Annotated in this window: 47 protein-coding genes; 19 read left to right on the forward strand and 28 right to left on the reverse strand. The window is 40.6% G+C overall.

Going from position 1 to position 52858, the window contains the following annotated elements; all coding sequences use genetic code 11:
- The first annotated feature begins 72 nt into the window (after positions 1-72).
- The 5 genes from ABF638_RS12710 to ABF638_RS12730 all read left to right on the forward strand — a co-directional run bounded on the left by ABF638_RS12710 (position 73) and on the right by ABF638_RS12730 (position 4620).
- Positions 73-609 (forward strand): DUF3122 domain-containing protein, encoded by a 537-nt coding sequence (locus tag ABF638_RS12710; protein ID WP_435023055.1) that lies wholly within the window; start codon positions 73-75, stop codon positions 607-609.
- A 26-nt stretch (positions 610-635) separates the two neighbouring features.
- Positions 636-1031 (forward strand): hypothetical protein, encoded by a 396-nt coding sequence (locus ABF638_RS12715; RefSeq protein WP_435023056.1) that lies wholly within the window; start codon positions 636-638, stop codon positions 1029-1031.
- A 40-nt stretch (positions 1032-1071) separates the two neighbouring features.
- Positions 1072-1875 (forward strand): radical SAM protein, encoded by an 804-nt coding sequence (locus tag ABF638_RS12720; protein ID WP_435023094.1) that lies wholly within the window; start codon positions 1072-1074, stop codon positions 1873-1875.
- A gap of 189 nt (positions 1876-2064) precedes the next feature.
- The gene (locus tag ABF638_RS12725; protein WP_435023057.1) at positions 2065-3330 is read left to right on the forward strand and encodes an AIPR family protein; all 1266 of its coding nucleotides are present in this window, start codon (positions 2065-2067) and stop codon (positions 3328-3330) included.
- A 339-nt stretch (positions 3331-3669) separates the two neighbouring features.
- Positions 3670-4620, forward strand: a complete 951-nt coding sequence (locus ABF638_RS12730; RefSeq protein ID WP_094344145.1) for an RpoD/SigA family RNA polymerase sigma factor — start codon at positions 3670-3672, stop codon at positions 4618-4620.
- Positions 4621-4973: 353 nt separating this feature from the next.
- Here ABF638_RS12730 and ABF638_RS12735 read toward each other — a convergent pair whose 3' ends face one another.
- Positions 4974-5552, reverse strand: coding sequence for a hypothetical protein (locus tag ABF638_RS12735; RefSeq protein WP_435023058.1), 579 nt, complete (start codon positions 5550-5552; stop codon positions 4974-4976).
- Between the two features lie 140 nt (positions 5553-5692).
- On the opposite strand from ABF638_RS12735, the gene ABF638_RS12740 reads away from it, so the two are divergent.
- Positions 5693-5890, forward strand: a complete 198-nt coding sequence (locus ABF638_RS12740) for a hypothetical protein (RefSeq protein WP_435023059.1) — start codon at positions 5693-5695, stop codon at positions 5888-5890.
- A gap of 68 nt (positions 5891-5958) precedes the next feature.
- Here ABF638_RS12740 and ABF638_RS12745 read toward each other — a convergent pair whose 3' ends face one another.
- The 6 genes from ABF638_RS12745 to ABF638_RS12770 all read right to left on the reverse strand — a co-directional run bounded on the left by ABF638_RS12745 (position 5959) and on the right by ABF638_RS12770 (position 10673).
- Positions 5959-7779, reverse strand: coding sequence for a hypothetical protein (locus ABF638_RS12745; RefSeq protein ID WP_435023060.1), 1821 nt, complete (start codon positions 7777-7779; stop codon positions 5959-5961).
- Between the two features lie 11 nt (positions 7780-7790).
- Positions 7791-8507: a hypothetical protein gene (locus tag ABF638_RS12750; RefSeq protein WP_335091274.1), complete on the reverse strand. Its 717-nt coding sequence runs from the start codon at positions 8505-8507 to the stop codon at positions 7791-7793.
- A 3-nt stretch (positions 8508-8510) separates the two neighbouring features.
- The gene (locus ABF638_RS12755; protein WP_190971568.1) at positions 8511-8921 is read right to left on the reverse strand and encodes a hypothetical protein; all 411 of its coding nucleotides are present in this window, start codon (positions 8919-8921) and stop codon (positions 8511-8513) included.
- A gap of 139 nt (positions 8922-9060) precedes the next feature.
- Positions 9061-9771 (reverse strand): hypothetical protein, encoded by a 711-nt coding sequence (locus ABF638_RS12760; RefSeq protein WP_435023061.1) that lies wholly within the window; start codon positions 9769-9771, stop codon positions 9061-9063.
- Complete coding sequence (locus ABF638_RS12765) at positions 9761-10180, reverse strand: hypothetical protein (protein ID WP_435023062.1); 420 nt, start codon at positions 10178-10180, stop codon at positions 9761-9763. Before ABF638_RS12765 ends, ABF638_RS12760 begins: the two co-directional genes overlap by 11 nt.
- 247 nt (positions 10181-10427) lie before the next feature.
- Positions 10428-10673 carry a hypothetical protein gene (locus tag ABF638_RS12770; RefSeq protein WP_163938182.1) on the reverse strand — a complete coding sequence of 82 codons (246 nt, stop codon included), beginning with the start codon at positions 10671-10673 and terminating at the stop codon, positions 10428-10430.
- On the opposite strand from ABF638_RS12770, the gene ABF638_RS12775 reads away from it, so the two are divergent.
- Positions 10662-10823 (forward strand): hypothetical protein, encoded by a 162-nt coding sequence (locus ABF638_RS12775; RefSeq protein ID WP_435023063.1) that lies wholly within the window; start codon positions 10662-10664, stop codon positions 10821-10823. The two genes, ABF638_RS12770 and ABF638_RS12775, sit on opposite strands and share 12 nt — an antisense overlap.
- Here ABF638_RS12775 and ABF638_RS12780 read toward each other — a convergent pair.
- The 16 genes from ABF638_RS12780 to ABF638_RS12855 form a co-directional block, all read right to left on the reverse strand.
- A complete protein-coding gene (locus tag ABF638_RS12780; protein ID WP_435023064.1) occupies positions 10808-11086 on the reverse strand; it encodes a hypothetical protein in 279 nt (92 codons plus the stop codon). The genes ABF638_RS12775 and ABF638_RS12780 overlap by 16 nt on opposite strands.
- Positions 11087-11119: 33 nt before the next feature.
- Positions 11120-11332 carry a hypothetical protein gene (locus ABF638_RS12785; RefSeq protein WP_375511442.1) on the reverse strand — a complete coding sequence of 71 codons (213 nt, stop codon included), beginning with the start codon at positions 11330-11332 and terminating at the stop codon, positions 11120-11122.
- Between the two features lie 9 nt (positions 11333-11341).
- Complete coding sequence (locus tag ABF638_RS12790) at positions 11342-11554, reverse strand: hypothetical protein (RefSeq protein ID WP_435023065.1); 213 nt, start codon at positions 11552-11554, stop codon at positions 11342-11344.
- A gap of 14 nt (positions 11555-11568) precedes the next feature.
- Complete coding sequence (locus tag ABF638_RS12795; protein WP_435023066.1) at positions 11569-11910, reverse strand: hypothetical protein; 342 nt, start codon at positions 11908-11910, stop codon at positions 11569-11571.
- Entirely contained in the window at positions 11907-12104 is a 198-nt protein-coding gene (locus tag ABF638_RS12800; RefSeq protein WP_435023067.1) for a hypothetical protein, read from the reverse strand. The genes ABF638_RS12795 and ABF638_RS12800 overlap by 4 nt, the downstream gene beginning before the upstream one ends.
- A gap of 114 nt (positions 12105-12218) precedes the next feature.
- Complete coding sequence (locus tag ABF638_RS12805) at positions 12219-12488, reverse strand: hypothetical protein (RefSeq protein WP_194144377.1); 270 nt, start codon at positions 12486-12488, stop codon at positions 12219-12221.
- Between the two features lie 71 nt (positions 12489-12559).
- Complete coding sequence (locus ABF638_RS12810; protein ID WP_435023068.1) at positions 12560-13105, reverse strand: WGR domain-containing protein; 546 nt, start codon at positions 13103-13105, stop codon at positions 12560-12562.
- Between the two features lie 162 nt (positions 13106-13267).
- Positions 13268-14887 (reverse strand): AAA family ATPase, encoded by a 1620-nt coding sequence (locus ABF638_RS12815; protein ID WP_435023069.1) that lies wholly within the window; start codon positions 14885-14887, stop codon positions 13268-13270.
- Between the two features lie 91 nt (positions 14888-14978).
- Entirely contained in the window at positions 14979-15191 is a 213-nt protein-coding gene (locus ABF638_RS12820) for a DUF2997 domain-containing protein (protein WP_190938217.1), read from the reverse strand.
- 2 nt (positions 15192-15193) lie between these two features.
- Positions 15194-15643 (reverse strand): DUF1257 domain-containing protein, encoded by a 450-nt coding sequence (locus ABF638_RS12825; RefSeq protein WP_435023070.1) that lies wholly within the window; start codon positions 15641-15643, stop codon positions 15194-15196.
- A 111-nt stretch (positions 15644-15754) separates the two neighbouring features.
- Positions 15755-16828, reverse strand: a complete 1074-nt coding sequence (locus ABF638_RS12830; RefSeq protein ID WP_435023071.1) for a hypothetical protein — start codon at positions 16826-16828, stop codon at positions 15755-15757.
- A gap of 156 nt (positions 16829-16984) precedes the next feature.
- Complete coding sequence (locus tag ABF638_RS12835; protein WP_435023072.1) at positions 16985-17254, reverse strand: hypothetical protein; 270 nt, start codon at positions 17252-17254, stop codon at positions 16985-16987.
- A 69-nt stretch (positions 17255-17323) separates the two neighbouring features.
- Positions 17324-17605 carry a hypothetical protein gene (locus ABF638_RS12840; RefSeq protein WP_435023073.1) on the reverse strand — a complete coding sequence of 94 codons (282 nt, stop codon included), beginning with the start codon at positions 17603-17605 and terminating at the stop codon, positions 17324-17326.
- A gap of 362 nt (positions 17606-17967) precedes the next feature.
- Positions 17968-18945 (reverse strand): DUF5895 domain-containing protein, encoded by a 978-nt coding sequence (locus ABF638_RS12845; protein WP_435023074.1) that lies wholly within the window; start codon positions 18943-18945, stop codon positions 17968-17970.
- A 119-nt stretch (positions 18946-19064) separates the two neighbouring features.
- Complete coding sequence (locus tag ABF638_RS12850) at positions 19065-19862, reverse strand: hypothetical protein (protein WP_435023075.1); 798 nt, start codon at positions 19860-19862, stop codon at positions 19065-19067.
- A gap of 426 nt (positions 19863-20288) precedes the next feature.
- Entirely contained in the window at positions 20289-20594 is a 306-nt protein-coding gene (locus ABF638_RS12855; protein WP_435023076.1) for a helix-turn-helix transcriptional regulator, read from the reverse strand.
- 225 nt (positions 20595-20819) lie between these two features.
- On the opposite strand from ABF638_RS12855, the gene ABF638_RS12860 reads away from it, so the two are divergent.
- The 4 genes from ABF638_RS12860 (at position 20820) to ABF638_RS12875 (ending at position 26127) form a co-directional block, all read left to right on the forward strand.
- The gene (locus ABF638_RS12860) at positions 20820-21158 is read left to right on the forward strand and encodes a hypothetical protein (RefSeq protein ID WP_435023077.1); all 339 of its coding nucleotides are present in this window, start codon (positions 20820-20822) and stop codon (positions 21156-21158) included.
- A 110-nt stretch (positions 21159-21268) separates the two neighbouring features.
- Positions 21269-21397 (forward strand): hypothetical protein, encoded by a 129-nt coding sequence (locus ABF638_RS12865; protein WP_435023078.1) that lies wholly within the window; start codon positions 21269-21271, stop codon positions 21395-21397.
- 157 nt (positions 21398-21554) lie between these two features.
- Positions 21555-23744, forward strand: a complete 2190-nt coding sequence (locus tag ABF638_RS12870) for an NERD domain-containing protein (protein WP_435023079.1) — start codon at positions 21555-21557, stop codon at positions 23742-23744.
- Positions 23745-23841: 97 nt separating this feature from the next.
- Positions 23842-26127, forward strand: a complete 2286-nt coding sequence (locus tag ABF638_RS12875) for a hypothetical protein (protein ID WP_435023080.1) — start codon at positions 23842-23844, stop codon at positions 26125-26127.
- 378 nt (positions 26128-26505) lie between these two features.
- Here ABF638_RS12875 and ABF638_RS12880 read toward each other — a convergent pair whose 3' ends face one another.
- Entirely contained in the window at positions 26506-26721 is a 216-nt protein-coding gene (locus ABF638_RS12880; protein WP_435023081.1) for a hypothetical protein, read from the reverse strand.
- Between the two features lie 187 nt (positions 26722-26908).
- Between ABF638_RS12880 and ABF638_RS12885 the strand changes: the two genes are divergently transcribed.
- The 5 genes from ABF638_RS12885 (at position 26909) to ABF638_RS12905 (ending at position 42864) form a co-directional block, all read left to right on the forward strand.
- Positions 26909-29779, forward strand: coding sequence for a helicase-related protein (locus ABF638_RS12885; protein WP_435023082.1), 2871 nt, complete (start codon positions 26909-26911; stop codon positions 29777-29779).
- 65 nt (positions 29780-29844) lie between these two features.
- Positions 29845-33720 (forward strand): Eco57I restriction-modification methylase domain-containing protein, encoded by a 3876-nt coding sequence (locus ABF638_RS12890; RefSeq protein WP_435023083.1) that lies wholly within the window; start codon positions 29845-29847, stop codon positions 33718-33720.
- A gap of 51 nt (positions 33721-33771) precedes the next feature.
- The gene (locus ABF638_RS12895) at positions 33772-35874 is read left to right on the forward strand and encodes a 3'-5' exonuclease (RefSeq protein ID WP_435023084.1); all 2103 of its coding nucleotides are present in this window, start codon (positions 33772-33774) and stop codon (positions 35872-35874) included.
- A 31-nt stretch (positions 35875-35905) separates the two neighbouring features.
- On the forward strand, positions 35906-41254 hold the full coding sequence (locus tag ABF638_RS12900) for a DEAD/DEAH box helicase (protein ID WP_435023085.1): 5349 nt from the start codon (positions 35906-35908) through the stop codon (positions 41252-41254).
- Positions 41255-41385: 131 nt separating this feature from the next.
- The gene (locus ABF638_RS12905) at positions 41386-42864 is read left to right on the forward strand and encodes a HEPN domain-containing protein (protein WP_435023086.1); all 1479 of its coding nucleotides are present in this window, start codon (positions 41386-41388) and stop codon (positions 42862-42864) included.
- 148 nt (positions 42865-43012) lie between these two features.
- Here the strand turns inward: ABF638_RS12905 and ybaK are convergent, their stop codons facing one another.
- From ybaK to ABF638_RS12925, 4 genes are all read right to left on the reverse strand, one after another.
- Positions 43013-43483 carry a Cys-tRNA(Pro) deacylase gene (gene ybaK, locus ABF638_RS12910; protein ID WP_435023087.1) on the reverse strand — a complete coding sequence of 157 codons (471 nt, stop codon included), beginning with the start codon at positions 43481-43483 and terminating at the stop codon, positions 43013-43015.
- Positions 43484-43689: 206 nt separating this feature from the next.
- The gene (locus ABF638_RS12915) at positions 43690-48078 is read right to left on the reverse strand and encodes a hypothetical protein (RefSeq protein ID WP_435023088.1); all 4389 of its coding nucleotides are present in this window, start codon (positions 48076-48078) and stop codon (positions 43690-43692) included.
- Between the two features lie 362 nt (positions 48079-48440).
- Positions 48441-49349: a hypothetical protein gene (locus ABF638_RS12920; RefSeq protein ID WP_435023089.1), complete on the reverse strand. Its 909-nt coding sequence runs from the start codon at positions 49347-49349 to the stop codon at positions 48441-48443.
- Positions 49350-49816: 467 nt separating this feature from the next.
- Positions 49817-50152, reverse strand: coding sequence for a hypothetical protein (locus ABF638_RS12925; RefSeq protein WP_435023090.1), 336 nt, complete (start codon positions 50150-50152; stop codon positions 49817-49819).
- Between the two features lie 233 nt (positions 50153-50385).
- Between ABF638_RS12925 and ABF638_RS12930 the strand changes: the two genes are divergently transcribed.
- The 3 genes from ABF638_RS12930 to ABF638_RS12940 all read left to right on the forward strand — a co-directional run bounded on the left by ABF638_RS12930 (position 50386) and on the right by ABF638_RS12940 (position 52760).
- Complete coding sequence (locus tag ABF638_RS12930) at positions 50386-51255, forward strand: hypothetical protein (protein WP_435023091.1); 870 nt, start codon at positions 50386-50388, stop codon at positions 51253-51255.
- 112 nt (positions 51256-51367) lie between these two features.
- Positions 51368-51826, forward strand: a complete 459-nt coding sequence (locus tag ABF638_RS12935) for a DUF1392 domain-containing protein (protein WP_435023092.1) — start codon at positions 51368-51370, stop codon at positions 51824-51826.
- 43 nt (positions 51827-51869) lie between these two features.
- Positions 51870-52760: a hypothetical protein gene (locus ABF638_RS12940; protein ID WP_435023093.1), complete on the forward strand. Its 891-nt coding sequence runs from the start codon at positions 51870-51872 to the stop codon at positions 52758-52760.
- The last annotated feature ends 98 nt before the right edge of the window (positions 52761-52858 follow it).

A 52858-nucleotide genomic window follows, 5' to 3' on the forward strand; every position in this document is an offset into this window, starting at 1 on the left:
TTCAGTAACTAATTAATCCTTCTCTGGCTTTTCATCACTTTTTCAGCAAGCCCTAATTAGAGAGGAACCATTATGGGATGTCGTATCCGCAAAATTTTTTCCGGGTTGCTGTTGTTGGGGACACTCGTATTAGGTGTTCTCCTGGGTTTGGGAGTGCTGAATCTTCCCAGTGCAGCAGCAGCCATCCGACAACTAGAAGAAGCACCGGGGCAAATGGTCTATCAGTCTCGCCAAACGCTCAAAGATCAGCATGGCAATGGTTGGCAGGCTGTAGCGTTCAAACGTATTCGTTCCAATGGGCAAACCAGTTTTGAGTTGCGATTGGTGGGATTTCCCGGAGGGGTTGAAATAGATCGCTCCCAACCCCTGATTTTAACCAACTCATTGGGCAAAACCCTAACCGCAACTGATGTTTCTAGCAACATCTTTACCGAAGCCGCCAAAGCTGAACCCAATGTCGGGCAATACAACCTTCAGCCGACGCTACCACAGTTACAGGCGGAAATTCCCCTAACGTTAACATTGCCAATTCTCAAGAGTGAAGCCATTAGACTATCTGTTCCAACATCCTTAGTTCAGGAATGGCAAACCGTTTCCAGTTACGAATAATGTTTCAAATTGAGTTAGAGAAAACAATGGCAGACTTATTTTCAGCCGAATGGATGCAGGCTTTTGGTAAACAATGGAACGCAGAACCTGAGCTAGCCGATGCCCTTGCCAACATTCATTTTAATTCCGCGATCGCTTATGGTTTTGTGGACGATCCAAACTCGATGGGCGTTCTTGTCGTTCAAGAAGGATGGGTAGTTTCTGCTGGAAGCTATGAGGGAGAAAAACTTAACTGGGATTTACGTGCCGATCACGACCACTGGCAACAGTGGAAAACCAAAGGGTTGAACATGATGGGATTGAGTATGGCGTACATAAGTAGAAAATTGCAATTTCGGGTGGGAAATTACACTGCCATGATTCAAGATCCTCGGATGGCAAAACCATTTATCAAATCGTTCTCAGTCATTGGAAAAGTATAAATTCATGAATAATCAGATATCACAACAGCAGTTAGATTCTATCGTTGCCACATCAACCCCATTCAAGGCAGTTTATGGCCCAGTTCAGTCTTGGCGATTTGGGCGATCGCTAGGGATTGATCCAATTGGTTCAGTATCTACGTGTTCATTTAACTGTGTATATTGTCAACTGGGTAAAATTGAGCATCAAAGTCTTCATCGACGGATCTTTGTCCCGACCCAAAAAATTCATCAAGAATTGCAATACTTTACGCCATCTGATATCGATTGTGTGACGTTAAGCGGTAGCGGAGAACCTACACTGGCATTAAATTTAGCAGAGATTTTAATCACTGCTAAAGCCTTTACCAATAAAACTATAGCGGTATTGACAAATGGAAGTTTGCTTCTCGATGCATCGGTTAGAGAAGCATTGGCGATCGCCGATCTGGTCGCTGTCAAACTTGATGCTGTCAGTATTCGACAGTTTCATCTCGTCAACCGATCGCTATCCGATCTCGACCTGATGCACCTTTGGGCAGGGATATTAGAATTTCGCCGGATCTATACCGGACGACTAGCGATTCAAACTATGCTACTAACCGAATGGAATGATCGAGAACAAGAAACATACATTTCTCAGATGCAGATGTTATGCCCAGATGAAATTCAGCTAAATACGCCAACCCGTCCCAAACCATTGACCCATCTTTTGGAGGCAAGAGGTAATCATCTCCTGGAAAATTCTGATTTAAGGCGATCGCTCAAATATGTTTCAGTTGATCTATTGCAGAGTTTTGCCAATCGTATCCAAAGCACACTAGGGATTCCAACCCGTTATCCAATTCATATTAGTCAATCTTGATACTCCCCTTAGCAAATAGGCGGATGGTGATTCTTAAGCAATCCAGAACCGGATTCTCAAAGGCGCTATCAACGCGCCCCTACCTCCTTCAACGCTCAAGACCTAACGCTACACAGCATTTAGAGAAAGCCGATATCAGAGTACGGGTTTTGGTTAACATAGAATTTCCACCTCCTTTGCAAATATTGTATGCCCAAGACTTGGAACATCAAGATAGATAACTATTTTCAAGCCAATCCCAATTGCATCATCGCCACTGCTCATGTAGACTCGTTCCCGACAGACCTACCGCTAGAGCCAAACATCAGGGAACCGAACCGCAAAAGCGCGACCTACAGACAAGTCTTCGACTCCCTGACAACCGAACCCGAAAAATTCTTCTCTCGTCATAGTGGAATCGTTCTGTCAGCTAATATTGCTAAACCTATCAAAAACAAAACTGAACTAGAACTGGAGATTTTAGAAGCTAACGAGGGAGGTAGTGATGGGATTATCAATGGTGGCCACACAGTATTAGGGTTTGAGCAAGCGAAAAATTATAACTACAATTTAAGTCAAGCCAGAGTAAAAGTTACCATCCACATTGGACTATCGGAAGACGAGGCTAAGGATATAGCCTTGGCCTCCAACACTACAACGCCAGTAGATTCTCGCTCCAAAGTCAACGCTAGGGGTGATTACAAATTCATCAAGCAGTACTTAGCCCAGTTAGAACAGAAAGAAGATAGAAAATTCCGCATCGCTTATTACCAAAACCAAAGCGGCGCTCCCAGAAATGCTCAATGTAATGTGAACCATTTGGTGAAGTTGATTAACTGCCTCGATAGAAATAGATACAACCCCGACGGCAATAAACGAACCAAACACCCAGCAGGTATGAGTCCTCCATCTAACATCACAGACACGGAAAGGGAAAGATTAACCGCATTACTGCCTCTCTTGACTCATGCTTTGTGGATAGAGCAAAGACTCTACGAAATAATCCAAGACTATATTAGCAATCCCAGAAGAAAGGGTTCCAACGACCTAGCATCAATAGATATACGTAAAACTACATTGTTGCCTGACAGCAAGTATTCATTTGGGTTTGGTGCGCCAACTGACTTAGCACTACCGATAATCGCATCATATCGGGTATTTTTGGACAAAGACTATAAATGGATTCTGCCGTTTAACGAATTCGCCGAAGATTTCCTCCAACACTTGTGGAATAACTACTTCCGCAAATACTTGGTGTCAGAGAAAACAGCAGGAAATACAGTCGGTACAAAAATCAGCCGCAATCAAGAGATTTGGGAAAGTTTGTACATTTCGGCGCAGAGTTATCTAAATCAGCACTTGGTGAAAATGGTCAACTCTAGTAAGCAAGAAGAAGAATTGAAGGTGACACAAGGTGCAAACAAGAGGGAAAAAAGGAAAAGGGGGGAACTCAACGCGACTACTGCCCCCAAATAGCTTTTTCTCGAACAGGGTATAAGGTGTACGGCAAAGACTATTAGTCCCCATACCCTACCCAACTTTTCTAGTTAAGTCAGGAACTCTCAAAATAACTTGAGTAACGCCATAATTAATTCTCAACAAGTTAAATTTAATGACAAAAACTGGCATAAGTATAACTTTGGGATGGAGGTGTAGTAAGCGCTCACTGGATACCGTTATGGATGATTACGTTCTAAATTGAATTCAACTATTGCAATCTCAGGTTGATATTTTAGCTGTTGAAATCAGGAAAATTAATTCAGTGATTTGATTTATACTTTTAGGTTCGTCTAAATATCAAAAAAGTTTTGTCGTATGTCCAGCCTGAGTCCAGACATGGTTCGTATCTATTTGCAAGAGATTGGTCGTTATCCAATGCTAACCGCAGACCAAGAAATTGCTTATGGGAGGCAGGTACAGCAAATCATGGCAATTGAGCAAAGAAAAAATGAACTCACCCAACAACTAGCTAGGGAGCCAACAATGGTCGAATTAGCTGTTGATGTTGACAAAAGTGAATTGGAAATAGCTCAAATACAAAATCTTGGGCAACGAGCCAAACAAAAAATGGTGACAGCAAACTTGCGTCTGGTGGTTTCGATTGCCAAAAAATATACTAATCGCAATCTGGAATTCCTAGATTTGCTGCAAGAAGGGGCAATAGGTTTACAAAGGGGTGTAGAAAAATTTGACCCCAATCGCGGCTATAAGCTTTCCACCTACGTATACTGGTGGATTACGCAGTCAATCACACGGGCAATTGCAGAGAAATCCCGTACTGTACGCTTGCCAATTCATATTACCGAACAACTGAATAAAATCAAGAAGGTACAGCGAGAATTATTTCAGACACTGGGTCGTCCAGCCAGTGTTGTAGAAATTGCTGAAACTTTAGACTTACAACCAAGTCAGATTAGGGATTTTCTCAGCAGTTCAAAGCAGCCAATTTCTCTAGATGTAAAGATTGGAGATAACCAAGACACAGAACTTAGCCAACTTTTACCAGATGAGGGCATATCTCCAGACGAACATATCACCAAAGAACTTTTGCGCCAAGACATTAATAGTTTATTAGAATCACTCAAACCGACGCAACGTGAAGTATTAATTTTGCGTTTTGGTTTAGAGAACGATCAAGAACTAACTTTAGCTCAAATTGGAGAGAAATTGAATGTCAGTAGAGAACGAGTTCGCCAAATTCAGCAGCAAGCAATCACTGTTCTACGTCGTCAAAAAACTGAAATTCAGCAGTATTTAGTTTCGTGAGAAGTACTTATTGATGATATTTTCGGGACTAATTAGCAAAAAAAGAAGTCAGGAGGTAGGGTTACAAGTTTAGGTGTAGGGAAAGACAGAAAGTCTTACTACACCCCACACCTTCTGATTTTGTCAGATACCGTGAAAAGTTAGATTGAACAAGAGGCTCAATATTTTTGAAAGGTTCAATTAAATATCTATGCCCTTGCACCTTAATTGAGGGCAAAGGACTGGGAATTCCAACAAATAAATTACTCAATTTTGTGGGGTGGATATATTGCACGCTTATTAATCAGGGCAGGCAAGATACCCACCCTACAATATATATCAATACTTCAGGCAGAATTAAGCAGTCTAGCTAATTACAGTGTCTTCGTCAGATATGCCCTTTTATTTAACAGTTTACCCACACCCCAGATAATCAATGCAGTAGTTGTCCCAGCCTCGGGAATTGATACTGGAGGTTGGGAAGGAATTTTTGCAACTTGCCATGAAGTTAAAACTGTACCATCACAATCAGCTGCTGATCCTCCTCTTCCTGAATTAGAACTGTAATACAGCCTCACATCAGAACCTACTACACAAGAAAAATCAAAGAACTTGCTTGCAAATAAATCTAGTTGATTATTACTTAAGTTATAAGTAAAACTTTCAAGATCAGCGAGTTCATAGGCAAATTTTCTTTGTCCATAGAAGAAAGGTTCCGATTCAAAAGTAAAATTTGTCAGTTCACCTAGTGTCAAGATTAAATCATTGTCAGAATCTTCTCCACTAAATGCACCAAAATAGTTACGTAGAAAAGTCAAATTACCATCAGTTTCTACTTCCCGCGCTGAAATTGAAAATGTTGCAGCTAAAGTTGGGTTTGCTTTCATGACACCTAAACTAAGTACAGCACAAGCTGTACTGACTGCAAATCGTTTGAAAATGTTATTAATCATGAAGCCCTCAGTATATTGACATAAATTATGTTTAATTTTACTTTATTTTAAAATATAAACTTCATCCATCTTGAGAACTGGAGTTTTTCAAGAAGATATATTAGTTTAAATAAGTGGGTGTAGCTGAGAACGAAACACGGATGCTCAAAGTCGAATCCGATCGTTGGAATCAAAGTAGCTCAATATTGAGGGAAGAAGCATTAAAAGCAAATCATGCTCGTACCTGCGAGCGTTTAATGACACTGTACGAGATATGTAAAGGAAAAAGTGCGACAAAGGTAGGCACAGACACAGGACGTAATCCCCAGACAGTAAGTGATTCCGGCAGAGATCATTGAAGCAGGAATCACGCGACTTTCAGTCGTGTGAGGTTCAATATTGTCTTGCATAGGTTATTCAACAAATTTTAGTTTTGATTACTATCGCAGCCGTCAAATTTGTATTTAATTGGTGAATTTTGGAGTAATTTTTCAATTCCCAAACGGATTAGTTCTGGTGGAACTCCGTCTAATTTCAATTCGCTTTGGATAAACTCATCAATGGAATTGGCTTTCGTTTTTTCCAAAAGTGCCAACATCTGTTGAGCTTGGGTTGTTGGTGTGCAAGACTCCTTAGTTTCAGCTTGAGAGGTTTGCTTATTACTTGGTGCAGAGTCAATAAAGTTTTTGGTATCCCGGTCATAACCAGAGAAATTCTTTAACAGAGGCATTGGTATCCATTCATTGATGCCGCCGTAATAAACTGCTCGACCAACTGGTGATTGTGCAGCAATCTCCATTACTTGGGTTGAGGTAATTTTGCGATCGCTGGGGATGAGTTGAGTGGCAATCATGGCGTTGTAAGCTGGGACGTTATCAGGATGAACCAACGCTACAGACGTTAACTGCGATCGCAGTCCGCCAGAAATGCCCAAGTCATCAGTGTGAGGGTTTTGTACGACAATCCAGAAATGCCAACCGGAACTATCACCGCAAGAACAGTAAGAGATGATTTTGTCTTTGAGCCAGCCAATTTCACCCTTGGTATTTTTAAATTTGGAACAAACAGCCGTACCTTCATCTAAAATAATCAGCTTGGAGCCAGAGATATTTTGAAATTCGGTAAAGCATTCTTTGACCCATTTGACAGCTTCGACCGGGGACATTTCTAGGATTTTAGCCCGTTTAAAAGTATCAACACGACCTTTGAAATAACCGGTTTCTTTCTCGTCACCTTTGGGGTCAATATAAAAGATGTGTATGCCAGGATGCAGTCGCTTAATAGCATCGATTGCATTGCTAATGGTGATACCCTTGCCAGAACCAGGGACACCAACCCACAGCATATTGGTAACTTTCTTAGCAATATGCCCAATTAGGTCATACTGCACTTGGGGTTTAGTGGTGTAGATGGAGATATCGGTATTAGTTAAGCGATGAGAGGCTTCTGCTCCCAAGAATTCACTATTTAACAAAGGGTAAGCTTCATTAGAGTGAATCTGTTGGGCTGAAGTTTGGGTTGTTTGTGGGACAGGAGTTGGTAGTTTTGCAAACCTTGCCTCTGGAATACCTAAATTCTGAGGTTTGGTTGCTTCTTGAATAGCCGTAACTTGCTGATAGTTTACTCTGGGGTCAACACTTACTTGCGCCAAATGACCGAATAGCTGTTCAGGGGTAGGGAAATAGCCTTTAAGTTGAATAAACCAATCGAGCAGCCAACGGTAAGCATAAAATCTTTTCCCAGGTTCAACGGCATTCAGGTATTCACAGACAACATGAGAACATTGTTTGAGCATGGCGAATTCGTATTTCTCCATTGGCTCTAAGTGCAGCATTAAATCAGCAAGTTCATTGAAGTTAGCAAAGTATTCGTCTCTGGCAGCACTATCACCCATTGCCGAAAGGAAACTAAAGAAGTCGCCACGGATAAAGGGAATCGGTGCAAATTGATGAGTATCGTTTAAGTCCTGAACAATTGACCATAGATAACCAACACCAGCTACGACTGCACCGATGGGAGCAAGTGGAGAAGTGGCATAACAAACAGCACCAGTCGCCGCCGTTGCTAAAGTAATAAACTTCGCCAGATTCATGCCATTACGCTCATCTTTGGCGCGGACTAATAACTGATCTTGACGCTCTTGTAACCAAGAGGCGGTATTCCCAGCTTCCAAATACTCAATGCTGGGGTAATCGTCACGTAAAAGTGCCGTTTCTTTGGTTCCTAGCATTGGCATTTGTTGCTGCATGTGAATTCCTCTTACTTAGTTATTTTCCAAATGTTGTAACCAATCTCGCCTGCCATCATTGAGGCTACATTGTAAGCAAAACAAGCCAGGATTAAACCTGGATTAGTGTAGCGGAAGGGATTACGACCAACGAAGGTAGTAGTCAGATCCAAAACCCAGAAAAATAGTGCGATCGCTCCCCCTGTATGACGTTCTTTCATGCCAGCAGCTTTGTAATCGCCCCACAATGCCACTGTCAGGTCGATATTCCCATTTGGTTTACTGCCGAGTGTGTATTGTTTTGATTCCTCAAACTCGTTCTTGGCCTGTTGTGGGTCTTTACCACGCAATGTCCGAGCTTCCATCACTTGGACAAGTGCAGAGATACCGAAGCTAATCCAAAACAAGGGATTAAATAGGAGTTGTAACCAACCAAACCAACCAATCCATTCTGTTTCAAACCAGGGAAAAATCGGTTTTCCCTGAAATAAAACCTGCCAGATGCTATCAGTAGAAAGGAGTGTGCCAATCCAGAAACCAATTGCACCAACAAGCTTGTATCCGGGTGTGCCTGGGGTAACAAATTGGGCAATGATATGTGAGATAAAGATGACTGGCAGTGAGATTAATGCCACAATCCACCGAGCTAATAATTCTAAGTAGTCACTCCCTCCTTTTTTCGGCTCTTTTTGTGGTGATGATTCTGGTTTTGGTTGGGAATTAGATTTGTTTGGAGTGAGATATTTCATAAATCAATTGGATGAATCTTTAAATATCGGCGAATTCTTACAAGCATTTTTGAATCGATATTTCCATTTCCATTGCCTCTGTTCAATTCGCCCAATACAAAAACCCGTTGAGTCATACACAAAAACTGTCTCATCTTCTAAATAACCTGTAGTGTCAGGTCTAGGGTTACGTTTTTTGGAGTCTAGATAGTTCCTGATTCGTAATTTACTGAATGAGGGCGTAACTCCAAGAGAGTTAATTTTGTCGGCGGTCGCTGCCCTTTGCTCGGCTTTAATGCGTTCTAGTTCTTCAGACTCACGAATCGTAATGCCACTGTTGTAAGTTTTGAATTGGGCTGGCAGTTGCGATAACCAAGGACTTGCAATTAACCCCATGCCCAATAATCCCAACATCGCTTGCTTCTGATATTTCATTGTTGAAGCCCGTCGATACTTTGTGTTGTCTGGGGTGGCGGTGCATTAGCAACACGAATATAAACAGATAGCCCAATACAAATTAGAAAAAAAATAATTGAGAATCCAAAAAGATTCTGCTCGAAGAACTTGCGCCATTTTAAGCTGGAGATTGGAATTTCTCGCTCAACAAAGAGCGTGTCAAATTTTTCAGATCCTGAATTGTCGCAGGTCGTTTCGACTTTTTTTCTGATGTCGGCACTCCTAATTCGTCTAAAAATGCTTTCGGGTCAAAACCAACAGTTGCAGCAGTAGTGAGGGTTTGAACTTGTTGCTTAATTTCATCCCCAGTCTTTAACCCGTACTCTTGGGTAATTTGTTGCCTGATTTCGGGATTCTTGGCCAACTGATAAATAAACGCTATTTCATCAAAACCTTGCTCTGTCCGTCGCTGTAATGAACGAGCATCAAGTTCACTGGTGATTTCATCGAACAATTCTTGCTCAAACTCATGAACTGCCAGCGCTTGAGCAACAGTTTTACCTGCCACAATGTCCAAGAATGCTTTAAACGTTTCCCGGCTGACTCCAGCAAGATGTAATTGTTCACTCACACTTTCTATGGCTTGAGTCTGTATATTTGCCAAATTGCTCTCACCTTCTAACAGCTTCGACTTGTCGAGGGTTGTTTGTGCTAAACTGAACAACTTTTCCAAGCGATCGCTAATATCCACAGGAAATTCTTGGGCGTTTGGATCAACAGCTGGATCTGACTGAGCCAGTTGTTCTAACCCAGCAATGATTTGCTCTGGCTTGTAGTTAGCACTCAATAATTCAAATAATTCTGCACGAGTAAATATGCTATCCGACATGATGTGTTTCTCCTAAACTGTGTGATGTAAATCCTAATTGCTCTTGTTCAAACTGGGCACGGGTGTACTCGACTTTATTTGCTTCAACAATTGCTTCGACAAGAGCCTTTTTGTCAATCCCTTGAGTGATATCTCCAAACAATTCACCAATCTTTGCTATCACCCACACTTGATAAGATGTGATCGGTGCAGCACGGAGATTTTTCTCTTGGGCTAATGCCTGCATCCTTAAAAGTATTAATCTATACTCTGGAATCAAAGAAGCGACTTTTGCCCATCGTTCCAATGTCCGGGGACAAATACCTAAAATTTTTACCGCTTTCGCTTTTGACATTGGTAAAACTAAGGGATTTACCCCTGATTGGCTTTGTTTTTGATTAAAAAGTTGTTTTCTCCATCCTGATTCCATGAACTTAGTCAAATCCGTATCAATAGCCTCAAAAAGATAGTCAATATCCGTAGCATCTAAGTGTCAATATGGATATCAATATGGATGTCCATATTGATATCAATAATCAGCGTCTATTGACTGTCTATTGACCTTGCTCTTTTATAATAAAAAACCGCGCCAAGCGGTTCAAGCTACTAAGTTGACAACTTTGTTGACAACTTTGTTGATAACTTAGTTGATAACTTAGAAATTTTCAGTGCAATATTTACCAAGCTCCTTCGGAGCGAAAACTCTTACCTTCTTTCAACCATTTATTATGATGTATTGCGGCTAAAGCTTTTACTCTCGAAGATGGTTGACGATGAGTTCTAGACGATTTTTTGCAGGCATAAGCTGTCATTGTTCTGGCTCTAATATTTAAATATCCTGATGCCTCTTCAAAACTTAATCCCCAAATTTCACAAAAAACTAATGGGTCAAGTTCTTTGATTTCTTCAGTTTGTGCGTTCATACTTTAGCTCAAAAGTTAAGTTTTGGGGTAACTGCCATTTCTGGCAGAAGCGATCGCCTTCTTTGTCCGGTGGCGATCGCTTTAATTTATGCTTGGCTCTTTTATATCAACTGGGCAAATAATTTCCCGTATGGTCATTTTGAAGCCTGACTTTGTTTAAGCAACACCGAACGCAAGTACCGCCGACACTCCCACTCTCCCCTATAAATCAGAATTCGCAGCGCCTGTATTTCCTGGATTGGAGAAACACAGATTTCAGCAATCGCAGCAATCAAATTCTGTTGCTGATGCACGTAATCTTGATGCTGCTGCTCTAGCACAGCAATCTTGGAGTTTAGTTGTTGTATCTGCCGTAATGCTTGCGTCAGGGACGATTCTTTGTTTCGAGAGCGATTCTCTAGAGTTAACGTCATTTTCTTACCCTTCTAAATTTAGATTATTTGTGTTTACTGTTGAGTCATCTGCTTCATATCATCGATTGCATCCAAGACTTCCCCCAAAATATTGAAAGCATCGTTTAAAACCACGTCATTCAATGTAGAAAAGTATTCGGAGGATTCGATATTGCGATAATCTTGACTACTGCTAATAAGCCGCAGTGTATATTGACACCCTTGCAATATGGCTTGAATTTCTGAAGTAGTTAGCTTAATTTCCATTGGTGTGTTTTAACGTTGAAAAACTGAATCAATTTCGCTGTTATCAATAGCATTTTTGGCATGGCGAACAGCTTGCGTATGATTGTCAAAAGTTTGAGTTGAAGGTGATGCCCAAGTTGTTTTTAACAGACCTGTTTTTCCCACATGAACATCCACAGCGCCATCTGATAACTCGGCAGTCTCAATTTTGTAGCCGCCATGTTTGGTTTTGTACTCTTTCATTGCCGTTAACTCACCTAAAATTTATCTCGTTGAATACTGAGGCTTGCTCCGACTAAAGAACTGCCTAAGAAGGCGGAAAAACTTACCAGCATTGCACCCAGGCAGATATTTTTTTGCTGCTGCCACCCAGAGATGATGATGTTAGGGTTATTAGTCTCGATAATCTCCAGCCCCCAACACCCCATTGCTCCTACTCCTAAAAACCCAGTTAAAAGCAGAGAGGCGATTGCAGTTCTTTCTATGGTGCGGTCAATGAATACTTTGGGGTTAAATCTTTTTCGAGTCCGACGAAGAACTAATTTATTACGAGTGTTTGAAGGCAAAGATGATTGATGAGTTACTTTATGGGTTTTCATTTTGCTTCGTCTAACTCCACAAAAAATCCTGCACCTGTATTCGTAATCTTTACCCTTCTTTGATTGACCAAGGTTTGAATCACACTAAGACTAAAATTTATGGTGCATAACCGAGCGCTGCCACCGCAACGACTTAGGTACTGAAGGCATAACTGGGAATGGTCTTTTGGGACTGGGTTAGCTTTTTTAGGCATGGTGTCTTTCCTGTTGTGGTTTGTGGGGGTCAAAGCGCTGGGTGAAAAAAAATAGCCAAGCAGTATTAATGCTTGACTAAAGTGTTTTTGAATTTAAAAGGTGAATTTCAGTTATTAGAAATTATCAAGATCGTCAAATTGATTTGTTGCAGAGTGCTTGTACGCTTTGGCTTTATTCATTTGATGATTAGAAGCTTTAATTACTGGGATTGCAGCTTCCTTAACAGAATCCTTTGCTTGTTGAAATAGAAATTGTGTCGTCCCTTGTGCATCTTCTTCTTTTGGGTCAATTTGTCCCCATAGTGAGCAAGTTAATTCTAAAGATTCGTAGTCACCTAAATTGAACTTACGTGTGTAAGTTACAGCAATAGTCTTGATTTCCATAATTTACCCAAACAATTTTTCAAAATGAAGTGTAGCTTTTTAGCATCTCTTAGAAAGTGACGCTTATAAAATTACAAATGTCGCCAGAAGTTCTTACTGATAGTCTTGAGACTGACAGTTTCTGGTTCAGATTTCGGCAATTCTTTGGACTGAACAGCTACAGGTTCATTCACCAGTAAAGAATTGAGCAGTTCTTGTTGATAGTCAACATCTACAACTGTTCGGTACACCCTGTAAGGATATATCTGCATTCCTAATGGTGTTGGGACAATTTTCAGATACTCGTTAAGGGCAAGTATGTAGCTATCACTAAAGTTCCTGTTTGCAACAGCCTGACGTATAGCATTTAATAGTTGTATCGCTCGTCTGATATCTGAAATACTGCGTTCGCCATCCATTTGTGGCTGACTTTCTCTGTATCCCTTAGATTTTTTTTCGGCTACCAGATTGTAAAATTTAGCAACCGCTCTTTGATAACTTCCTAATGTGTGGACTTTGGTTTGTGCCTGATAACCAACACGTCCCCATTGGACTATTAAGTTGCTGCCTTCAGCTTTTGCGCTCCAGAACTTGTTGCTGTTGTTAACAGCGTCAACAAAAACAAGATATGTTTCCATAGTTTTAATCTTTGAATAGTGAACAGATGAATATCTGAAAAATGGATATTCACCCGTAATGAGTTATTCAATTGTTAACAATCGGGTAATTAGCCTAGCAATTCTTTCCTTTGAGCAATGCGAAGCACTCCTGTTATGTTCAAGAGTGCTTCGCCAATATTATCAATTCATGTTCCTGAATCGTGGAGTCCGCAAACCCACAGGCTGTTGAGTGATTGGACTAGAGGCAGCCCTTGCCGAGCCAGCCCAAGATTGCATTCGCTCTACAGATGCAGCATCCTGAATAGCCAAAGGTGTGATATTCTCGCAGCATTGCATCAGATCCCCTAGCGTTACCTGCTGCGGTCGTCCCTCATCAAATGCCAGCAGTGCCGCTTCTGCTGCTAGAGTTTCTAATTCTGCGCCTGAAAACTTCGCGGTGTTTGCGGCGATCGCTTCCAGATATTCAGATTCCACTACAATGCCAAATCGCTCCAGATGAATCTTGAGGATTTGACAGCGCTCCGGTTCGGTTGGTAGATCGACGAAAAAATTTTCATCAAAGCGTCCCTTCCTCTTGAGTTCACTTGGTAGTGCTGACGGGTCGTTGCAGGTAGCTACAACAAACACGCCAGCCGTACACTCACTCATAAATGTGAGCAGATTTCCCAAAATACGCTGGGAAACACCCGTTGTGTCGCCGCTACCAGACAAAGCTTTTTCTATTTCGTCTATCCATAAAACGCAGGGTGCAATCACTTCGGCTGTTTTCAAGGCACGGCGAACATTACCTTCAGATTCACCAACTAGAGAACCAAGGAGGGACGCAATATCAAGTTGGAGTAGTGGTAAATTGAGTATGGTTGCAATGTTTTTGGCGCAAATCGACTTACCTGTTCCGGGAGGCCCCGCCAACAATACGCCTTTGGGTTGCGGCAGATGCAGCTTACGTGCTTCTTGAGTGAACAGTCGTCGCCGACGAGTCAGCCATTCGCGCAGTAAATCAAGTCCGCCAAAGGGGATTGTAGCAGGTTTGCCCAACTCAATTCCCATCTGAGCCAGCAGCCGAGTTTTGTACTCGACTATTAGAGGCGTAACTGTGGCATCAATCAAAATGCCAGCGTTGCTCAAACGCTCTTTGACGGTTAGCCGCAAGAAATCGCTGACTTCCTCTAGCGTCAGTCCCAGCGCTGCCCGTGCAAAGGTTTCTTTTTCTTCATAACTCAGGGACACTTGAAATGTGACATCCTGCTCAGTAGCAGATTCTTCAAGAAAAACCAGATATGACTCGAAGTGGTCTTGAATTTGGCCAATGTTCGGTAGTGGCACTTCACAGTAGGGGATGAGCCTTAACAAAGAATCGTGTAGTTCGATGTTTTGACCCAGCAGCACGATCCGTTTTTCTGTAGGTTTGAGTCGGTGGTAAAGGTTTTTCACTCTGGTCAAGATTTCCCAACTCATCTGTGGGGAATTCTTGCCAAGAAATGGGTGTATGTCCCCCAGAATAAACACGCCAACGCCATCAAAGTTATTGATATAGTCGAATACGAACAGCAACGGATCTGTATGAGCAGGTCTTTTGTACTCTGGCACTGACTTAAACACCAGCCCACCATCCGGTGCAATCAGGCATTGCTCCAGGCTGGATACTCCCAAGTTCCAAAAGAAAACTGGACTGTTGAGTTTTTCTTTAGCTTCGGTAGTCAACCACTGAATGATAGTTGCCTCATCGGGGGACAGGACATCAACTGCGGCGATCGGGATTTGGGAATCGAGCGTGGAGAGCAGATTTGAGAGGTTCATGTCAATTATTTCAATTACTTCATTTGTGAAATGGCGAAGCCTTTATGATCAGCAGTTACCAGCCGAGTTAAGACTGGTAACTGATGACTGATTACTGGTGCAACCGTGTTTGACTGCTTAGGGTAGTCCGAAGTTGTTGGGTTTGAGCTTCATTTTTAAATGTGCGATCGCTCTCGCTCACAACTCCCAAAGCGGATTCAAACGGTTGCGTAGCTGATAAACAACTCAAGCCCTCAAAGCCTTCAGCCTCCACTCGAACTTCACCTGTAGCATTGTCGAAATGAATCAGTATTGAACGTTCCATATTTATCTCCTCACGTACTGTTGAACTTCCTGATGTCCGGCAAAAGTTAGGCGTAGGGTTTGCACATTTCCATTAGTTGATTCAGCGATCGCACATTCACCAAATTTTTCTTGCAACTCGGCAGCTTTGACACGAACTAAATGCTTACCATAAGCCAGCATTAGTTTATTACTGAAAAAGTCTTTGCCCAACTTCGGAACTGTCTCGTAGCTGTCGTGTATTACCTCGTACACGCCGCTTGACTGATTCCATTTAAATCCGATATCTGCACGGGCTTTTATGGTACGACCAGAAACTATAATTTCAGCACTTTGTCCTTGAGAGCCACCGTAGTATCCTTTTAGTGATTGTGCTGTTTCATGTACTTGCGGATTGAGCTTCAAATCTTGCAAAGCTTGTACCAGACATTCACGGTTGGTAAGCTTGGTTTTAACGGTTGAGAAGTGTGACATGAGAATCTTGTTCCTGTAGTGGTAGAAGTGCGGTATTCTTTGTGAGGTGTATATCCATTTTTCGTTTAAGGTACTTAGTCTTGGGCGAATGCACCCGCCCAAGACTGTTTTTTACCGGAACTTAAACGACATCACGGTAGCTTTCGATAAGCCCACGTCGTCAGTCGCAAGTGATTGTAGATTGCGTTGTTCATCTAACAACTTGGCGCGAATCTCTTGCATCTTTTGCTGCAATTGACTGCGCGTATCAGAACCGAGATTCTTGGACTCAATCGCTGGATCGTTAACGATAGAATCTAAGTGCGCCATCATCGCCTCCAAGCTACTGCCAGCCTCCGGGTCAGCATTCGCTAGTAGTACCTGAACCTTCATCAGATGGCGTTGCATCTTCTTTTTAAACTGGATTGGCTTGCGTCCTGGCTCCCAGTCGCTTAATTCTTCAAGCAATTGGGCGGCAAGTTGTTCACCACCTGCCAAGGCTGATTCCCGTAGCCTTTGCTCCAGATTTTGGTCATACTGTTGGATGAACTTGGTAATCTGGTCTAGACATTCGGCTTGTTGCTGGTTCAGTTGTTCGGACAATGCCGGGATAATCACCGGGCGACCAATGACGACTTGCAAATAGTCTTCGAGATCGATCAGAGTCGGAAATGCTCTTAGCAAGTTGGCTTTGACTGACTCTTGCTTATCCTGTGCTAATTCCCAGGTGTTAAGTGAGAGGAACTGATCAATCCGCTCTTGATAATCAAGAAGTCCCGCTTCGTAATCAGCTTTTAATTGATTGCGTAAACCAGGGGCGATATTATCTCTAATATTGATTAACTGATTCCACACAAGTGGAGCTAAATCAATCGGACAAACCCAATCACCAGTATCAGCAGACATCCACTCTTGAACCGAAGCAATTTCTTGCCTTAATTGGGCGGCAGCTTCATCGAGCTTCTTAAATACTTTGATACCCCGCAAACCGACTTCGGAATTTGTAACTTTCACAAGGTCTGATTCAATTTCAGAAACCTCAGATTTTAGTACATCGGCCCATTTAGGCGCGGCAGATTTTGTACTTTTCTTTAGTTGAATACGAAAGCGGATGCGAGTTTTATTTAATTGCGAGAAATTGTGGCGTTCGACTACTGCATCAGTTAGGAAATTTGCAGCAATAGGGTTGTCGATTACTTGTACCATGATTATTTACCTCAATCACTATTTTCACTCTCGATTAAGCGAAGCTTTCTTTGTGACTATTTGAATGTCTTTAGTAGCTCTATAGATTACTTTTTTAGAGCTTTTTTGTAGTCGAACAGGTCTTTTGATGACTGGTGGTTTATGTATGGACATGGCTTAAAATAGCTGAAGTTGCTGTGAATTATCCTGTACCACAGGCTTTTGATAAACCATGCCTTCGACTTCATAACACCGAGTCATAAGTTTGTTTCGATTTAGTCGAAAGCTGGCTTTTTTTCTTTGATTTGGCAGAGGTACAAATAAATACTGTGGATGTTGGATAGTACCTTCATCGCCCAAATATCGACAATGTGTACCATTAATTTGGTAAACTTTTGATGAGCTTAATAGTGTCGCGTCATACACTTTAATCAAATTTCTTTCCATCTGATTAGTATTGAAGTAGAGTGTGCGATAATCTTTTGTGGAATCGATTTTTCTCTCCAGTCAAACTGATTAAATCTGACTGGAGAGTTTTTCACGCATAATCTGATTCAATTTTTCCTTTGATTCATCTGACAGAGCATTAAAATCAAACTCTTCAGAGTTCAAAACTTCATCAAGACTTGTTGACTCATCGATAATATTGGCAATCAAACAAGATTCATCATCGTAGTTCCAGCCATTTGCTAGAAGCCACGGCAGAATTCCCTTAGATTGCAATAGTTTCTCAATGTCGAACGAGTCAGAAAACTGCTGTAAGTTTTCGAGGTTAGGGGAAACGATTGTTGTAGTCATTTGTTGCTATTGGTAATAGTAAATACACAGCAAAAAGAGGGGAGGAGGGTTAAAGGGATTCATGAATTAAACCATCTGTAGAATAGTAAGGTTTAACCTTTCCTCTTTCCCCCTTTCCCCTTCTTCATTAGCTGTAGACAAGACTTGAGAACTGATTGAAGAAGAATTCAGCTATTCTGAATCCAGGAGTCAGAATGAATGAGTGGGGGATTCAGACCCACCACTCGCACAGAATTCAATTCTGAATTCTGGCTCCTGACTCCTGAATTCTGTTCGTTAAATATGCTTCCCTACTTGAAGGTAAATAGGGAAGCATAAAGATGAACGCAATTGCTGCAATCACCTCAACAAGTATTTGGCTATTAAGAAGGCACATCTTCCCAGTAACCAACTTCATCATCATAATTTGCTTGCATAGACTGCAATTTGTTGACGAAGTTAGCAAATTCTTCGTTAGTTAGTAACTGCCTTCCTTTTTTTCCATAGTTGTCCATGAGAAACTGTTTGCCCTTTTCCTCTTTCCAACCTAAAGCTTCAATCAATCGTTGCGACTCCATCATCAATTGATTGCGATCTAGTGCATGAGACGTATGCTTTGGTAAGTTATTGTTAGGCAATCCTTTTTTCCACCAATCGCAGATGGAATTATGCACAAGGGCAATTTCTTGAGCTATTGGTTTCTTGCCAATACAATAACTTTCCCAGTCGGGCACAGTGGGCTTTTCGTATCCGGTACATACACAGGCGTTGGAAGTTTGCCCCCCTTTCTCACGTTTCTCTGTTTTCAATATGGGACAAAATACCCACATTGAATGCCAAAGTAAATTCTTCGGTTGGTGATGTTTGCCTTGAAAACTTGCATAAGCTTGTTCGCAGGTTTCACGGAATGCCATTAGTTGTTGATCAAATGACACTTGAAATACTCCCCAAGCAGTTATTTGTACTGGTGCAATATGAAGAGGTTGATTTTGAGAATCGACGAAAATCACCATATACCGCCTACCGAATTTGTAGGCGTTCTTGTCCAAACCATCACTGCTACGCCAAACTCCAATCACCTTTCTATCGTTTCCGTATAGCAGAGGCGATCGCCCAATCACAAGTATTCGTGGTTGTCTATAGAGAGCGCCAGGAATGCCTATCTTTTCGTCGTTTTCGTCCAGCTTGTTAGTAAGAACTTTATACTCTTTCCCACCTTCTAGTTCTTTATTTTCGTACCATCCTGCTAATTGTTGATTTTCGTAAGCAATCCAAATGCCTGCGGGTGAAGGAATACTTTTGGCTGCTGGGGTCTTTTCGTATGCCTTATGTTCAGCAGAATCAAAGTCAAAAGCTGTCATAGTAGCTGCCTTTTTTTAATATTATTTTTCGCCAAAAATAAGCGAAGCTTTAATCCTGGGTGGCGAATGGCACTGATTTTAAAACAGTGGTGGAAGAGAATTCTCTTCCACCATTTCACTTACGCCGCTACCAACTCCCGACGAACTTGCGGCAGTTCAATCGGAGCAGTTGCCCTGGATAGAACCTCTACAGCCTCTCTGACGCTCCAATACTGGACTCCATCGCCACACCGCCAATAGTAAGTTTTAGGGTCATTTTCCCAGACTTCATCACCGTTTCTGACCTTGAAGAGTATGCCCAAGAACTCACTATCTAGATATACATTGTAAGCCGTCTGGAGGTCAGTCTTGCCAACATAAGTTAGTCGATAGCCGTCTACTGGCATACACAAGTCTTCTGCACGAGTGCCGCGATAGGAGCAGTTTCCGCAGCCGTGACCATCACAATCTGGGCAGATAGCAGCAGGCATATTCCACTTCGGCAGTGTAAAATCCCATTCAGCCGGTGGGGTTAATATTCGAGCCTTGTGGGAAATATAACAACCAGCGTGACCGATTACTTTATCAGAATGGTATTGGACGCTCAACAATAGCCAATCACAATCACCTAACAAGCCTATTTTCTCAGCAGCTTGTTTTAATTCCTCATCTTCCTGGTGATTGCGCTCTACTGGAGCAGAAAGACTCGCTTTTACCTCTGCTACTGCACGTTTGAAACACTCTTTGTGGTATCGAGCATAGCCGTGGATCATTTTTACCCAGACGATATCATCCGAGTTTATCCAGATAGTGACCACATCTTCGGGCTTGCACTCTTTTGAGTAGTCCGACTGATTGACGATGGTTGCAATGATTTCGCGATCGCGTGTGGTTAGCGGATCTTTTGTTGGCGTAGGGGTTGAAGTCTGTGTAATCATTAGAAAATACCTCTTAAATGGGTAAAAAGGCGATTGCTCACCGTGCAAAGTCTGCGATCGCCTTTTGTTTTGCGTAAACAACGTTGTGGTTTACCGCAACGCTCTCAAATTGCTTTGGCGTAGCCTCATGTTTCTGAATTTCAGTTATTTTCTAGCAAGAATTCACAGCACAAGGCTCTAGAGAAGGTATTGAGTGGTTGCCCTAATTGCAGGATGAGTGGATTTATTGAGTGATTTTGAGTATCTCCCCCAGCCGACTTTACCTGGCGTACCTTGTGCTATACGACGGGAGGTTCTTGTTTCTCAAATCTATGTTTTGTGTTGATCAAATCTGGGTTTGTGGTGAGCGATTCTATATTTAGCTGGGAGGCAACCACTCGTTTCCTCCCTTATATAATCTATAGTAAAGTATGACTTGTCATTTTGTCAAGGGTCACTTGTCTTGATAGGGGATGATTTTTGGATGATTTTAGGTGAACCAAAAATGTCTTGCACATCTTCACCCAGAATATTACATATATATCGAAGCAGTTGGAAGGAGACAGTCTTTGAGGCTTTATCTCCAAAAGGACGTTCTATCATAGCTATATATTGCTTTGTCACTGGATAGTTAAATTTTTGAGTGACTTCATCGGCTAATTGTTGCATGGAGACTTTGCCACGCATTTCTCTTAAGCGTTCTCCATAAGCTGCATTCCAATTAATGCTGGCAATAACGTCTAATTCTACCATAATGAGTTCTTGGCAAGTCTCACTTGACTTTATCATAATATAACTGTTATATTCTCACTAGTTTGGGTTAAAGCAAAAAGCGATCGCCAACCGTCAAGCACGCGATCGCCTTAACTACACCATTACAAAAGGGATAGTTATGTCTAACTTCTTGAATTTTAACGGGTCAAACAACAGTACTCCTTTTGACGGTATTCGTCATGTTGCTAACCAAGGAGAAGAATATTGGCTAACAAGAGAGTTAATGTAACTACTGGGCTACTGGGCTATAAAAAGTGGGAACGTTTTGCAGATGCTATCGACCGGGCTGTTAAAACACGAGAAGCAGAAACCCGTCCGCCTGATCAACCCAAAGCAGCCATCATAGCCTATGAAGCTGCACAGTTAGCCTTACTATTGGGCGAATTTGCAGGATTAGAGAAGTCCCTCACCGCGCAGTTAGCCGTTAACGCTACCACCAGAGTTAATCCCTTGCTCAAGTCGGCTGCTGATGAACTCAAGACTGCGATCGCTTCCATGAAACTGCATCAAAGACAATCGCCTGAGCCATCCCAACACTTTTAAATAGCTTTTAAAGCTGTAGTCCCTATTCCACATAGCTTAGAGCTTTTTTTAGTGCCGTTCATATCTGAGAGCAAAAATACTGTCACTGCCGATATCAGTGCTTGGTTTGAATGGGCGCGAAGGCAGAGAATCGTGCTGGCGATGTCTGGTGGGGTTGTGTATACGCCGGATGGAAAGGCGGTGGAATTGCAAAAGATTATGAGGCAGTTTCCGGTACAGGAGTAAGAGTAAAAGTGTAGTTCTGCCCGTTCTAAATCTTGAAAAGTCAAGTGCAGTGAGGAATATTTAGACAAAAGTGTTTTTAGAATGGCTAAAAAAGCTCAAATTTGCTCATGACCTTTAGAAATACTTTACTATTGGGAATTCTAAATAAAAGGACTATGAATAAAAAAGAATATGGTTACATCTATAGAAAACAGGATTTCAGAATGGAAATTTATTGAAACAGAACCTTTGGGGATAAACGGAGAAGCTGGAGAACAATTCGTTTGGCAAAAGGTTCGTGAGAATTTCACAGATGGAGAAGGCATTGCATTTTGGAGCTATCGCACTTTCTCTCACCAACAACAAATCAGGCGAGAAGCAGACATTTTGATTGTTAGCAAGGATTTAGGACTTATTATTATTGAAGTTAAATCTTTCACAATTGTCAAAATTGATGAGGTTGAAGCTACTAGATGGAAGATGGTTCCTGGATTCTACAAAGATTACATTTACCCTTACCACCAGGCAGAAAAGCAACTTTATGCTTTATTAGAGAACTGCAATAAAGAATCGATGCTTACAAATAAGGTACGTGGAAGAGTCTTAGTTGCTCTACCGATGATTACCAAAAATGAATGGAATAAGAAAGGATTTGATGAATCACATCATACTTGTCCGCCAATTCTTTTTAAAGAAGATTTAGAGAAACACAATTTAGTCAAACACATCCAAAATAATGCCACCATAATTCAATCAGGTTCTCCAACTTTAAATGACCAACAGTGGAAACAATTGCTGAAAGTGATTGGCACTCCTAAGAAATCAATAGAGAATGGAAATAACAAGCATTTAAATATTATCTCACAATCTCCTCGCGCTCAAGTTATTACTAAACTACAGGATTGGATTAGTGATATAGATTGGCAGCAACTGGAAATAGGAATGCAATCTCCTCCAGGCCCGCAGAGAATTCGTGGCATGGCTGGTTCCGGTAAAACTATCTTACTTTGCCAAAAAGCAGCCCGGATGCACTGGCGAAATCCAGATATGGATATTGCGCTAGTATTCTTTACCCGTAGCCTTTACAGCTTAATACTTGAGTTAATAGATCAATGGTTGCGTTACTTTAGCGGTGGAGAATTTTGTTACAATTCCCAAAATTCTAAACTGCGAGTTTTACATGCTTGGGGATCGGTAAATCAACCAGGACTTTACAGCACTATTTGTAGGAAATTTGGTGTTCAGCCTTTAAATGCTAACCATTTTCCAAACCAATTACCTAACGAAGCACTGGCTTTAGCTTGTAAGAATTTACTTCAAACTAAAAGCATTACTCCGATATTTGATGCCATCTTAATTGATGAAGGGCAAGACTTGATTGTTGATGATAAGCTTAAATTTGAAGATAAACAGCCATTCTATTGGATGACTTACCAAGCCTTACGACCTGTTGACTCTAACCTGCCCGAACAAAGACGGTTAATTTGGGCTTATGATGAAGCGCAAAGCCTTAATAGTTTAGTAATTCCAACTTCCAAAGAAGTGTTGGGAACAGAATTAAGTCAGTTAATTGGGGGTAAAGGCGGCGCATTCTATGAAGGTCGTATCAGAAAGGCACATATTATTCGCCGTTCTTATCGATGCCCTGGTTCTATTCTTATGGCTGCTCACGCAATTGGAATGGGCTTGCTACGACCAAAAGGATTATTAACTGGATTCACGAATCAAAAAGATTGGTTGAGAATCGGGTACGAGGTTACAGGAGATTTTAGAAGACTAGGCTCAATAATTACGTTACATAGGCCAGTTGAAAATTCGCCGAATCCAGTACATACGCTTTGGGATGGAGAAGTATTAGAGTTTAATACTTACAATTCTCGTCACACTGAACTAGAACAGTTAGTAGCAAGAATTAAAAACAATATATTTGATGAAAAGTTGAAACCTAGCCAGAATATTTTAGTGATTGTTCTGGGAGATATTCAACTACAAGATAAAACTGCAACTTATTTAAAAAATTGCGGAATTGATTTTTATCTTCCTACAGCACCAAAGAATAATACCTTTTTAAAGAATAGTGCTAGTTTCCCTAATAAATTTTGGAATGAAGGCGGTATTACAGTATCTCGCATTCATCGAGCCAAAGGGCATGAGGCAAACATAGTCTATATCTTGGGATTAGACAATATAGCAAGGAATGAAAGTAGTATTGCACTTCGGAACCAGCTATTTGTAGCTTTAACTAGAACACGAGGCTGGGCTTATCTTAGTGGAATTGGCAACTACGCCATGTATGACGAGATCCGTGAAGTAATTGAAAGTAAAAATACAATTAACTTTACTTTTCAACGACCCAAATTAGACGTTAGCGAACAAGGTTAAAAAGCTTAAATTTCGTAAAACTTGTACAAGTTTAAGATGTGATATATATTGCATTTGGGAATACTAACTAGTAAATACTTGATAATTTAAAAATTATATGGTTGATTTGTTTAAAATAATACTAGAGATGTCTCTGTTTTCTCAGAATAGTACTGAAGGGTTAGTTTTAATACCAGATTCTGAGTTGGACACTCAACCACAAAATCAGACTACGGGAAGTTATTTTATTGCAAAAAATATCTTTCCTGAAAAATGTAAAGTGCAAATCCTTCCAAATGGAGAAGGTTTTCTCAACGCACTTATAAGTATTTTATCTCAGGCTTGTCCTTCTCATTTATTCATCATACCTCCATTTGGCTTACACCGTTATTTATCAGAAGATATTCGCACAGAGTTTCCCAGGCTAAATCTTGAAGAAATTGCCCTGAAATTAGCTATAGAAAATCTTCCATCTGGTTCATTAGTCGGCGCACTTCTACCACTTGCTTTCTTTGCCAATCAGAGGGGAGGAAATTTCAGAGAAAACTTATTTAGCCAAAACTCCCCCCGTTTTTTTATAACACATGACCATTCCTGTCAACTACTAAGTTTTAATATTGATAATTTTTTCAGAATGTCTACTTTAATATTAGAGATAGGGCAACAAAAACAAATTCCTCTAAAATTTTTTAAATATTCTGAAGTTAGTGACGAAAATCAAAAATCAGAAATTATCTCTGACTTTCAACGGCTGTGTCAGCAAGAAGGTGGAAAAACAAAAAATAGCTATGGTTATGTCTTAAGAGAAAATTTACCGCCTGGAGCTATATTACTACATAACAAATATCATCCTGAACTTCGTAAGCGTTTAGAAGATTTAGCTAAATTAGGTCGAGTTCGTCCTTTAGGTGAACTTTGTGACTTATTTAGGGGGCTAAACATTGTTAATGATGCTGCACAACTCCTTAAAGGAGATTCTAATTATGCAATACCAGTTATTGAAGGTAGAGATATTCTTCAAAATGGAAGCCTTGTTTATGATGAACCACGTTATAAAGCTAAAGTTCCACTAAAAATAGCTTTAGAAGCTGGTGATATTTGTCTCAGGCGTATTATAAATTTCGCAAGGTGTAATGAACCTTTACCAGTTGCTGAAATTATAGAAGAAATGTTACCTCTAACTGCTTCGCATACTGTTATTATTCTTAGACCGAAATTATTTGTTACAACTGAAGAGCGAGAGTTATTATTAGCTTACTTGCGTTCAGATTTAGCTATTGCGTGGTTAGATGCCCAAGGAATAGGATTTGATATAAAGCCCAATATTTTAAAAGAATTACCAATACCACTTCCTGACAAAGACTTAAGCATAGCTATTCAAAGTTTGAATGAAGCTGTTAAGCAATTTGAAAAATGGAAAACAGAGGCAGAACAAGCAAGAAACCAAATCTTCAAATTCGCATCGGCTCAAGATACACGATTACATTTATTAACTGTTGGAAGGCAAGCAAGACAACGAGAAGAAGCAGCCAAGCTAGTTGATGATCTCAAGCATCGTATCCGAACTCGATTTCCTCATCCAATTGCCTATCGTTGGAGAACAGTGGAATCTTCACATCCAAATCTTGAAGGATACATTCAAGTATTGGAATGTGCCGAAGTTGCTATTTGTTATCTAGCTCAAGTATGTATTCTCTTAGCTAAAAGTTTTAATGCAGAGATTAGATATATTCAAGAAATGGCTCAACGAATATCTGATTTAGAGCGAGGAACAAACTTAGGAGATTGGATTACAATTATTAAAGAAATTTGTAATTCTAAACAATTTCGCAAACTTCCTGGTCATATACCTTTTTATGAAGTTCTAAGTTTCTTAAATCAGCCTCATGTTAATGATACACTTAATCAGATAAATCGTTATCGCAACGATCAAGCTCATGGTCGAGGGCCTAAAACATCTTCAGTAATTGAAGAAACATATAAAAATTGTTTATCCTACGTTATAACCTTACTAGAAAACCTAGAATTTTTATCAGAATATCCTCTTCGCTACATAGAAACTACTAAGAGGGATTCTTTCAAAAAAATTACTATTTATTCTTATAGGGATCTGATGGGAGATCACCCCCTTGTTTCAGTTAATATGGCTGAAACAGATGAGCCTGAAATCGAAGCGCAAAGTTTATATTTAGTTGACAGAGATGGAAGATTGCATTTGTTGCGACCACTATTGAACCGCAGAGAGTATCCTAAATACGGAACTTGGGAAACTTTTTATTTAGATTCTTATAAAAAAAGTACTGATTGTAGTATCCTTAAGAGCTTAGAACATGGTCATACGCTTAATGATTCAACTATATCACCTTTATTTAGGCAGATTGGGATGCTAAAATTTAGCAAATAAAACTAAATTATGTTTATTTGTGAGTAGACTTAAAACATATATCATTTCGGAGAAAATGAAGCAATGTTTAGCTGGAGAGTAAGCTATTGTTTATTCATTTTGTTTATTATATTTTAGTGAATGTACTAAAATATAATAACTTTCTGTAGCTACTTTTAGTTATATTCAAATACTAAATCCTATATTTTTAATATAGAACATTTAGCTATTTATCTTTAAATTTTTCAACTAACCCAGTTCAGTTTCTCTAATAATTCTCAAAATTTCTGTACTGCTTCTTCAAGAGTACTAAAAGACACTCGATTTAGGCGATCGCTCCCCTACCGCCCACCACCACCCCTCACGCGACACCAACAGTTTCATTGAAAGACCGCAATATTAAAACAATCCATCAGCATCACCTGTTACGGATTTTAAGTTTTCCCGTAGCAGAGGCTTTTCTAACAACTTGCTGGTAAACCGAATCTTTGCACAAGGCTTAACACCAATACGGCTGGTATCAATCCAGTAGCCAATTTCAGGCGGACTAGTGATAATCTTGGGAGGTTCAATAATCTCTGCGATCGCCGTCGGCGGGCGGTTACGCTTGGTCAAAAGCAGAAATTTTATAAAAAATGACTGAATTAAGTAATCTTACTACTTACATTGTACTTAAGCTTACTTTAAAACAGAAAAGACTTGTGAGCATCAACTTGCTTGCTCAGAGGTATTAATTCAGTAATTACTACTATCTTTACTAATTAATCTGCTGCCAAATTTTCAAAATTAATATAGGCTAACAATGGCACAAACTATGAACCATTCACCTGGTTCAATAGTCACCTGTCGCAGTCGGCAATGGGTGATACTACCTTCAGAAAATCAAGATGTTATTCGTCTACGACCGCTTTCTGGCAATGAAGATGAAATAGCTGGAATTTATCAAAAGCTTTTAGAAGAAGAGCTAGAGAAGATTGAATCAGCTACATTTCCTCTACCTCAAGCTACTAGCGTACAAGACCATGCAGCCGCACTTTTGCTTATGGATGCTGCACGTCTTTTACTCCGTAGCGGTGCAGGGCCTTTTCGTTGTTTAGGACGATTGTCATTGCGTCCCCGTCCTTACCAGTTAGTTCCTTTATTGATGGCACTAAAGTTAGAGACGGTAAAACTGCTTGTAGCTGATGACGTGGGTATTGGTAAGACCATCGAAGCTGGGTTAATAGCTCGTGAATTGCTAGACCGAGGTGAAGTTAAGCGAATTGCAGTACTGTGTCCACCACACTTATGCGATCAGTGGCAGCAGGAATTAAGTGAAAAGTTTCATATTGATGCGGTGGTAGTACGTTCTGGCACAGCTTCCAAATTAGAGCGAAACATACCTAATAATGACAGTGTTTTTAGTTATTATCGTCACCTGATTGTTAGCTTGGACTATGCCAAGGCAGATCGTCGTCGCGCCAGCTTTATAACTCACTGCCCTGACTTAGTAATTGTGGATGAAGCACATACTTGCGCCCGTCCAAATAAAACTACTACATCCCAGCAACAGCGACACCATCTGATTACAGAAATTGCCCAAAAACAAGAACAGCATTTACTGTTACTTACAGCTACTCCTCACAGTGGGATTGAAGAATCTTTTCTCTCACTTTTAGGTTTGCTGAAGCCAGAGTTTGAGCATTTCAATCTCAATAGCTTAACTGACAAACAACGTGACCACTTAGCCAGTCATTTCGTTCAGCGCAGGCGAGCAGATGTCAAGCTTTGGCTAGGGAATGAAACTCCTTTTCCTGAACGAGAGTCAAGCGAGGAATCATATAAGTTATCGAAAGAGTACAAAGAATTATTTGATGAAGTCTATAATTTTGCCCGTGGCCTAGTGAAAACGACTACGGCGGACATGAGCCATGCTCAACGTCGGGGAAGATACTGGTCAGCTTTGGCTTTGATTCGCTGTGTTATGTCTTCGCCTGCTGCTGCGATCGCTACATTAAATCGCCAAGTTAGTAAATCAGGCGATCGCTTACTGGCTGATTTAGACGAGGATTTGATGAGTTCTTATGTTCATGATCCCACAGAGCAAGAACAAGCGGTTGATGCTTCGCCAACTTTGGTCATAGAACAGGGACAGCAGAGTTACAAAGACGCAGACAAACGTAAACTTAAAGCTTTTGTGCAAGCAGCAGAGAAGTTGCAAGGTGGCAAAGACCAAAAGCTGCAATCATGCATTGCTACGGTAGAATCTTTCCTCAAAGACGAGATGAACCCGATTGTCTGGTGTCGCTATATTGCTACAGCAAACTATGTAGCTGATGCTCTCAGGCAGAAATTAGAAAAGAAAGGTAGTCAGATCCGCGTAATTGCGATTACTGGAGAACTTTCTGAAGATGAGCGGGAAACTCGACTAGAAGAGTTAAAATCTTATCCCCAACGAGTGCTAGTTGCTACGGACTGTTTGAGTGAAGGGGTAAACCTGCAAACGCACTTCAGTGCAGTAATTCACTACGATTTACCCTGGAATCCTAATCGGTTAGAACAACGCGAAGGACGTATTGACCGCTACGGACAAACAGCAACTAAGGTGAAAACCTGCTTGCTTTATGGTCGAGATAATCCTGTTGATGGTGCAGTTCTGGATGTTCTGATTCGGAAAGCTGTGCAGATTCACAAGTCTTTAGGAATTACTGTTCCCGTACCAATGGAAAGCACAACTGTAGCAGAAGCAGTATTTAAATCCCTTTTTGAACGTACTACTGAGGTTATTCAATTATCGCTGTTTGATTTTCAAGAAGAATCTGCGGTTGATAAAGTTCATAAGAATTGGGACAAGGCAGTAGAACGTGAAAAAACCAATCGGACTCGCTTTGCTCAACGTGCCATTAAGCCTGAGCAAGTAGAACAGGAATTAATTGACTCTGACCAGATTTTAGGGAATGAACAGGATGTAGAGCGGTTTGTCTTGTCGGCCTGCGATCGCATATCTTGTTCTTTAATTAAGAAAAAGCAGGGAAGGTCACTGAGCGAAGCCGAAGTGTGGTTACTTTCCCAACCACCGGATTTTCTCAAGTCAACGTTAGGGGATAAGTCGCGTTTACTCTCTTTTACCACCCCAACACCAGAGGGCGTGGAATACGTAGGACGAAATCACCCTTTAGTAGAAGGCTTGGCACGGTACATCCTAGAAGATGCACTTTCCCATACAAATGAACCGATCGCAGCACGATGCGGCTTTACTACAACTAATGCGGTACAAAAGCGCACAACTTTTCTGCTGGTAAGGTTACGGCATTTGTTAGACAGTTCTAAACGTACTACAGAAACGCGAAATACCACATCTCTACTAGCGGAAGAATGCGCGGTTATTGGCTTTACAGGTTCGCCCTCTAGCCCTAGCTGGTTGACGCAGTTGGAAGCAACATCACTACTGCAACAAGCCAAGCCAGTCAGCGATGTTACTAAAGCTATGAAGCAGATAGAAATTGGTGAGTTACTCCAAAGGTTAGAAGAACTCCAGCCAGATTTGGAAAAGTTTGCCAGAGAAAGAGCAGAAGAACTTTTACAAAGCCATAGACGCGTCAGAACAATGACCCAAGAAGGTCGAATTCGCGTCACCCCCCAATTGCCGATGGATGTTCTCGGCATTTTCATCCTCCAACCCGGATGTAAGTAAAAGGCTGGTTGTTCTGCAACTGCGCTGCTGTCAGCCATTAATTTTTTATTTTTAATTCTCCAGATATGAAAACTACATTAACTGCGCTTCAAATCGAAGGAAATTTACTAGCTCCAGATATGACTGCCCAAATGCTAGAAGGCAAAATCAAAGGACAATTGCCAGAAGACTTTGGTTTTAATAAAACTGACAAGCTAGCAGATGAAATTGCTACTGCCTGGGGCGATGCTAAAGCATACTGGGCAGCATTTCAACGGGCATTGGCAAGGCTCGATGAGAATAACTCGGCTACTACAATTACCCGTGAACTTTGGACAGTGCCATTACTGCAAAGTTTAGGTTATGAACCTCTATATACCGCAACAGCCGAAGTCGTAGAGGACAAAACTTATGCGATTTCCCATCGTGCAGAAGCAGGAAAAAATAAGCCACCTATCCACATTATTGGTTGTCGGCTAGAAATCGATAAACGTCCTCCCAGTGGCACACCCAGGTTATCAGCACACGCACTGGTGCAGGAGTATCTTAACAAGACAGAGCATCTGTGGGCGATCGCAACCAATGGTTATCGCTGGCGGTTACTGCGTGACTCTTCGTTGATGACTCGGCTTACATATATCGAATTTGACTTAGAGCAGATTCTCAGTGGTGAGAACTTTGCTGAGTTTGGGCTATTTTATCGACTCTTTCACCGTTCCCGATTGCCTGAAGGTATGGATGATGCGGATAAGTGTTTGTTGGAATATTACCACCAAGAAGCGAGGCAACAGGGTGGACGAGTGCGCGATCGCTTACGGGATGGGGTAGAAAAAGCATTAGATTTGTTAGGAAATGGTTTTCTACAACATCCTGCAAATGAATATTTACGGCAGAAGTTTGCAAATGGCAGTTTGAAGGATATTGATTATTACCGTCAATTGTTGCGGTTGATTTATCGTTTACTGTTTTTGATGGTGGCAGAATCCCGCAATTTATTATTAATTGGGGATGATTTAGAGAAAGCACGAATCTACCGAGAATATTACAGTATTGAGCGATTACGAGAGTTAGCTGAACGTCCACATTGGCGACGAGAGGGTTTTCAAGATTTATGGCAGGGTTTATGGATAACTTTCTTACTATTTGATGAAAACTGGCGGGGAGAAGTTTTGGGTTTGTCTCCTCTCAATGGAGATTTATTTGGTTCTAAAACTCTCTCAGCTTTAGATGATTGTGCGATTGATAATTATGATTTACTTATAGCGATTCGCCAATTGTCGCTGTATCAAGATAACGTACAACTCCGGCGGGTGAATTATGAATACTTGGATGTGGAAGAATTCGGGAGTGTTTATGAAAGTTTGTTAGATTTTCATCCGCAAGTAATCCAACGTCAAGGAAGATATGAGTTTGCTTTAGTACCTGGTAGTGAAAGAAAAACTACTGGTTCTTACTATACTCCCCAGGAACTTGTACAACAGCTTATTAAAACTACACTTATACCAGTAATTGAAGAAAAATTGAATAGCTTTCATAGTTATGGTTTAGCATCAGAAAATATTGAGTTACTGAAGCGTAACAAAGAACAAGCATTGCTAAGTTTAAAAGTTTGTGATCCTGCCTGTGGTTTTGGAAATTTTCTTTTAGCAGCAGCAAGAAATATTGGTAAAGAGTTAGCCAAAATCCGTACTGGTGAAGCCGAACCCGGAAGTCAGCCTTTAAAGTCAGCAATTCGAGATATTATTCAAAATTGTATTTACGGTGTAGATTTAAATCCATTAGCAGTGGATTTATGCAAGGTAGTATTATGGATTGAAGGATTTCCTGGCAAGTTACCACTTAACTTTTTAGATCATAGAATTAAATGTGGTAACTCCTTAGTTGGGATTTTGGATCTGGATTATTTAGATGTGGGAATCCCTGACGGAGCATTTAAGCCTGTGATTGGAGATGATAAGAAAATTGCTAGCCAACGGAAGAAGATTAATCAAGAACATTGTAAACATATCAAACCTAAACAAAGGCAGTTAGAGTTAGCTTTACATGGGGAGATTCAGGAAGAAAGACACCAGTATGCGGAAGAATGGCGAAAGTTAGGGGAGTTTGGCGAAAAAACTACTGTTGATGTCAGAACCAAGCAAGCTAGATATTATAAAAATCTCAGTATCTCTCGTTGGCGATGGGATAGAGATGCATGTAATTTGTGGACAGCAGCCTTTTTTATGCCGTTTACGGAAAAAAATCTGCAAGTGTTACCGACGACTACAGTGTTAAGTCAGCTATTGCAGGGAAATAAAATTACTGAAGCAGTAGTAGAAGCTGCAAAGAAGTTAGCGCAAGAAAAGTACTTTTTCCACTGGTGTTTGGAGTTTCCCGAAGTTTTTCCCAAGGGAGGAGATAAAAAAGGATTTGATTGTGTTTTGAGTAACCCGCCTTGGGAACGAATTAAGCTACAAGAGAAAGAATTTTTTGCTTCTCAAAGTGCGGAAATTGCTAACGCGATAAATAAGGCAGCCAGGGAGAAATTGATTAAGGAATTACCTACGAAAAATCCTGAGTTAGCACAAGCCTTTGAAGATGCGAAACATGATGCTGAGGCGCAGAGTAAGTTTATTCGGGAGTCGGGTAGATTTCCTTTAACTGCGGTGGGTGATATCAATACTTATTCTATTTTTGCTGAGACTACGAGAAAGTTGATTTCATCTGATGGAAGAGTTGGGGTAATTGTTCCTACCGGAATTGCAACTGATGACACTTGTAAAAAGTTTTTTGGAGATTTGACGCAGAAAGAAGCTTTAGCAAGTCTGTATGATTTTGAAAATAGAGAAGCAATATTTGCTGATGTACACCGAAGTTATAAATTTTCTCTATTGGCTATGAGCGGTAAACCAATTAAACGTGGTAATTTTACCTTCTTTTTAACTCAACCTCGACAATTAGACAATCAAACGCGTCTATTCCAGCTTTCACCTCAAGATATTGCATTAATTAATCCTAATACACTAACTTGTCCAGTTTTTAGGACTAGCCAAGATGCTGAATTAACTAAAAAAATTTATCAGCGTCTGCCTGTTTTAGAGAATGAAAAAACAGGTATAAATCCTTGGGGTATTTCGTTTATGACAATGTTTCATATGTCAAATGATAGTGGTTTATTTAAAAATGAGGCGGGTAATGATTTAGTTCCACTTTACGAAGCGAAGATGTTTCATCAGTTTACTCACCGTTGGGCCACTTATACAGATAATGGCGATACTCGTGATTTGACAGATTTAGAAAAATCTGAATTATCTTTTTCAATTCAACCTCACTACTGGGTAAGTCGTACTGAGGTTAAAAAACGGTTAGATAACAAGTGGAATAAGAATTGGATCATTGTTCAAAGAGCGATTGCAGACCTCAATAATGAAAAAAGATTTATATGTTCTATAGTTCCTATAAGCGGTATAGGAAACTCAGCCTTGATTCATAACATATCTAAAGATATAGCTAAAATTAGTGTTTATTTAGCTAACTTAAATACTTGTATTGTCGATTATCTAATAAGAGTTAAAGCGCAAAATCCAAACTTAAATCAGTTTATACTTAAACAACTCCCCATCCTCCCCCCAGAATTATACACCCCAGAAGATATCAAATTTATTAGCGATCGCGTACTCGAATTAGTCTACACCGCCTGGGATATACAACCCTTCGCTAAAGATATGGGATACGACGGCGAACCCTTCATTTGGAATCCTAACAGACGTGCATTATTAAGAGCAGAATTAGACGCATATTATGCCAAACTCTACGGACTCACCCGTGATGAACTGCGATATATTCTCGACCCTGCTGATATCTACGGCGCAGACTTTCCCAGCGAAACATTCCGCGTTTTGAAGAATAATGAAATTAAGCAGTTTGGTGAATATCGCACACAAAGGTTAGTTTTAGAGGCATGGGATAGGATGTTTGAATAATTTATGGTTTTCTCAAAAAATGGATAAAAATTACGAATGTGGGCTAAAGCCATGTGGACATTATCAGTTACCGACACTTTCCTGAATGAACTATTAAATTTACCTCAAAATATTAGCAAGAAAGTTACTAAATCGGTCAAAGTTTTAGAACAAGACCCAATTTCTGCTGGAGGAGATGCTAAAAAACTCAAGGGTCATCAAAACAACACTTATCGTATCCGGGTAGGTGACTATCGCGTATTTTACAGCTTTGGTCAAGGTTGGGTAAAACTTTTGAGTGTGCGTAAACGAGATGAACGTACCTATGAAATAGAAATTCCACAATTTCAAACACCCACAACACCACCTCAAGAAGATGTAGAAGTGCAGGAAAACAAGGAACAAAAGACTGTTTTTGAACAAGATTCTGTATTTTCTTCATCGTCTTTTAATTCCCCTGGATCTTGCCAAATCACCACTGCTTTACCCGTTGAACTAACTACGTCACTACTACAACAGTGGCAAATTCCTCAACAATACTGGACAGATATTCTCAAAGTAGATAATTCAGAAGCAATTCTGGAATTACCAATCCCAGATAAACTGATTAGTCGGATACTTGATAATCTCTTCCCGCGGCCCATTGAAGAAATTGAGAAACAGCCACAATATATTCTCAAAGGGACTGAAGATTTAGATCGATTCTTTACAGGTGACTTGAGTGCTTTTCTCCTCAAGCTAGATCCTGAGCAAGAAAAACTCTGTGATTTCGGTGGAAGTGGCCCTATTCTTGTCAAAGGTGGCCCAGGGACAGGTAAATCCACCTTAGCTCTTTATCGAGTGCAAAAGTTATTACAGCAAGGATATCGCTCAATTGTATTCACGACTTATACCAATGCCCTCGTTACTTACTCCCAACAACTTTTAGAACAGCTGTTGGGACAATCTCCTCAAACTTTAGGTGTAGAGGTTATTACAGTTGATTCTCTAATTTATGACTACTACATTAAAAGCTACGACAAACCTGTATTTGCTACACAGCAACAATGCTTAGGCTGTTTACAATCAGCCCTTGCCACTACAGAAATTCCTGCCAGCAATATTTTTGATCAGCGAGTACGCCGACAAACTCTAGAAAATTTAGGACTTCCTTATTTACTCCAAGAAATTCAGAACGTAATTCAAGCTTGGGGTATTCCAAGCTTGGAAGAATACCAGAATTTGGAGCGCCACGGTCGAGGAGTAGCTTTAAAAGCCAACATCCGAGAAGCAATCTGGACAGTTTACCAAACTTGGCGATCGCTGATGGCAGCTAAAGGGTATATAACTACAGAACAAATGCGTTTACAAGCATTGGGAGTAGTTAACCAACTTTCACAAAAATCTTATCAAGCAATAGTGATTGATGAAGCTCAAGACTTATCACCTGTTTCCTTACGCTTTCTTTTGGGATTAGTACCCGACTTGTCTGGAGTTTACTTAACTGCTGATGCTTCCCAATCGCTTTATCAGCGAGGTTTTAGTTGGAAACAAATTCACTCTGATTTAAAAGTGGCTGGACGAACCCTTGTTCTTAAACGTAATTATCGTAACACCCAGCAAATTATTACCGCCTGTATCAATATTCTTGAAGGTACGGAAGCAGGAGATTCTGAATGTTTATATCAAGAGCCATCAAACCATCAAGGAGATTTACCATCTCTATTACTAATTGATAATACTGAACAAGAAATCCAAGCTATCAAGGCTTTTTTCATTACCGCAGCTAAAAAATTTCGTTTTCCTCTCCACGGTAGTGCTGTACTGTGTCCCAGCAATCAAGCCGGAAAGTTATATGCTGAAAAACTTACTAAGTTGGGACTCAAAGCAATCTTTGTTTCAGGTAAAGAAATCAATCTAAAAGCACCCTATATAAAAGTTTTAACCTTACATTCTGCGAAAGGTTTGGAGTTTCCTGCTGTTGTGGTTGTTGGATTGAAAGCAGGACAATTACCACATGTAAACCTTCAAATCCCTATGGATGAATCCAATATCATGATCAATGAACAAAAACGTTTGTTTTATGTTGCTTGCTCTCGCGCTATGCGTGCCTTGATGGTCTGCGGCTCTGCTATTTCTCCTTCTCAATTTGTTCAAGCTTTAAATAATGCTTATTGGGAAATCGTTCAAAATTAATACATAAACTATAGATTTATAATTACTAATTATGAAAGTACCTGTAAAACTACAAGAATTATTAGAGCAGCCGGAAGCTTTTATCTCAACTATTAGTGATATTATCGGTCAAGGAAAAGCAATAGTTGACTGTACAAATGTTGAGATAGTTCCGCCGGAAAAACTTGATTTAATTTTTAGTAAAATTCCTGAAGATTGGGACTTCTTACAATTGGGCGAAGTTTTTGACCCTGTTACATTTACAAATACCTTTGCTAACCAAGTTTCAAATTATATCGACCAGCGTATAGGACGGACTCAACCTCAATCCTCAATTGCAAATGACCAATTAGCAAATACTAACGATCTTGATATCTTCAACTTCCGCAACGAGGTAATAGGCGACTACCGCCGCTATATAGAAAGCTTCCTCAAAATCCGCGATCGCAAAGTCAAAGAATTTGTAGACGCAGAATTAGATAAGGGGCAACTTTGGACTGATCCCCTAGTACAACTCAATCCTAGCTATAAAAAGGGTGCAACAGTTAAAGAGTTAGTACAACAGCAGACCCTTCATCCAGACTGCGAGAAATATTTCTACAAAAAAGACGGCACACCCTTTACTTTCCACTATCACCAAAAGCAAGCATTTGAAACCGCACAACGCCAAGAACCTTACGTTGTTACCACAGGCACAGGTTCCGGTAAAAGCATGACTTACGTCGTGCCTATCTTCAATGATTTACTGCGTCATCCTGAAATTTCAGGAGTCAGGGCAATATTGGTTTATCCCATGAATGCCTTAATTAACTCCCAAAAAGAAGAACTCGACAAATTTTTACGCCAAGTTCCGAATACTCATATTCGTGTTGAAAAATACACCGGGCAAGAAAGTTTAACCAAGAAAACCGAAATTCAAAATAACCCACCCCATATTTTGCTCACCAACTACGTGATGCTAGAGTTAATGCTCTCACGCACTCACGAAAATAAACTGGTCGAATCTCCCAATTTAAAATTCCTGATACTGGATGAATTACACACCTATCGTGGACGACAAGGTGCAGACGTTGCCATATTGATCCGCAAACTCCGTCAGCGTAGCAAAAGTAATGAAGAATTACTCTGCATTGGCACAAGTGCCACCATGTCAACAGTCGGTTCCCGCGAACAACGCCGTCAGGTTGTGGCAGATGTCGCTAGTAAATTATTTGGCGTGGAAATTAAACCCAACAATGTCATTGATGAAACCCTAGAACGTTCTATCCAACGTGCTGAACCTACTATTGAACAACTACGCCAAGGAATCTTAGCAGGTTCACCAACCGAATTAGAACAAACACTAACAGAATTCCGAAACCACTCCTTGAGCTACTGGATCGAGATGAATTTTGGTTTAGAAGAAAGAGAAGGGCATCTCGTCCGTCGTCAACCCATTAGTTTAGAAACAGGTGCAACCAAACTTGCCGAACAAACTCAGCTTTCAGAGGAAATTTGTTTAACAGTCCTCAAACAGATGTTCTTGTGGGGAAGCAAAACTAATGGACTTGCTTTCCGCCTACATCAGTTCATTTCCCAAGGGGGAAGCGTTTACGCCACTATTGAAAATCGAGACAAACGCCATTTAACCCTTGAAGGTCAATATACAACTACCGACAACCGCCTGCTTTATCCCCTCGTCTTTTGCCGGGAATGCGGACAGGATTACTACGTCGTGCGCTACGATGCCGATAAGCATATTATCCTGCCCCAATTGCCCACTGCATTAGATATTAGTCCTGATGATGCAGATATTACCGAAGGTTATCTTACCCTCGATGAACCAGAACTTTGGGATACAAGCGATGAAGATAGACTTCCTGACTCTTGGTTTAGTGAAACCAAAAAGAAAGGACGGGTTGCCAAAAAAGACTTTGTAAGGTTTATTCCCCGAAAACTCCAAATTCTACCCAATGGTAAAGTTACATCCTCCCTGTTGCAAGGAACCACTTGTTGGTTTATTCCTAAGCCTTTTCTAACCTGTCTCAACTGCGGCGTACTTCATGACAAGAAACGCAACGAATTTGCCAAACTCTCTCGCCTCAGCAGTGAAGGACGCAGTACCGCTACCACTCTACTTTGTCTTTCTACCACCAGCCGCCTCAAGCAAGTCTTTACAGGGGAGAAAGCTAAAGCTGCCAAAATCCTCAGTTTTACCGATAACCGTCAAGATGCGTCTTTACAAGCGGGACATTTCAATGATTTTGTCCAAACCAGTTTCTTACGGGCTGCACTTTTAGGTGCAATACAAGCCAAAGGGCAACTCACCCACAGCGAATTAGCTAGTGTAGTCGTCCAATATATGGGAATTACTCAAAACGACTATGCCAAGCAAGCAGCAGAGTTTGGTGTCGGGAAGCGACGTAATGAAGAAGCCTTTCGCAAACTAATTGAATATCGCCTTTACGAAGACTTGCGCCGGGGGTGGCGCATCGTTCAACCCAACCTCGAACAATGTGGACTGTTGATAATTGAATATGATGGACTTCAAGAAGCCTGTGCTGACAACAATCTTTGGCAAAAACACCGCCATCCTCTTTTACTACAAGCCACTCCGCAACAACGTTTCATCATTACCCAAGCATTCCTCAACCATTTGCGGCGAGAATTAGCAATTGATGCCAAACTTTTACAACCAGACCAAAAAGATTCAATCAAAAGCGAAGTCATTCAAGCTCTTAAAGAACCTTGGGTATTCGATGAGAACGAATATTTATACTTAGCAACTTGGGCAACTATTAACACTGGTGGTAACGAAAAAGCGAAAGTTAAACTTACTACTAGAAGTAAAATTGGACGATTTTTGCGATCACCAAATACATGGTCGCTCCGCAGCCAACTTTTAACAGATGTAGAGTTCAACAGCTTAATCACTAATCTAATTGATGCTTTGTGTGATGCTGGCTACCTAGTGCAAGAAAAATCTGAGGTACAGCTACGCATAGACTCACTACTATGGAAAGCAACCAACCTCAAGGAAATCCCTACCGATCCCTTAACATCGCGTCGCTTGCAGGGTAACGATAAACCCAATATTTCAGTTAACCAATTTTTCCAAGGTTTTTACCAAACCAACGCCTTGCAAATCCAAACAATGGAAGGGCGAGAACATACCGGACAGGTAAGCAACAAAGACCGTCAAGAACGAGAAGAAAAATTCCGTCAAGGACAATTAGCTGCATTGTTTTGTTCTCCGACAATGGAATTAGGTATCGACATTTCCGACCTTAGCGTTGTCCATCTCCGAAACGTTCCCCCCAGTCCTGCTAATTACGCTCAACGTAGCGGTCGTGCTGGTAGAAGTGGACAGCAAGCTTTAGTCATTACTTATGCTTCCATTGGTAGCGGTCACGATCAATACTTTTTCAAGCGCCAAAATCAAATGGTTGCTGGGGTAGTTGCTCCACCAAAACTAGAATTAGCCAACCAGGATTTAATTAAATCTCATGTTTACTCGATTTGGTTAGCACATACTGGGGTTTACTTGGAAGATTCCATGAATAAAATCTTGGATTTGGAATTAGAAAACTATCCCCTCAAAGACAGCATTCGCCAACAACTTACCCTGGGACAAGCCAAATTAACCCAATGTCTGCAAGCCGCCCAATCTATCTTCTCAGACTTTTTCTGCCAAGAGGATCTGCAAAAAGCTTCTTGGTATTCTGTAAATTGGTTACAGAATACCATCGAAAATGCTTTGAATGCTTTTGACCGTGCCTGTAAGCGTTGGCGAGATTTATATATAGAGTCAGTTAAACAGTTAGAATCTGCTCGTCGCACTATTGACCGTTTTGCTAGAGGTGATGTTGCTCAGGAAGAACGTAACAATGCGGAAGCACAGGCACGAGAAGCACAACGACAAATTGATTTACTCGTAGGACACAGCCAAGGTAAGAGTAATTCCCAGTTTGAATTTTATCCCTATCGTTACTTTGCTGCCGAAGGGTTTTTACCAGGATTTAACTTCCCACGTCTGCCAGTCCGAGCATTTATTCCGGCTGGTGAAGGTGGTGAATTTATTTCTCGCCCCCGCTCAATGGCATTACGGGAATTTGCTCCCAATAATATCCTTTACTACGAAGGTAGTAAATTTATGGTGGCCAAAACAAAAGTTCCCGTTGGTGGCATTGAAGGCGAGTATAAACGGGTGAGTGTCTGCGCTAACTGCGGATATTACCACGACGGCGATTTTCGTGACACTTGTGAAAACTGCGGTGCAGAAATTAAACCTGATGCTCATGGCAATGTAGCCAAATTGACTCGTGTACTGCCAATGGAAACTGCGATCGCTCGTCGTCGAGAACGCATTACCTGCGACGAAGAAGAACGGCTCAAGTACGGCTACAACATCACCACTCATTTCCGCTACGCTAGTCAAAAGCGGGAATCAGCTATTGTCCAAGCATCTGACGGTACGCCACTGTTCAAGTTAACCTATGGAGCTACAGCTACCATTTGGCGAATTAATCGGGGGCTGAAGAAGAATAGAGAAGACCGAGGATTTAAGCTCAATCCAATAACGGGTGTATGGGGCGACCATAAAAATCCACAGGCTCAACAAATACCCGACAGCTTGCATCTCGAAGTGAATTTAATGGTTGATGATACTTGCAATATCTTGATTGTTGAGCCATTAAATGTTCCTGTGGAGGACAGAGAAGCTTTTATTGCCACTCTGCAATACACCTTAGAAACTGCAATTCAAGCCGTTTACAAATTAGAAGCTGATGAACTCGACTCCGAACGACTAGGCGAAGGCAAGTATTTACTGTTCTGGGAAGCTGCTGAAGGTGGTGCTGGTGTACTATCTCAGCTATTAGAAAAACCAGAGGCATTTAGAAAAATTGCTGATGCAGCTTTCGACATTTGTCATTTTACACAACCTAAAGACAGTTGTATTCAAGCTTGCTATGAATGCTTGCTCTCTTACCGCAATCAATTTGACCATGCACTGATAAATCGTCACTTAATCAAACCTTGGCTTGACCTCTTGCTGAAGAGTAGCGTTATTACTCAAGTCAAAGGGCTTTCTCGCAATCAGCAATATCAAAAATTGCTGGAACAGACAGACCCTAACTCTGATTTTGAGCGTGTGGTTTTGCAGGAAATTTATCAACGGGGGTATAAATTACCCGATGCTGCTCAGAAATTTATTCAAAAGGCGAACTGTAAACCAGATTTTGTTTATGAGGAAGAGGCGATCGCTGTTTTTTGTGACGGTTCAGTTCATGATAGCCCCGATCAGCGCAAGCAAGATAAAATTGAGCGCGATAATCTTAGGTACGAGACTGGTTATACTGTACTGACATTGCAACATGATGAAGATTGGAAAACTAAGTTGGCTATTCTGGCAGGACTATAATTCTTCATGTAACCGATTTCATTTTCGTTCCTTGGGTAATTGCTGTTTCTTTTTTATCAAATACTGAAATATTTATGTAGGCAATATTTGGCATAGGATAGAGTAAGATTATACAGGTAAATGGAATAGACATGGAAGATTTTGAGCGTGTTGGAGAATGGTGGCTACCAGAGATGCCAGACAGAAAAGTAGCAGGAATTTTGAAATTTAACCCAACGATAGGAGGAACTTTAGAGTTACTTGGTTCTTTAATTAATGTTCAAGATGGCGACCAACCTTCGCACCCACAACTGATTTTAGGAAATTGCCTTGGGGGAAGAGTCTCTTTATTAAATAACTCTAAAATTAGATCACAATTAACCCTTGAAGGAGTTGGAATAACTATCTTTCAGACAAGACTTATCTGCGATGGTTTACATATAGCAAATAAAGTTGATCTGCAATTTTTAAGTTTATCTATTCATTATTCATATCTTAATCAATGGCTTAGTGTAAGTAATTTTGATATTAAAAAATCTTATGAGCAAGGTGAATTAAATATCAATTGCAAAAATAATATATCAGTTATTCAAACATCTCTAGGTGAAGATATTAAGCTTTCATTTGATGTTATATCTTTTCATGAGGAAACATGGGTTCAAGACCTTGAAATAAATCAAATAGCCTATGCAACAATTAGCTTTTCAGAGAAGCGCCCATTAAAGGAAATTGAAAAAATCATGCTGAATTTTCAAAATTTTTTATCTTTCGCTATTATGCACCCTGTATATCCACTCATTGTAACTGGAATAATGGTAGCAGAAATTTTCGACTCTCTAGATGGAAGTTACAAACAAGGCGCTGTTTCTGTTAAATTGTATCGACCTATTTTAGATGGATTTAGAGAGTACCAATCTGCTTTATTTCCAGCAAAATCCCCTTTATTCCATGCAGATATACTTTTTGGTTTTCGTAAAATATCCAATAATTTTAATACATTAATACAAAACTGGTTCAAAAAGACCGATTGGCTAGAAACTGTATATAATTTATATTTTTCTACTTTTTATAACTCCAATCTCTATCTGAATAATATATTTTTAATTTTAGTTCAGGCTCTAGAAGTCTACCATAGGAAAAATCCCGAATTTGAACAATTAGAAACCTCAGAAGATAAGCACACTCAAAGAATTGAACTCATACTAAATGATACTCCAATTGAGCATCGTGAATGGCTAAAATCAAAGCTCAAGTATAGTAATGAGAAGCGATTAGCAGCGAGATTACAGGCAATTTTTGAATACTTGTCAGATATTATACTGCAACTTGCAACTGCAAGAGATGGATTTAAGAGATTTTCAAATAAACGAGAGCAAAAGCATTTTATTAGACAAGTTGTTGATAATAGAAACTATTTAACACACTACGATGAAAGTCTTAAGAATAGAATAGGAGATGAGTCTAAACTCTACTATATCACTGAAAAATTGAAAATCATTATTTGTTTATGTTTAATGAAAGAGTTAGGTTTTAATAAAGAAGAAGTTGCACAGTTTATTTTGGATGGAAATGTTGGCTTATTAATGGAATGGAGTTTGACTGAACACCGTTCTGTTGCAATTGAGGAATAACAAGCAATCACCTTCAGTACTGCACTCCGTATAATTTCTATAACGTTTCTAATACTCTAGAATCTCTGGTCAATTTAGCACGAATAAAATGGCTTGCTAGAATTTGTATCTTACATTTCATCTGCCCCGTAACCGCTTCAGATTGTCCTTAATTTTGTACGATTGCTCCCAAAGTGCCACTGACGGCACATAAATAATCATCTGGGGATAGCAGAAGCAGCATTCCTCGCATTCCACCAGAAACGGTAATCTGCTCAAATAGAGTTGCAGTTTCATCAAGATAAACTGGATAGTCTTTTTTACTAGCTAATGCTGTCACACCCCCACGGATGTATCCTGTTAGTGGCTGCACTTCCTTCAGGGCAACTGTCTCAACTTTGCGGTTTCCTGAAATCCGCGCCAAGGCTTTTAAGTCCAACTGATCATTTCCTGGCACAACAGCAAAACAGATACCTGTTGTGTCACCTCTAACTACTAGAGTTTTAAAAACTTGCTCTGGCGGAAGACCAACTTTGTGTGCTGTACTCTCAGCAGCGAGATCGTCAGGGTCAACCTCATAGCTCAGGATTTGGTAGGGAATACCTAGTTTATCAAGTAGTCGAGCAGCATTAGTTTTCATTTAAGTCTAACATTAGAACTGCATGGTATTTAATTTATAATCCTGTATTCTTTCTCTATCACACTCAACAATTTCTCTTCCAAAGCACTCAAATTCCTGATTCTTACGATGTAACTGAAGTTAATGACTGTGTAGATAGCCATACGCTTATCAGCTTGGTAGTAAAAAAAGTCAAGCTAATAAGAGTAATTTATAGGTTATCAACCTTATTCCAACTCATCCATTACACCTTCAAGGAAAGCGATCGCTCCTTTACCCCAAGGATTTTGTTCTGTAAAATGCTCACCGATTTTAATTGCCGCTTTCTTGCCTCCATTCCACAGGCGTTTAAGTTTCAGAAAGTTTTCCCAGTGTAAAGGTTGCTCTTTCACTCTCACATCAATGATTCGATAAGCCTCTATTTCATTTGCCACATCTGGATATTCTTGTTGTAAATTGTGGATCAATTGCTTAAAGTCAGTTAATAAGACCTCAAAATTTTGCTCAGTTGTGTTGATATTTTGTGTAAACTGCTGGTTACTGCCTTCAGCAGCATAGTTAACCCCAATCGTTGCATGTTGTTGATTAAAAATAGGCGATTGTTCTGACATGATGGTGAGCTTTTCTAAAGATGCTATATATACTTTACTAGAAATAGTTGAGGACACAGGCTGCTCAACTTCTAGCTTAAATAGGCTTTGGAGTCGCTGTTTTTCTGAATCTGATAAGTCTGACATAGCTAAAATAATAGGTAATTCATCTTGTAAAACCAACTGACTAACTTTCTCTATCTCTCCATCGCGTAATAGCCTTCTTATTGCCCAAATTCTTTCAGCATCTATACGTCTATCTGTAATAGGTAATTGGCTACTGACATCTACAACTTGTTGAGAATTGAATTCGTCGTCGATTTTGATACGTAATTCTGAAGCAAGTTCATCAAGCCAAAGGCGACCAGCAAATGGTGGATTTCTTTCACTCAATGCCTGCTCTACCGTGTTGACGCTACTCTCTAAGTACTCTAATCGAGATTTGAAATAATTAGGCTCTACAACAAGACCGGACAATAAATTTTGAATATTCTGATTCTCAGGATATTGCGTAATGATTGCAAAGGCAATTTGCCAGAAATTAATTTTATGAATAGATAAAATACCACAAACTATTTTAGCCTGTTCTTCCGAATCAAGTGCAAATTCTATTAGCAAGTCTGAATCTTTCTCTTGGTTAACTATTCTTTGAAAATGCCAGCTTATAAAAGAATATTCTCGTGGGTATTGTAGAGAAACTTTCAAAGGTATGTAGATAGCAAGTCTACGATTATTACTGTATAAAAACTCCCAAAACTCTCTTTGATGATTGCTATTAATTGGGTTCCAGCATCGATACTCAGTGAGTTGTTTCAGAAGTAATTTCTCTAGGAGTCTGAACCCCTGTGCAACATTAGTCTGCACAAGATGCAGGGCAAGCTGATCAAAATAGTAATTTTGATCTAATGTATCACTTGCTTCTAAACACTTCCAACCGAACTCAGCAAGCTCCTCATCAACTGCTTTTTTAGGATGGAGCCAAATAAAGAAAGATTCAACTACTGCTGCTGCATTTTCTAAATCTGAACCTGCTATAGCTTCCAACAAGTAGAGATATTCGCCGGAATTAAGACAGTTAAGCCATTTGCCGTGTTTTATGATGTATGCAACATATTTGGGATCAACGCGCTTGTCTTGGATTAATGTCACTATTCGATTGACCCCTGTAATATCACCTCCAAGTTGCTGAGTAGCACAAACTATTGCTTCAGCTTTAACCTGACCTGACTGTGTTAGCTGATCCAAATAGTCACTAACAAACTGGCGATCAATCTGACTTAAACCACCAAAGTAAGCTGAAAAGACATTAATACCATCTTGTCTAATACCAAGCTGCTGGATCTGCACTAACCATCTTCTTTCAGAATCCAGTTTTCCAAGACAGAAGCAGAAATTGTGTGCCTCTCGTGCTTCCACAGAACAAAGCCACTCTAGTAGTTCTCTTGTCAGAATTGATGGTTTGCTTATTACTTCTTTGGCAAGGGCTTGTGCTTCTTTTTCGGATCGATATATATGTTTTCCATTTTCATCTACTTCATAATCATTATGGCTTTTTGTCCAATTACTTGCCCAACGTTTTAGTCTAATTGCAAATTCAGCAGTATTTAGTGACTCAAGTAAAGTATTGATATTTTCAAGTAGTTTTTCAACTTCAATTCTCATTTCTGGATTGAACTGATTATTATCTTTTTTATAAAAATCATAGACAGAATGTAGAGCATCAGCTAGTTTGGAAATTGGTAAGGGAATTTGTTGATTAGTAGCCCAATCCACAGCAGTTTTGAATACTGAAACTGTTATTTCTGATGAAAATTGGAGCATTGAGAATTCAGCAATAGCCGTTGGAAGTGCAAGTCTTGCTGCATCAGCTACTTGAGGCTCGTCGGATTGGGCTAACTCTACTAGAAGTGTAAGTAAAGACTTTTGATAACCCCAAACATCTCCCCAAGTGATCTGAGGTCTTGGATCAAAAGGGTTATTTCCTCTACCCTCATGAAGGAAGTGATAACCCCATCCGTTGAGAGTAGTTTTAATTACCTCAATTGCAAGTAAGCGTAATGCGACAGTAGCTTTAGCTGATGCAAATTTCTTCAACAGATCAAATCTGTATTCGAGAGATAATGGTACTTGTGGATGAAGTGGACGGAAACACTGGCAGAATTTGCTTGTAGCACTGCTATTGTTGTAATTAGCTGGCTCAGTTTCGGCAAGCAATCCTAAATAAGAGAGCGCTCTTAAACTTGTTCTTTCACGAAATATTAGTTCTTCAAGTGCCCAAATTAAAGTATCTCGCTGTGAATATTGCAAAGATTTACGGTATTCAAAAGTTGCCGATCCTAAACATTGCTGAATAAGGTTTATAGTATTATCTGGATTTGCACAAGCTGCTAGGTGTAGTATTTCCCGATTAGCAAGTGCTGTGGGTAAGTCTGGAAGTAATCCACTTGAGCCAAATATTTCTTTCCAAAACCAAGCAAGCTTTGATGATTGTAGTCCTTGTAGTCGCTGAATCAGCCGCGATCGCTGTTTCTGGTTTAAATCAGCAAATAATGCTAAAAACTCGGAACGGCGATCTTGGAGTAAAGAAGCAGCAAGATGATTTGCAAGTAGCGGAGGAGTAACTTCAGCGTATAAGCCTCGAATTTGTAAAAAACCTGCTTCTACAAGACTCTTGATTACTTTGGTGACTTCATCAGCTTGAAACTTTTGCCCAAACCACTTACATAGAAGTTTTATTTCTTTGTTGGCTCTGCCTTCGATTTCAACATACTCTAACAAACTCAATAATTTAAGAATCTCAATCGCATAATTATTAACTTTGTGCCGCACCTCCTGCTCAAGAACAATAGCAATTTGCTCTACAAAACTTTGATGTTCTTTTCTAAGGACAGATCCTCGCTTGGCTGCTAGTAATATTATCCCTGGATTACCCCCAGCCTGTTTGATAATCCACGACTCCATACCATAGTCAAAGTTAGCTTCAGAAGCTTTGAGAAGTTCTGTCGATTCCTCCGGTGAGAGAGGAGAAAGTTTAAGGTTCTTTACTCTCTCGTCTAAACCAAAATTAATAGTAGGTGAGTTTTCTGAAGTTGGTAGTGTAACTATAAGTTTAAGACTAGTAGATGAGAGTATCTGATTAATCAATTCTTTAATATTGCTAGGCTCAGGATCTTCAACAACAACTACTGTTTCTAAATCCGAAATTTCAAAATAAAGTAAATCACTTACTTCCAGTGAACGATTCTTAGCAATAACAGTTTCAATAGCACGATGCTTTGTTGCTTCTAGTACAAGCCGTGTTTTCCCTATATCCTTTGCCCCTGAAAGTACTATTGCTCGGATTTCGGGATTATCTACAAGTGTTTGCAGCTGATTCAATTTCTTATCTCTCCCAGTTAAAGAAACATTTGCACCATAAATTTTCTTGTTTTCATGCTCCAACCAGGCTTGCTGCCATGTAATAAATTTAGCGTTTGAGAAGAAACTTGATCGCAAGTGAGGAAGACTATTCAAGGAACTTGCCAGAAAAGCAGCTTCTACTACTTCAATAGCAATGCTCTCAGCTTGATCATAACCATCAATGATTTTTGCTTTTAATTCACTCTGTTCATCAAGTGTTAAATGTATGTTTGTAAATAGAACATATTTGCTTGGTATGCGTTTAGTTCTATTCACTAAATATTTGATAGCGCCCTTTAAATCAGCTTTTAGCTTGGAGAAAATTTCTGCTTTATTACGAACGGAAATATCACGATGCTTATATTGATATACATTCCATCCAGAACTTAAAAAAGGTGATAGGTGTTTTTGGGAATTCGCTATTTCTACTGTCCACTCTGCATCTTTACCTCCATCTGGAACATATATGCGCTCGGTAAATGAAGGTAACGAGGAGCATTTTTTTGCAGCAGATGCCCATGCAATAGAATTACAAAGAAGCACAAAAGTTTGCGGAGAAAATCCTCGGCTGACAATACGCTCAATTTCTTCAGCACTAATCGGCTGTCCATGAACCAATGAGGTCATCTTTCTCTACATAAAACGTTTTCTCTTAAAGCCATCTTAGCAATAAGACAAATAAATTAGGAGTTGGCTAAATCTAAGGCGAACAAATGCTAAACGTTACAAATAGATTGCAGACGATTGCTCTTTTTATTCCTGCAAAGGAAACCTCTTCATCATTACCCTAACCAGAACAACCTCTGTATGGCTTGATCACTAATGGTAGCAGCTATTTGTTTATCAAAACCTTGGGTAAACAGTATGGGATTTCCGATCTATTTGCAACCTGATCGTAATATCTTAACAATTTATCTGGAGTTTTAAGAATACTCAAGCATTTGGGTAGAATTATTACGGAATCTTAACTTACTTACAGCATTGTTGCATTAATCTCTGATTTCCAACTCCAGAACACTCAACAATTTCTCTTCTAAAGTAGTCAAATAAGAACGGTTCAGCTTCCCCAGCATCTCCAAAAACTTCTGTACCGATTCCTCCAGCCCACTCGAATACACCCGATTAATGCGATCGCAAATCACCTGCATCTGCTCACACTCGGCAGGTAAGTAGTTGAAAGACTTCAAATGTTGCAATCCAACCGTATATTCCCCATCCCAGGTTTTGACAGTGCAACTGAATTCCCCCACATGGTTAACGATACCCCAGCAGCCACCTTTGCCTCTTAATTCGGGATTGTCTTTGGTAAGGATTTGGCACACTTCTCCTAGCTGGTAGGTGTTGGGTACTTGGGTGCGTTCCATTATTTGCTGCACTACGTTTTTAACGATTCTAGCTGGTGGCACCTTACCCCCTGACTGCTCCACTGCTTTTACCCACACTTCTTGCTGTTGGTGGGGTTCAAGCTTTGTCATTGGTCTGACTTGACGTTCGTTAGTTGGCAAAATGTGATCCATTGGATCACATTTTTTCATCAAATTATCGAAAACAACTGCCGCATCCATTAAAAGATAAGATTGCCGACGACTATGCCCAAAGCGATCGCGGCAATAATCTTCAAATGTTTTATGCGTGGAGCGATAAAGCCGTCTGTCCCTCAATTCCGTCAGCGCTTTCCCCGCCTCAAAAAATGCCCGTTCCACTTTCCTCTCCAGGAGTAGGCGATCGCTCTGTTCTTCCTCTGTCAACTCTGGAATTTCGATAGCAGTAACCGTAATCGTTGCTGTAGCTAGATTTTCCTCAACAGAGATATCCTCGTTTGCAGAGTTAACAGGTGGTTTTGAATCACTCTTTGCGGCAGAGGTGGCTTTGTTGGTTCTAGAAGGTGGTTTAGGCATTATTCCACCTCTAGCTGAACAGTGCTTGAACGAATATCGAGTTGTGGCATGATACGGGTGTAACTATATTGATATTTATTCCCCAAACCTTTTACTGAGGTTGGGGTTTTTCGTGAGTTTGTTTAGATATATTTGCATCTGTTGCACCTGTGATCGCTTAGTTGTTTTTCAACTTTGGGACTGCGATGCCTGGAAACTCCCTTGAAGGCGTGGAAATTCCATAGGTGTAATATTAAGCAAATAAAATTGTGGAGGCCGCCCCTTTCAGAGGGCGATTAATTCTCATAGCGCTCAGTAAGGTTGATTATGTATCGGTTAGATGTTTCCCTTCTGATAGCTTGATTTTATGAAAAGTAGGCATTGTTATCTACAACCACTGTCTCATTAGTTTTTACATTTCAGCTTTAATCTAGCCCAGAAACCTAATGATCATGCCAGCATATTAATTGCTTCACCTACAATTGCGCTCACGCGGCATTGTCACCTCCAAACTCTTTCACCTTTGTGCTTTTCCACTCAATCAGGACTTTGCCATCTAAAGCAGCAAGTATATCCATAAAAGTTTCCAGCGTTGGGTTTCCTTGATCAGATATTGCTTTAGCAAGCATATTTCTCCGATTGACAGGGGTTGCAGACTCATCCCCTTTGCGGCGACGAATCTCACAATAGCGACGGGTTAATGTTGCTAAATCTATGCCTAGTTCCTCCATCCGCTCCCTAATCAGGGACATATCCATACTTATACCTCTGCGACTTCTATATAAGTCTACAAAGGCATAAGACAATTTGCTAATGCCAGACATAGTGATAACCTCCTTTCCTAATCACTCTATACTTTTAAAAGAAAAATAGCAAGCTTTTAAAAACAAGATTTATGCTTTTAAAAGCTTGACAAAATGCTTTTAAAAGCATAATGTGGGGTTAGTCAGCAAGGAAAACCATGCTTACAACAAAAGGCGATGCCCTTAGCCTGAGAAACTTTGGAGGCAATCGCCTTTTGTAAAACACCTACTCTATAGATGTAGTAACACTTATCATGACACACCCAATCTACACTCAACAACAACTGCAACGAAAAACTCTCAATCAACTTAAAACTATTTATGCCCAACTTGATACTAAAACTGAAGTCTCAGACAAACGCTGCAAAGAATCCTGGGTAAACGCAATTATCACTGACCAATCTACTAAGCTTCAAAAGGTTGACAACCAAGCCCTCGCCCAAGCCGAACTCGACAGCTACATCGCTGACCAAGCCCAAGCCGTAGCTCCCGAACTCCTCAGAATAGTCGAAATCTCGTTTGACCATCACGAATATTATGCTGATGACAAACTGGTAGCCAGCATCACCCATGACGATAACCATTTAACACAACGCTGGGTAGTCATGGTCAAAGATAAAGAAGTATTTCGCGCCAACACTCTAATGCGTTGCGATCGCTTCATCTGCACTCACTACAAAGACGGTTCATTACCTGTGCAGGAAGAAGCAGGGGGGCAGGGAGCAGGGAGCAAGGGAGAAGAAATTTCCCCCCTGCACCCCGCACCCTGCTCCTTGTCCTCTTCTACTGAAAACCAAATCATGGCGCATATCTTCAACGAGTGCCAGAATTACGGGTTTGAAATTCTTGATGATGGCATTTACAACAACAAGGGCGTGAAACTGGGGCAAGTCGGATGCACTGACGGTAACTGGTGGGTGAAGAGGCGTTATTCAGTCCAGCAGCAGTATTCTAACTCGGTGCTTGATGCTGTGCGATCGCTGTCGATGGTGGATACATCGCTGGCTGAACCAGTTCACAAATACTTGCAATCCCGACCCTTAGAGCAACTGACTACTGAGGAATTACAACAGCTTTTCAACCATGAAGTGCGATCTCTTCTTCAAGAATTAGTGACAGTGTAAAGCCTTATGTGGGCAGCAGTGAAAATTGCTGCTCACTTTTAGGTATTTTTTGGGCGTTATTCTCCAAACATTACCGAAGATTTTTAGGTTATTAATCCCAGGGAAGAAAAGCATGATTGACCATATTAATGCACTTCAAACAAGTTGGTATCTTTCCCCACCTTGGGGACAAACAATTCCATCCGTTGAGGTGAATTTACTGGAGAGAGTTTACCTGCGAACCAACAGAACATTTGGCTATTGCTGCGGTATGCAATGGAAGCATGAGTGCTGGATTTATTCAATTGATTGCCGTAATGAAATACTCCACGCCACACAAAACCAAATCATCGGGACTGGAGAATTAGAAGCCATCAAGGTGCAAAAACCTGCCTTCGTTCTGGGCGAAAGAGTGATGCTCTGTTCTCACGATAAGGGAACAAAGCAACGGCTGATTTTGGGGATTGGGCTGGTGAATAATTCTTGGTTTTACCTTGTTGAATTGGTGTCGCCAACCTTAACTCAATCACGGACTATATCTAATCGTTTCTCACTGGTTGGTGAAAAAAGTTTGGTACGTGTGAATGTCTAATTCTCTTTAGTCAACAACGAAAAATTATCAGCCAACTAAAGTTATGTCACAAATTGAAGTAGCCCAAATTATTGAACAGATAAAGCAAGAAATCACTGTTGACTCTAATGGACAAGGTAAAGCTAGCCTTCGTGCAACAGCAAGATTAGCTGGTGTTGATGCTGCTGGATTATTCAGAAGTCTCAAAACAGCCGTTGACAATTCTCGCTCTAAAATGGTTGAAAAGCTTGTCCGTAAAGGCTTTGAATGTGTTGACATTTTAGGGTGGTCGCAGTCCGGTATCCCTGATATAGCTGTTGCCGCAATACTTCACTATTACGGCTACGAAGCGGGAAAAAGATGTAGTGAACAAGCAAGATTAGCCTGTGAAGCATTTGAAAGTATCGGTGTTCGCGCCTGGATGCAAGACATTCTGGGCTGGACAAAACCCGCTACTCAAGCACAAGAACAACCCTCCACACCAGCCCTTCCCCCAGTTGAACAGCGATTGCATACTCTTGTTCTGGCCATGAAGACTTTAGCTGAGTTAACTGGTGGCAGACTCAACCCGTACACCGAACAGCAATTTAAAGACTATGCCGCCAACCTTTTGGCTGAACATAACAGAAAATTGCTAACCGCCACAGAAGAACGCTGGCTTGGCGTGGTCAACTTTGCAGAGAGCGAACTTGGAAAGAAAGTCCCCCTGAGCGGCGCTCACTATCGCGGACACTTGGGCACATGGGTGAGAACATTTTACCCACAATTGGGCGATCGCCAAGAGACACGGCTGGTCAATGGAGTTCAACAGCCTATCTATGTCTACGCTTGCCATGATCCGGCTGTTGCGGCTGGGTTGACCAAAGCTGTAGAAGAGTTCTTTGCTCATCCCAGTCCTGGTGCAGCGCTAAGGCAGGCAGGTGCTTTCTCAAAGAAAGCTGTAGTTACTGCTTGATGGTCATCGGTCATCGGTCATTGGTCATCGGTCATCGGTCATTGGTCATCGGTCATTGGTCATCGGTCATCGGTCATTGGTCATCGGTCATTGGTCAT

It is taken from the genome of Nostoc sp. CALU 1950 (assembly GCF_051172895.1).
GTDB classification, from domain to species: domain Bacteria; phylum Cyanobacteriota; class Cyanobacteriia; order Cyanobacteriales; family Nostocaceae; genus Nostoc; species Nostoc edaphicum_A.

Excerpts from the sequence above, each read along its gene's own strand:
- ABF638_RS12785 (WP_375511442.1), bottom strand. The coding sequence starts at position 11,332 with ATGGAAATTAAGCTAACTACTTCAGAAATTCAAGCCATATTGCAAGGG.
- ABF638_RS12850 (WP_435023075.1), bottom strand. The coding sequence starts at position 19,862 with ATGATTACACAGACTTCAACCCCTACGCCAACAAAAGATCCGCTAACC.
- ABF638_RS12815 (WP_435023069.1), bottom strand. The coding sequence starts at position 14,887 with ATGAACCTCTCAAATCTGCTCTCCACGCTCGATTCCCAAATCCCGATC.
- ABF638_RS12725 (WP_435023057.1), top strand. The coding sequence starts at position 2,065 with ATGCCCAAGACTTGGAACATCAAGATAGATAACTATTTTCAAGCCAAT.
- ABF638_RS12865 (WP_435023078.1), top strand. The coding sequence starts at position 21,269 with ATGGGCGCGAAGGCAGAGAATCGTGCTGGCGATGTCTGGTGGGGTTGT.
- ABF638_RS12735 (WP_435023058.1), bottom strand. The coding sequence starts at position 5,552 with ATGATTAATAACATTTTCAAACGATTTGCAGTCAGTACAGCTTGTGCT.
- ABF638_RS12770 (WP_163938182.1), bottom strand. The coding sequence starts at position 10,673 with ATGAACGCACAAACTGAAGAAATCAAAGAACTTGACCCATTAGTTTTT.
- ABF638_RS12940 (WP_435023093.1), top strand. The coding sequence starts at position 51,870 with ATGTCACAAATTGAAGTAGCCCAAATTATTGAACAGATAAAGCAAGAA.
- ABF638_RS12750 (WP_335091274.1), bottom strand. The coding sequence starts at position 8,507 with ATGAAATATCTCACTCCAAACAAATCTAATTCCCAACCAAAACCAGAA.
- ABF638_RS12870 (WP_435023079.1), top strand. The coding sequence starts at position 21,555 with ATGGTTACATCTATAGAAAACAGGATTTCAGAATGGAAATTTATTGAA.
- ABF638_RS12930 (WP_435023091.1), top strand. The coding sequence starts at position 50,386 with ATGACACACCCAATCTACACTCAACAACAACTGCAACGAAAAACTCTC.
- ABF638_RS12885 (WP_435023082.1), top strand. The coding sequence starts at position 26,909 with ATGGCACAAACTATGAACCATTCACCTGGTTCAATAGTCACCTGTCGC.
- ABF638_RS12935 (WP_435023092.1), top strand. The coding sequence starts at position 51,368 with ATGATTGACCATATTAATGCACTTCAAACAAGTTGGTATCTTTCCCCA.
- ABF638_RS12820 (WP_190938217.1), bottom strand. The coding sequence starts at position 15,191 with ATGGAACGTTCAATACTGATTCATTTCGACAATGCTACAGGTGAAGTT.
- ABF638_RS12920 (WP_435023089.1), bottom strand. The coding sequence starts at position 49,349 with ATGCCTAAACCACCTTCTAGAACCAACAAAGCCACCTCTGCCGCAAAG.
- ABF638_RS12925 (WP_435023090.1), bottom strand. The coding sequence starts at position 50,152 with ATGTCTGGCATTAGCAAATTGTCTTATGCCTTTGTAGACTTATATAGA.
- ABF638_RS12765 (WP_435023062.1), bottom strand. The coding sequence starts at position 10,180 with ATGGAATCAGGATGGAGAAAACAACTTTTTAATCAAAAACAAAGCCAA.
- ABF638_RS12805 (WP_194144377.1), bottom strand. The coding sequence starts at position 12,488 with ATGGAAATCAAGACTATTGCTGTAACTTACACACGTAAGTTCAATTTA.
- ABF638_RS12755 (WP_190971568.1), bottom strand. The coding sequence starts at position 8,921 with ATGAAATATCAGAAGCAAGCGATGTTGGGATTATTGGGCATGGGGTTA.
- ABF638_RS12760 (WP_435023061.1), bottom strand. The coding sequence starts at position 9,771 with ATGTCGGATAGCATATTTACTCGTGCAGAATTATTTGAATTATTGAGT.
- ABF638_RS12710 (WP_435023055.1), top strand. The coding sequence starts at position 73 with ATGGGATGTCGTATCCGCAAAATTTTTTCCGGGTTGCTGTTGTTGGGG.
- ABF638_RS12715 (WP_435023056.1), top strand. The coding sequence starts at position 636 with ATGGCAGACTTATTTTCAGCCGAATGGATGCAGGCTTTTGGTAAACAA.
- ABF638_RS12905 (WP_435023086.1), top strand. The coding sequence starts at position 41,386 with ATGGAAGATTTTGAGCGTGTTGGAGAATGGTGGCTACCAGAGATGCCA.
- ABF638_RS12840 (WP_435023073.1), bottom strand. The coding sequence starts at position 17,605 with ATGACTACAACAATCGTTTCCCCTAACCTCGAAAACTTACAGCAGTTT.
- ABF638_RS12845 (WP_435023074.1), bottom strand. The coding sequence starts at position 18,945 with ATGACAGCTTTTGACTTTGATTCTGCTGAACATAAGGCATACGAAAAG.
- ABF638_RS12915 (WP_435023088.1), bottom strand. The coding sequence starts at position 48,078 with ATGACCTCATTGGTTCATGGACAGCCGATTAGTGCTGAAGAAATTGAG.
- ABF638_RS12810 (WP_435023068.1), bottom strand. The coding sequence starts at position 13,105 with ATGGAAACATATCTTGTTTTTGTTGACGCTGTTAACAACAGCAACAAG.
- ABF638_RS12825 (WP_435023070.1), bottom strand. The coding sequence starts at position 15,643 with ATGTCACACTTCTCAACCGTTAAAACCAAGCTTACCAACCGTGAATGT.
- ABF638_RS12855 (WP_435023076.1), bottom strand. The coding sequence starts at position 20,594 with ATGGTAGAATTAGACGTTATTGCCAGCATTAATTGGAATGCAGCTTAT.
- ABF638_RS12900 (WP_435023085.1), top strand. The coding sequence starts at position 35,906 with ATGAAAGTACCTGTAAAACTACAAGAATTATTAGAGCAGCCGGAAGCT.
- ABF638_RS12895 (WP_435023084.1), top strand. The coding sequence starts at position 33,772 with ATGTGGACATTATCAGTTACCGACACTTTCCTGAATGAACTATTAAAT.
- ybaK (WP_435023087.1), bottom strand. The coding sequence starts at position 43,483 with ATGAAAACTAATGCTGCTCGACTACTTGATAAACTAGGTATTCCCTAC.
- ABF638_RS12890 (WP_435023083.1), top strand. The coding sequence starts at position 29,845 with ATGAAAACTACATTAACTGCGCTTCAAATCGAAGGAAATTTACTAGCT.
- ABF638_RS12830 (WP_435023071.1), bottom strand. The coding sequence starts at position 16,828 with ATGGTACAAGTAATCGACAACCCTATTGCTGCAAATTTCCTAACTGAT.
- ABF638_RS12740 (WP_435023059.1), top strand. The coding sequence starts at position 5,693 with ATGCTCAAAGTCGAATCCGATCGTTGGAATCAAAGTAGCTCAATATTG.
- ABF638_RS12875 (WP_435023080.1), top strand. The coding sequence starts at position 23,842 with ATGGTTGATTTGTTTAAAATAATACTAGAGATGTCTCTGTTTTCTCAG.
- ABF638_RS12745 (WP_435023060.1), bottom strand. The coding sequence starts at position 7,779 with ATGCAGCAACAAATGCCAATGCTAGGAACCAAAGAAACGGCACTTTTA.
- ABF638_RS12730 (WP_094344145.1), top strand. The coding sequence starts at position 3,670 with ATGTCCAGCCTGAGTCCAGACATGGTTCGTATCTATTTGCAAGAGATT.
- ABF638_RS12800 (WP_435023067.1), bottom strand. The coding sequence starts at position 12,104 with ATGCCTAAAAAAGCTAACCCAGTCCCAAAAGACCATTCCCAGTTATGC.
- ABF638_RS12835 (WP_435023072.1), bottom strand. The coding sequence starts at position 17,254 with ATGGAAAGAAATTTGATTAAAGTGTATGACGCGACACTATTAAGCTCA.
- ABF638_RS12790 (WP_435023065.1), bottom strand. The coding sequence starts at position 11,554 with ATGAAAGAGTACAAAACCAAACATGGCGGCTACAAAATTGAGACTGCC.
- ABF638_RS12795 (WP_435023066.1), bottom strand. The coding sequence starts at position 11,910 with ATGAAAACCCATAAAGTAACTCATCAATCATCTTTGCCTTCAAACACT.
- ABF638_RS12780 (WP_435023064.1), bottom strand. The coding sequence starts at position 11,086 with ATGACGTTAACTCTAGAGAATCGCTCTCGAAACAAAGAATCGTCCCTG.